The following is a 43,722-nucleotide window of genomic DNA, read 5'->3' on the forward strand; positions in this document are numbered from 1 at the left end:
GCTTTATAGAGCAGAAAATATAGAAGTTATTCAAGAACTGTTGCCAAAGCAAGACGGGAGCTATCCTAAGTATAATTATTGGTTAAGGGTTTATAAGCAATTTTGTGAGAATAGTGTTTATTGCTTTGATAACATAAAAGTTGAGGTGATACAAAAATTCACGAACTAATAACAATTATATATTTGTATAATGTCTAATAGATCATTAATTTGTTTTTTCGGATATTTCTGTACGAGTTTTAATTCGAAAATTAATCGTACAGAAATACATCCAGAATAAATCCGTATTTAACCGGTGAATAGGAGTATCCACAGACGATAACGGTCTGTACTACATGAGGGCAAGGTATTACAACCCCGAGATCAAGCGTTTTATCAATCAGGACGTAATGACGGGTTCAATCGTCAATACCCCGACTTTGAACAGATACGCATATGTCAACGGCAACCCGATAAGCCTTAATGACCCATTTGGACTTAGTCCGTTCCTTAACTGGCTTGACGGAATTACGGGGCATGATATTCTTGATCTGCTTGGAATGCTTCCGGGTATTGGATTTGTATTTGACGGAATCAACGCTGCTTGGTATGCCAAAGAGGGAGATTATTACAACGCAGCTTGCAGCCTTGTGTCAGCATTGCCAGGAGCGGGCGACGCATTAGGCGTGTTTGCGAAAACAGGAAAGTCATGTAAACTTGTAACTGCATTCCATAAAACAGGATCAGCAGGAAATCTTATGATCGGCTCATATGAATTGGGAAAAACGGCTGATAAATACATAAGTGGAGATGCAAGTTTCACATGGGAAGAGATAAAGGGCGACTTATTTAAAGTTGCAATGACAGGAACGTCAATGTGGGGTTCTGCAAAGGACTTTGGCACTTCGTATTGCTTTGTTGCTGGTACACTTGTGACTACTGAGGACGGACAAGAACCAATTGAAGAAATCGAAGTCGGCGATAGGGTTCTTTCGGAGGACGAGACTACAGGTGAAGTAGCAGTTAAAACGGTTACTGAAACTTATGTCAATGAGACAGACGAGCTTGTTCATATTGGTGTAAACGGTGAAACTATTTCTGCAACACCTAGTCACCTATTCTATGTTGATAAACTTGGTTGGACTTTAGCACGTTCACTTCGTGCAGGCGATGTACTTGTACTTTCAAATGGTGAACTTGTAACAGTTGAATGGGTTCAGCACGAAATTCTTGAATCACCTATCAAGGTTTATAACTTTGAGGTTGAGGATTTCCATACTTACTTTGTTGGTGAGTGTGGAGTGCTGGTACATAATGATTGTAATACAGGAAAATATAAAGAATTACGGGGCGAGGAAGGAAAAGAATCCCACCATATTATTCAAAATGCTTCTGTAAAAGATATGCCTGGATATAGCAGTAGTAACGCTCCAGCTATTTCTTTAGAGGGACCTTCGACGAGGATGGGAACAGAGCACTACAAAGCAACCCAATTCCAAAGTCATAATAATTATGGAGGTACTTATGGTGATGAGAGAAAAGTTGCATATATTTCACTAAGAAAAGCAGGAAAAACTAAAGAAGAAGCTTTTCAAGCAATTAATTACGCTGATAAATATTTTGTTGGTGAGTTGGGTTGGGATTTCACTACTATTACAAGTATTCCGAAAAATAGGAGATGAAAAATATGCATGGATATCAAATACGAACACTTATTGAAAAAATGTATCTAATTCAAAGACTAATAGTGGAACAGAATTGGGACGAACTGAAAAAAACATGTAAAATAGCGTGTGAAGTTGAGGAGATTCTTTATGAAATAAATCAATATCCAGGAAAAATCACATGCTGTGAAAACATTAATGATTTTTTTGATACATTAGTTTTGGGAGATTTCGATGGATTTAACATTTACGCTACAATCGATTTTTGGTATGATAATGAGCAAAGTGATTTATCTATGGAATGTTATGCAGAGTTTTATGGTAGATTATTAAAAAGCATCACGCTTAATAAAGTTCATGTTTTTTGAATGAATACTAGTTGTGATTAATGGCTAGGTGGGGTTAAACTTTTGAGAAATTGGGGCTTTGGTGAGAAATGCCATAATTAGCACGAAATTCTTGAATCACCTATCAAGGTTTATAACTTTGAAGTTGAGGAGTTCCATACTTATTTTGTGGGTGAAAACCGTGTTCTGGTTCATAATATGTGCAAGACTTCTGATTCAGGAGAAATATTCTTGGATCAAGAGAAAACACATGAATCTGCACGAAACACGCTGGTAAATGAACTGGATAAAACAGGAACATTCACGAATGGTGCAAAACCATATATTGGACGATTAGAGAAAAGCTATGGATATGGAAAGCAAATTGGAACGCAATCTCTTGATGGGAAAGTCAGATGGAGGTTGGATTATGATGAAAAAATAGGAGTTCACTATAATATAGAGGATTTTTCTAATGGTAAAGGCATGAAAGCAATCAAGAAAGTAATTCCAATTGATATATCTTACGATGAGTACAAATCTATTATAGCTTTATGGAACTAAAGGTTGGTTAAATGAATGATGAATTAAAAAGAAAATATGAATTATTAAAACAACGAAATAAAAAAAGGTTGATGTCTTTGGAATTTGAAAGTGATGTTCTATTCCAAGAATGTAAAAATGTATTAAATAAATGTACAATTTTTTCACTTAATGAATCAAAAGAGATATTTTCTAAGTTTGAAAATTTCTATCCAATTTTATCTTCAGGAAGTATAGATTGGGAGAATTTCAAAGGAAGGTCAATAAAAATATCTAATGTTTCAGAGTTAAATGCTTATATTAACAAATTTTCAAAGTATTATATATTATGGGATAAAAATAATATCCCATGTATATCATGCAATTTTTGTGAAATATTAAAAAATGTTGATGATGTATTAGCTGTTTCATTTAATACATGGTTACTATCTATGGATTATAAAGAAGTAATTGAATTTTACCATTCAGGAAATATCACCATAGGAAAAATTAATTAAATCGGACTTAAGTATTAGAGTTTATAATTACTACATAATGAGCTGAAAAGTACAGTCTTTCATTCAACATAGCAAAAAGACAAATGATATGAAAAATAAACCGAAAAAACTAATTCATGTCCATATCATTTAAGAAAAGATTTCAGCTACACCAAATCCTCCATTCTATGTTGATAAACTTGGTTGGACTTTAGCACGTTCACTTCGTGCAGGCGATATACTTGTACTTTCAAATGGTGAACTTGTAACAGTTGAATGGGTTCAGCACGAAATTCTTGAATCACCTATCAAGGTTTATAACTTTGAGGTTGAGGATTTTCATACTTACTTTGTGGGCGAGTGTGGGGTGCTGGTGCATAATGATTGCCCAAATCCTAATGGTAGGAATGGAGGAGAAGCTCATAGAGAAAAAACATATGAGATTAAGAATTCAATTGATAGCCGTGGCAACACAATAAAAACAGAAGATATGTTTACACCAAGTAATGGGCATAATGGATATAAAAGCAAACGATTTGCTGATGTTGTTGAATATGATGGTGATGAGATAGTTGCTATATACCAGGTTGGAAAGGTGAACAAAAATGGGTTGCCTGTGTCAAGGGAATCAAAAGCCATAGAGGATATAATGAACTCTTCTCAATATAATGGTGCACCCATTTATTTCATTCCATATAATAGTGATATTGAACCAATAATATATATGTATTAAGGTGATTGTTATGGGAAAACAAATTAATTTTTATATGGACGATAAAATCAAACAAGACTTTATTAATTTTTTAGATGCTGAAGGATATGTATTTTTACCTGATAGTTCTTTTGATATTTTATACAAACTTGAAAAAGAAAACATAAATAATGAATATAGTGTTTGCTTATATACGAGTTTGTTTGGGAAAATAAAATTGAAGCAAATAAAAGATATAAATAAATTTCGTATCGACAAATCGTATAATCCTGTAATTGAGTATTGGATTCCACATATTAAGCATTCTGATAAATCTATTAGGTGTGGAAGGCTTTGGTTGACGTCATATGATTTTTATGATAAAAATGCTGACAGAACCTTTATCAATAAGGAGTATAATAAACTTGTTAGGTGGATAAAGAAAAATGTTCCGTATCAAAAAGTAAGTGGGTATTCACAAAAAATGTATATTAGTGATGAACTTGTTGATCTGCTTTATAATAGTGAATATATACTTAAATGAAATTCTAATGGGCGGAAGTTTATAGAATGATACCGTAGTTTGATAAGATTTGGAACAGCAATTTTATAATTGCTGTTCTAAATCTCATAGGTACACTTGTAACTACTGAGGACGGACAAGAACCGATTGAAGAAATCGAAGTCGGCGATAGGGTTCTTTCGGAGAACGAGTTGACGGGTGAAGTAGCTGTTAAAACAGTAACCGAAACCTATATCAATGAAACTGACGAACTTGTCCATATTGGTGTAAATGGCGAAACAATTTCTGCTACGCCGACACACCCTTTCTATGTTGATAAACTTGGTTGGACTTTAGCACGTTTAAATACAAAAAAAGCAAAGCCCATAATGAACAGGCTTTGCTTTTTGCATATATAAGATGTTATTTCACCAAATAATGCAAGATAGTAGTATCTGTGCGGAAGTGGTGGAGTATGAACAAGCTCACATACATTGCTGCTACTCGATCGTAGACAACTGGCTTGCCGATTGATAATGCTGCTTCTCTGTTATATCCTCGAGGTCGATAAGGTTTGTCGAGATTCTCTTTGAGTTTTCTACCGCAGCGTTTAAACTCATCCTTGATTTTCTGAATGTATTCTGCACGCTTTGCAGGATCATTTTCCATTTCCCGCAAAACGGCATAGTATGTATTCTGAGCGCACATTGCCCTGCAATAGTGGAGCCCATCTGGAACGCGTGCTTCTGCCTTTGTCAACAAGAAATCATTATTCATTTTCTCTGCACGACTAATATATTCTTTTAGCTTTGCCACTGCGATAATTCCTTTCAATACTGTGCGATTATGCTTACCGCCCTTACCCACACTGAATATGTGAACAGTTTCAAAGTCAATGAATTTTATATCATCGACTTTTAAGTGGCCGAGCTCGCGGCGTCTTAAACCTGTGGTTAATGCAACATCACGGGTTGTTTCACCCGTTTCAGTATTGTATTTTGTCGGATCATTCTTTAAATGAACCCCATGGCGAGGAGGGTGTCTAAATTCAATTGTCCTTCTTCTGAAAACTTTACAAAGTGCAGAAAGATCAGTGTTGAGAGTATCAGCTGATAACCCCCTTGCTTCTCGTACATCAATGTACTCCTGTATATATTTTTCAGCCTCGAACATTGTTAGGTGACTTGTCTGAAACTTTTCTTTAAGATATTTGCAAAATTGTTTTAATACACCGAGATATCGATTGAAAGTGCCTTCAGAGAATATCTTCCATTTAAAAGTGTTTATTCCTTTCAAGATTTCTTTGATTTCTTCATCTTTAAAGCCTTTGTTTTTTAGACTCTTAACAGCCTTAGCTTTCTTTCTCTTTTTTAAAACCTTGAATCGGTGTTTCTTTTGACCGAATGAGCGCATTCCAGTTAGCCTATTTGTTAAGACATACTGCAACGTGTTGTTACCAATTTCTACTTCTACATTTTTACCGTCGATAATTCTATTTACAATTTTAAACTTGCTCATCGAAATACTCCTTTTTATGGTTCTTAATTTGTGTGTTGGTGGGGGCAAGTGCGGTTGATACTAACAGTATAAAGGTGTTATTTAGCAGCACCAAAGGCCAGTGAATCGGATTATAGACCGACCACCAAATGAAGACGTATGTCTTTCGAAAGACATACTCAGTGGACACCTTTATAGTGTTAGTGGCTCTCTTACGCCGAACCTCGCGCTACTGGTCAGGTAGACTAATTGATCTAAAAAACAATTAGTGGAACCATTTTGGGAGTATTATATTTTTTTACAAAACTGTTTTTTTGCGTTTCCGAAAATCAGGAATGCAATGTTGGACTTTTTAAACAAGTATTTCCTTGTTAGTATCGTTGAGCTTGTCAATTTCATATTACGTAAATCAATAGCAAATAGTATAGCATGAATTATTTCAAATTAAAGATATTGTTTTTTTTAACGTAAAATACTTTTGTTGAGCTGACATGCCACAATATGGATCATGAGCATGTTCAGATTTTTTATTGTTTAAATTTACTTCAACAAATGTTTCCTGTTGGAATTGCTGAGGTGAATTTTTTGTCATATTTCGTAAACACGACAAAAAAGCAAAAAGAGAGCCCACATTCTTTTTTTACGAATGTGAGCTCTCTATTTTTTGATACAAAAAAAGAGCATCTAAATGACTTAGATACACTAAACTTATACTTCTTTTAACAACTCAATTTTATCATATTTTTATTCAAAAGTCAATGCATTTTATCAATAAAATAAAATTATATTTGAAGTTTATGCATTTTTGACAAGTAATAGCAAACGTATTTGGATATAATGTATAAACTGATTGGCGGAAAATATCAACTATCTAAGTTGAACACTCATTATATAATAAGAAAGACAGTGAATTTCACTATTGATAGTATCTTTGTTATAAGCTTGAATAAGTAAAGATACCGAGTAACTTATTATTCTATTTTATTATGAGCAGTATAAGAAAAGAGATAGATATAACATATAAGTCAATTACATCTTTTTTTATATTGTAGCTAATTATAGGTGCTTTGTCAATAAAAAACTGAGCCACTTATCCTTATTTATTATTTATTTGCTTACGTATTACAGCTTTATGTTTATATAAATGAAAACTTGTTGTTTTATAATGCATTATCTTTAAAACTTCTTGGGCTATTGCTTTTTTAGGGCAAACGTGATAAAGAAAATAAACAACTATTATTTGCGTTAAAACGATATATCTTCTTTATTTTGAATATATAATATGTCATTTATTTTCTTATCTTATAAGTTGAACAAATATATCAAGTAATACAATTTTATTTATAATTATAAACAGTGTTATGGTGATCTGTCGTGGTGCTGCTTGTATCTTTTTCTGGGAAATATATATGCTTTCTTTTTTTGCTATGTCAAAAAGATTTTGCAAGAATTCTTGGCTATCTTCAAATATCACTTTTTTGTGTCTTTTTAATTAATTCTCTTTTTGTTATATTCCAGAAATCTGTATACTGTATTATGGCGGTGGTGTTGACAAAAACGAAAAATATGGTATAATGAATGCAGGAAGTGAAGCAATGTATAGAAAAACCAGAGCAGGCTATATTGAGCCTATGCCGAAGAAACAGACGCTTACCTGAAAAGTAAGAATGCTGAGGCTATTACTTACAATGACAAGACCATATTGCTTAAACAAAATCCAGGCAGAGCCAGTGTTTTTGAAGAACTTATCCACGCAACACAATATCGCAACGGAGAAAATGACGGAAGTTATGTTTCAAGACTTAATTGCGAGATCAAGGCACAGAAAAAGCTTTTACGAAACAACAAGGCTTATAAGTTGACAGAAGCTGAGGTCGAACAAACAAAAATTGCTTTGCAACAGTATGAAAGTGAATTAAAGGCATATAATGAAAAAGGAGGCGACTGATATGTTTAAAGTTCTTGATGTATTTAAAATCAGCGATATGTTGTCTGTTACTTTGGACGGCAAGTGTGAAATGCTCAAAAATGGTACGAAGTTGTACGATAAGAGTGGCAGGACATATGAAGTCGTTTCAGTAGCAATGACAAGATACAATGACCCGTCAGATATTGCAAAAAGTACAACTGAGCTGTTGAAAGCTTGCGATATCGAAACAGGTTCGGAACTCTTTATCGCATAAAGAGAAACGGCATAAATAATTTTACCGCTTGACTAAGGTCGGGCGGTATTTTTATACCCAAACATCGGAACTAAGCACCTTAACGGGTGCTTTTTTCATACACAAACTAGCCATAAAGGACTCTATCGACAATGGCATAGATCTTCATTGTCACAAAAAATGTTCCGTTAGGTCAGATGCTATGAATATAACAGAAATTCACGAAAGGTGAGAATGAAATCCACCGCCTCACAAATTTCAACTATTTAGCAAAATATCAAACCATAGCAAAAATAAGAACAAATTCGTAAAGTATATCTAATAGTATTGTATTTTATACCGTCTTGTAGTATAATGTACATATGACAAAAGTCGTAAACCAACTAAAAACAGGACGAATATATGAAGAAATTACTTATCTCTATTTGTGTGGCAGTGGGCGTATATTTTGCATTTAGCAATACAATTGATGAATTTCTGTATCCAGAGAAAAGACCGGGATTGAATACATACGACACATACACCACAACAACACAGCAGACCACTACCACAGTTACTCAGCAAACACCCATAGTCACTGATGAGGACGGATATGAGCCTCGTGACGACCGAAAGCCTGACTATGTTCAGCCTGCAGACCCCACATGGTCGAAAAGGACTTTTAACTGGACGAGCTATGACAAACGATATACCTTTGAAATATCAATGAATATTCAGGATGATATGTATGAATATTATCATAGTCTTTTGAGATACTCATATGTGAAAGATTATCATAACTATGTAAGTGACGACAATAATCATAAGCTCGTAAAACAGCTTGCAGACGAAATAAAAAGCCTTTGCGACCAATGCGGTTATGGCGAATCTGAGACTATAAGAGAAACTGCAAATTTCGTGCAGAGCATAGAGTATGTTGACGACATGACCTCAACGGGATATACTGATTTTCCAAAATATCCTCTGGAAACGCTTTATGACCAGTGCGGTGATTGTGAGGACTCGTCCATACTTTTGGGAGCTTTGCTCAAAGAGCTTGGCTATGGCTGCATTTTTATTGAGCTTCCTGAACACGTTGCAATAGGAGTAAAGGCGACAGACGATGCCCCCGGTACATACTATGATTACAATGGAAGCCATTATCTTTACATAGAAACTACCAACTCCGGCTGGGATATTGGAACGCTTCCTGATGATTACAACGAGGAAAAGGCTAAGATATATGATGTGTGGTAAAATTTCAAAAGCCCACAGATGCGATCAATGTGATCGAGTCTGTGGGCTTTTTTATTATGTTGGATATCAGAGATTTATCTAATTACAAAATGAATACCTTGTATCTGTTATTTTCTATCCTTAAAGAAATCCGTCCATTCGGGATTTTCTTTATCAAAAATCTGTTTCTGCTCTTTTGTTAATTTATAAGGATAATCATGGAACATATTAAATTCAGTGGTTTTGTCAAAGCTGAATATCCATACTCCGATAACTGTAGGGTCATCTTTCTACCAAATAGTATCGGTTTCTTTGTTTTTGTACCATATGTTTGGCACTGCGCTTTACCTCTTTTCATAAATCACATTTTCTTGCAATTTCAGTACATTTAATCTCAAGCTGAATTATCAAGTCTCGATTATCAACACTGAAATACGTGGCTTCAAAAATTCAAATGTCATATTAATTTTGGCAAACTATTTTTTCTATCCTGCAACAACGTCTCTTCTCATCATCATAACTGATCCTCTCTTCTTGTCGGTTTTTTATTATATCATTTTTCTGTAGCAAAAACAGGGTGCAGAAAAGTTTATTGTATGAGAAATACACTATCAAATATCTCGCAAAAAAATATAAGAAAAAAAGAATATATCATAATTGTGCCGAATTGGTTCGGTAAACTGTACTAAGTGGGTGCTATAATATATACAGAAGCTTGAAAAGGGAATAAAATCAAAAAACACACCGCAGACCATTTTGGAACAGTAAACAGAACCTTAAAGGTGCTATAATAAGCACATAAGGTCAAGACAGAGTTGATACGGAGGTAAGGCTATGAAAAAGAACACAAAGATTTTTAACACAGAGGTAATTGAGAGATTGGCATTGTCAGATAACATTCCGCCATTTGACGAGCAAAGAAATGGTACACAGGTCATCATGATCGAGGAGGGCAAAAAGACGGTGATATATGATTATTATTCTATGTACTGTGACGCTGACGCAAGAAAGTGGAGAGTAGAGGCATACAACAGGACGGACGGCAGAAAGTATGATAGATTGTGTATGTGCGGGGGCGTTTATCCTACAAGAAAAAGGGCTATAGCTGAGATAGACAGATTTGCATACAGAGGTAAAAATCTGGTGTTCTTTGTCCTGCCAATAGATTTTACATATGACAAAAAGGCTATGATATGGCAGGGCGAGGAGCAGTACTCATGCGATGATAAGCTAGTCCTTGCAACTAAAAAAGAGCTTGTGGAAGAAAGCAAAAAGCGCATGAAATTTATGACAGACAGAATGGGGAGTGGAAGAATAAACAGAAAGAAGCTCACAAAAGCGGAAGCAGAGGCTCTGGCGGCGTTTGATGAGTTTCAGAAGTATCGTGAGGATAAGTGTTATCCATATGCTATCATAGGTGGCAATGCAGTGCTTTATGTTAGTCCGTACAAAAACGATTGGAAAGCCGAGCGTGAGTGCCTTGATATGAAAGGCGACGGCATAGACGGCTGTGTTTCAGCCTTTGTTTATAACAGTATCACCCCTGGAACAAGTGAGAAAGGAGATATTTTTTTCAAGATAATTTCAAATACTATAATTCGTGTGGCGTAGCTGATTGACAGGGATATATTCCCTGTGATACAATATAATTATAGAGATAATTGTTATAGGAGGGCAAACTATGGCAGAAAAGGAAAATATAAAAGATAAGCTTGAAAACCTGAAAAAATGCTCGACCTAGTTATGCGTAAGGTCAAAACAAGATCTGAGGACATGGAAAAACTGATAGCTAAATACGACCAAACTAATGATACAAAAGGAGAAAAGCATGAAAATATACTGCATGAGTGATATCCATGGCTGTTATTCAGCACTTTGCGACGCTTTGGAGCTTGTCATTGACCACCTTGACGAGCCTGACACAAAGCTTATCTTTCTGGGAGATTATATCCACGGCGGTGAGGACAATATAGCTGTGCTTAAAAAGATAATGGGCTTGCAGAACATATATGGTCATAGGAAGGTGGTGGCGCTTCTTGGCAACCACGAGGAAATGGTGATGAGCGGTTTTTCTTCGGTCAATGAAATGCTAGGCAGCGGCGAATATGATGACTCTGATGACTCGTATAGATATTGGTTTGAACGTCTGCCGAGATATCATGTTGAGGGCAACACTATCTTTGTCCACGCTGGCATTGACGAGGATTCGGGCAATGCTTGGGAATACTGCACCGAGGATTATATTTTTACAGAGCAGTATCCTCACCGGCTTGGCAAGATACACGGACTTGATAAAAAGGTGGTGGCAGGGCATGTCCATACCAACACGATTTCAGGCGATCGCAGATTTAACGATATCTACTATGACGGAGCGAGTCACTACTACATTGACGGAGATGTGCTCAGCACAGGAGATATAAATGTTCTTATGGTAGACACTGACACTGATAAGTATTATAAGGTAACAGAGAATTACAATGTTCCTATTGAGCCTTATGACAGTGAAGCTTGGTAGACTATTGTATGCCGTCTTAAAACCCAATATAACACTAACGTCCCCAAGTTTCCCTCGGGGACGTTTTTTACTTTGTCAACTGCCATGAAAAGAGTTAATTAAAAATTCAGAACTTTTGTTCGATTTTCTATTGTAAAACAGAAAGTTTCGTGGTATACTATTATACATAAAGGAAAAAGGCGGTGATGCTATGGAAAAGACCTATGTTGCAATAGACCTGAAATCTTTTTATGCTTCGGTGGAGTGCGTGGAAAGGCAGCTTGACCCATTGAATACAAACCTTGTGGTGGCTGATGAGAGCCGAACGGAGAAAACTATATGTCTTGCAGTGTCACCGTCACTGAAAAGCTTTGGTATTTCAGGCAGGGCAAGGCTTTTTGAGGTCATTCAGCGTGTGGAGCAGGTCAATAAGGAGCGTTTGCAGAAAGCTCCTAAAAGACAGTTTGCAAAGAAAAGCTATATCTATTCGGAGCTATCCGACCCTGCCTGCGAGCTTGATTATATCGTGGCAACTCCGCAAATGGCGAAATATTTGGCTGTGAGTGCAAAAATATACGGTATTTATCTGAAATATGTGTCACCGGAGGATATTTTCGCCTATTCTATCGACGAGGTCTTTATTGACGCAACGGGCTATCTCGGGCTTTATAACGTTGACGGACGTGGCTTTGCACAAATGCTCATTTTGGACGTGCTGAAAACTACAGGTATAACCGCCACAGCAGGCGTTGGAACGAATATGTATCTGTGTAAGGTGGCAATGGATATTGTGGCAAAGCATATCCCTGCGGATAAAAACGGCGTCCGTATCGCAGAGCTGAACGAACAGCTTTACAAAGAAACGCTGTGGGGGCATACCCCTATCACGGACTTTTGGCGTGTGGGCGCAGGCACAGCGAGCCGCCTTGAAAAGCTTGGTATTTACACCATGGGGGATATCTCACGCTGGTCGCTGGACCATTATCTTATAGGGAAGCTTTACAAGGTTTTCGGCAAAAATACCGAGCTTCTTATCGACCACGCATGGGGTATCGAGCCTACCGCCATACCTGACGTGAAGTCATACCGCCCCTCAAACAACAGCATTTCCTCTGGGCAGGTCTTGCAAGAGCCGTGTAATTATGAGCGCACAAGGCTTATTCTGTGGGAAATGGCTGATATGCTGTCCCTTGACCTTGTGGATAAGGGCGTTGTAACAAATCAGATCGTTCTCACTGTGGGGTATGATAAAGAAAGCTTGGCGGACGGTCACTATACGGGCGAGGTGGTTTGCGACCACTATGGCAGGAAGATACCAAAGCACGCCCATGGCACTCAAAATCTAGGCAGGCACACTTCCTCGACCAGAAAAATAATAGACGCAACCATGGCTCTTTTTGACAGAATTATCGACAAGACTTTGCTTGCAAGACGGCTTAATCTGACCGCCTGTAATGTCATAAGAGAAGAGGATATTCCCGAAGTTGAGAGCTATGAGCAGATAAGCTTGTTTGATATGGCGGAAGCGGCAAATGCTGATAACAACGCAGAAGAAAAAGAAAGGGCATTGCAGGAAGCAATGCTCTTGATAAAGCACAAATATGGAAAAAATGCCATTTTGAAAGGCACGAACTATACCGAGGGAGCTACGGCAAGAGAGCGCAACCGCAGTATAGGCGGTCACAAGGCATGAAAGGTGGAACTTACAATGTATGACAATTATTATGACATAAAGCAGTTTTCACGTCCGCACTATGACGATCATCCGCAAATGTCTATATCGGACAGGGCGGTGCAGTTCAGCCCTTTTGCAGCTTTGACAGGCTATGACGCTGCTGTTGATGAAACCGCAAGATACACCGAAATCAGGGAGGAGCTGACCGAGGACGAGGTAAACAAGCTCAATGACGATCTCAACCGCCTGCTTGATATGCTTGATGAACGCCCTGAGATAAGGGTGACATATTTTGTTCCCGATAAGAGAAAAAGTGGTGGCAGTTATCAGACCAAGACAGGCATAGTGAGAATTTATGACAGCTATACTAATGAGCTTGTTTTTATGGACAAGACTAGGATAGCTGTGGAGGATATGTGTTTGGTGGAGTTTGTGGAGGAGAGAGGGAAAATACAGTAGAATAAACCTTATTTGCCGTAATGTTTTTGCATTCTTTTTTTGTGAAAATGCGGAATAATAAACGGATAGCCGTCTGATGAGGACGGTTATCCGTGTTTGGGTATATTCAGTTACTAAGCTAAATGAGAATTTACAGTGCAGAACTGTTTATCCCGTCAAAAGCAAATTCTTTCGATTCATCATCATAAATAAATATCAATTCTAATCCCAAATAATCGTCTGGATATCCAAGATCAGTTCCAAGCAGTGCTGTTTCAATCGAAAGAATATCATCTTCAAATGATACTGACCTAATATACCACTCACCTGTAAGCACCGATCGTTTCGGGAACATTCCCTCTTCATCATTACACAGATCATCATTGTTGATATAATCCCGTATTTCATCTTCAGAAATCTGCAATAAAGTTCTTTGGCTATTTTCAAATAAGGTCTTTGAAACCGAGGATGTGAAAAAATACTGCGGTTCTAATTGATTTTCATAGTTAGAAAACAGGTTATCCGGATTTGGTTTGGATAAACGTATCATTTTTAAATTCATAAGCCACAACTCCTCTAAATTCCGATTTAGCAGAGAAAGCTATATCACTTTCTCATTTATCTTTATTATACCAAACCGCCCCGAAAAAGTCAATCTGTAAACCTTTTGCAAACAAATAGCGTTGCAATATACCGCCAGTTGTGCTATAATCAGGATATAGAGCAGAGCGGAGGTGAATCGCAATGGATAACAAAAACGAAGAATTAGTAAACTGTGTATTATACAAGAAAATCAAACGGGTGGAGAGCGCAGAAATCTCTATCAGCAAGACCATGATAAAATCGGCTCAACAGGATAATGACGGCAATTGAAGATCATATTAAATGAATAGGAGGGTTTTACTTGACCGTTGATACAAAAGAGGTAGTTACTACTATAGCCTATATGATAGGCGTCCGAATGTCAGCTCTGACCGTGAGTTACGGTGAATGTTCCGAACTTATCGAGAAGCTCCAAGCCGACAAAGACGCTACTACCATACGATATTTATGTAAGCTGCGAACCGTACTGATGCAGAAGTTCAAAAAGACCGATGATCTTATGCGGTTTCAGCTCAAAAATTTGCATAACATAGAATGGTACGATAAGGATAATATCAAACAGCTTGAAAAATGGGGATTTACCATTATCCAAGCGAATTGCCGTTCAGAGAAGTATATGCAGGAGTTTACAAGACTCATCAATGAAAATATCGACAAATGCTCTCAACTATTCTACGATTGGCTGAATTGGGAGTATATCAGAGATCTGTTCTTTGTCCCGAAATATAATAAGAACGGTGTAATGAAAGCCGAGTTCAATAAATATATGGCGAATATCGAACATTACCCATTTCAGATGTATATTCACTGGCAACCTGCCGAAGTCGGGAGCATCATCTATTCCGACCGTAAGTTTTTGAAGATCATCTACGGTCAGCATAATGACAGCTTCACCGATTATACGAAATATCGGGACGCAGATGATGAAACACGAAACAATATCTATAATTTTATTGACAGCACCGAGAAAACAGCTATAGCTGTCGATTGTGAGAACTCTGATCCATACAAGCTTTATAGTGTTCTGAAAGGCTTGAATCAGGAGGAGCTTGCTAAGATCGAGAAGATCACGCTATATGACGATCCGAACACTACCGCAGGCTGGGATTGGCTCTCTAAATTCACGCAGATACCAGTTGAACATATAGAAATCGACCGAGTGACAGACAGAAAGTCACTGGTCGATGTGCGAATGACCGCAAGCGTAGTCACGGACTTCTACCGTGACGGGATAACATCTTTTATTATTGTGTCAAGTGATTCGGACTTTTGGGGACTTATCGAGAGCCTGCCGAAAGCAAAGTTTCTCGTTATGTACGAATACGAGAAGTGTGGAACGGCGATCAAAAACGCCCTCGCACAGCACGGCATCTATTATTGTGCCATTGATGATTTCTGCACCGCAGGCACGGAGGAGTTGAAACGTGCCGTACTCTTTGCAGAGCTTGAAAAGCATTTGCCCTCACTCATTGGAGAGAACCCTCTGGAGCTTACTCACAAGATATATGAAGCCACAAAAGTGACCGCTACCATGAAAGAAATGGAGAACTTTTGCAATAGATATGTCAAGACATTGCGTCTGAAGGTGAACTCCGAAGGAAAATTCGTGATAGAGATCCAAACAATCTAAGAAAAATTCGCATGGCTTTCTATCAATATCATTAAGCTAATAAAATCAAGAAATAAAATTGCGTGAAAATATCTAAGCCACACGGTGTATTTAAGGTCATCAGAAGAAAAAAGATCTTCAGATAAATTTGTAGCAATTACTTCATAGCTGTCATCTGATATTTTAAAGCGAACGATCCGTATAGGCAACTCATAAATAACAGTAGGCTCTGATTTTTTGTTTTTTGAAGGAAGAAAACCAAAGGTACAGTTAAAATTTTTTTGCATAAAAAAGACTTCATACCGCTGTGAAACAGTATGAAGTCTGAAAAAATCTTAGATCACCAGCAGTAGCATACAGAGTAGATCGTTACTGTGCCGTTTGCTGCACCTGCATGGATCTGATCCAGCTTTCCGCCGAAATCGGAAGTGCCGAATGCTGACTTGCAGTTGTTGTAAGAATACTTTGCGTAGTAGTGTCCGTTTGCTGTGCCTGTTTCGCTTGGTGAAACCTTTGCCCACTCTGCTCCGCCTGACCAGCTCTGAAGGACAAATTCTACCTGATTCTGTGTTCCTGAGTATTCAACGTAGAAGTAGCCGTTTGACTGAATGTCATATGCGTTGAAGCTTCCGCCATTCTTTGAAGTCATTGCTGAAGCAGCCTGACCCCATGCTGAAGCAGTTGAAGAACCCCAGAAAATCGATTTGTAATTGCTTTCTGAACTGCTTGAAGAAGATGAGGAAGAACCTGATGTTGATTCAAGATACCAAAGCTGGCACTTTCCGCCCCAGTAGCTCCACTGGTTAATGTTTGCTCCGTCAGCTGTGTTCTGTTCGTAAACGTCAAGGCATGAGTAGCAGTCTGAGATCTTTGTCTTGATAGCATAAGCGTCGCCGATCTTTACAAGCTGGAATTTCTGACAGTCACCGCCGTGATACTGCCACTGGTTGATGTTAGCACCATTGTCCCTGCTCCAGTTGTATACGTCAAGACAGCTTTTGTAATTTGATGCACCTGTGTAAATAGTGTAATAGCCGTTTTCGTCGCTTACAAGCTTGAATTTCTGATTGTTTCCGCCTGTGCCTCTGTACTGCTGAACGTTTGTGCCGTTGTCAGCCTTTGCCTTGTATACGTCAAGATACTTGCCGCTGAGTGCGCTCTTGATGTAATATGTTCCGTCAAGTCCGAGAACTCCGCCGTTGGAATCTGTTGAAGTTCCTGAAGAAGAACCGCCGGAAGAGCTTCCTGAACCGCTGTAAACTGAGCAGGTCTTAGAAGTTGCCTTAATTCCGTTTGAGCCGTTTATAAGTGTATTTCCCCATGAAGAAAGGCTTGAGCCGTCCCATGAGTTTGCGATGTCGAGGTAGCTCATGTCAGAGTTGTTGCCCTTCCATGACCAGCCAAGATAGCCTACGCCCTTGCTTGTGCAGTAGCTCATGATAGTAGCCTCATCAACGTCGCCGTTTGTGTGCTGACCGCCGAACTCGCCGATAACAACAGGCACACCGATGTTGAGTGCGTTATCAATGTTGTTTCTTACAGTTGACGCGTTTCCGCCTGCGTATTCATACATATGAATGGAGAATACGGTGTTCTTCTGTGAGTCTGCGTTGAAAACAGACTTACCGTAATCCTTGATGCTGTCAGGATACTGTCCCCAGCCTGCGCAGTCTACCATAAGCATATTTGTAATGCCTGCGTTTCTTACAGATCGGATAGCAGACTTGTAGCCGTCAGCCCATGCGCTTCCGTTCCATGTGCCGCACCACTCATTTGCGATGTTTACGATAACATATTTCTCAGTACCGCTGAGAACGCTCTTCATTTCCTTCCAGTAGTCAACGCACTTGTTAAGATCATAAGTGCTGTCGCTGCCTGTTGCATCATGTACTTCGAGAATGCATATCAGCTTGTTTGACTTGCACCAGCTGATGATGTTCTTTACTTCCTGTGCGCTTGTTTTTGTGTACTTTGAGCCGTTTGCAAGTACGACTCTTACGGTATTTGCGCCGTTGTTTGCAGCGCCCTTGATAGAAGTTTCAGTCTTCTCTGTGTACCATGCATGAGCAATGTTCACGCCACGCATAACGAACTTGTTTCCGCTAGCGTCATAGATACTAGTACCGTTTACATAAAATCCTGATGCCGCATCTGCGGTCGGTGTTGTCATAAAACCGAAGCAGGTTATTACGGCAAACATTACAGCAACAAAAGTCTGTAATGCCTTTGCAGAAAAAGTTTTGTTCTGTACCATAAAAAGCTCCTCTTATACAATTATTTTTTTATACCGGTATTCTAAGGCAGCATTGTATTATCCTCGTGCGTTGCTGCCTTAACTCTGTCAACGTAAAACATTATATTATTAAAAGTAAAATAAGTCAACTTAAATATTTAAGTAAAACGTTTACACAAATAATTTTCGTATTTTAGCACAATTTTTCGTAGATTAATTGAACAATATGACTAATTTTTATCACATATACAGTATAATATGTTGTATGTACACAAAACTCTGCTTTTAAATTTCAGAAAATTAAGAATCTTTTTGAAACAAAAATCTGTATATACGCTGCGTTGAGCATATATACAGATATAAAATTTCCTTTATATTGATTCTATCAAGCCGTCGGAATATATCTTTTTTTGTTCTCGTACAAATTCAGAGATCATAATCAGACCTCCTTATTCTTGTGTGGTATCACCGTATTTTACATCCTCCACTTCACGATCTAACTGAATGTCATGAGGCTTTCTATTTGTTGTATTTTATCTTGACATTGTCACACCTTTGTGATAAAATTAGTAATATGTGAGAAATTATAGTGGAAAGGAAAAAATAATATGAAGTTATTTAAGCGGACGCTTACGACGGCAGTGGCAGTGTGTCTTGCACTGCAAAGTGCAGTGGTATGCTTTGGAGCTGAGGCAGAGGAGCAAATTCCTGCTGGCGGAGAGGAAGTCGGTCTTTATACGTCGGAGAACGATGAAGCCATTCAGTTGACTGAGGATATGTATAGCAGTTGGTATGAAGGCGATCAGACGTATGACGGCACGGAAAAGACGCTTTATGGCTATTCTCTTATGGACAGCAACAACTATTACCAGCTCACTGAGAACGAGGACTATGTTGTTACTTATGAGAACAACATAAACGTAGGTACTGCAACGGCTACTTTCACCGGTATAGGTAATTACACAGGAAGCTTTACAAAGAATTTCAATATCGTGCCAACTGATATTTACCGTGCGAATATTGACTGCGAGTATGAGCAGAGCTACTGTGCCGGTAACCCTGTTCAGCCAAAACCTATTGTTACATACAATGATATTGTGCTTGCTGAGGGCGTTGACTATGAGATCGAATATGAGGACGACTGTGGCGAGCTTGGCTGGCATTATGCTTATATTAAAGGTATCGGCAACTTTAATGGAACCGATTCCTTTGAGTATAACGTTGTAGAGGCTGAAATATCCAGCGAGAATATTTCTGTGGATACTAGCTGCACCTACACGGGCTATGCTCAGACTCCTGCACCTGTTGTTACAGTTAGTGATGTGGTGCTAAGATGTGGCATTGATTATAATGTATCATATACAAACAATGTGAATGCCGGAACAGGCTATATGACCATAGAAGGCATGAACGGCTATACAGGATATGTGACAGTGCCTTTCACTATCAGCCCGAAAGCTGTTTCTGAGGTCGAGATACTAAAGATAGCTGATGTGGATTATACTGGCAAAGCTGTCAGACCGAGCCTTTTTGTCAAGGCGGATGGAAATATGATCAAGAGTTCTGACTATACTGTAACATATTACAATAACACAAATGTAGGCACAGCGACCGCTGTTGTTACTCTTGGCGGAAACTACGAAAGCAGGTACCCTGTTTCGACAACATTCAAGATCGTCCTTGGAAAGCCAAAGGGATTTAAGGCTACCGCTGACTCTACCACTTCTGTAAAGCTTAGCTGGAACAAGATCGGCAATTGCAAATACAGGGTTTATCGCTATGATCCAAAGAAAAAGACCTACAAGCGTCTGACGGTCACGAGTTCCACAAGCTATACTGACAAGAAGCTTTCAGAGGCAACGAGTTATACTTATGCCGTAAAGCTTGAATACAACTCTAAGACTGGCCCTTATATAACAGTAAAAGGCAACACAAAGTTATCCACTCCGAAAATGACGGTAAAGGCTTATAATAAGAAAGTCACAATAAGCTGGAAGAAGAACACAAAGGCTGATGGATATCAGATATACTGGTGCAAGGGCGATGAGTGGACTATCCCACATAACGATTACTATAGTATGCCAAAGGATTGCTATAACGATTATGTTCAGCTCAAGAAGATAACAAAGAACAGCACAACCTCTTATACAAAATCAAATCTTTCAGGTTCAAAGAATTATCACTTCAAAATGAGGGCTTATAAGACCATAAACGGAAAGGTGGTTTACAGTAGCTGGACGGGTATCCAATGCAAGATAAACACTGTTTCAAGACTTAATGCGGCAACAAAGAAGAGCCACAGCACTTATAAGATCTACAACGTTCAGGGCAAGAAAACAAAGACCTCGACGCACACTCTTACAGCAGAGGAGAAGAAGATACTTAAAAACTTTGCCTCAAAGCATTTCAAGAAAGATTGGTCGGCGGCAAAGAAGATCGAATATACTGCGGACTGGATAAGAAAGAATTTGAAATATGGCAGGATACCGACAGGCTCGCATAGCAAGAATATCTTTGTTTACAAAGAAGGTCAATGTTCTGATTACAATGGCGCACTGGTGGAAATGATGGTTTATCTCGGCTATGACGCAAACCTTGTTATGGGCAACCGCCAGGGCGGAGGACAGCACTTCTGGGGCGAGATAAAGATAGACGGAGTGACTTATCTGCTGGAAGTCGGAGAAAAGGTCTATGACAGCCCACAATGGAATTACAAGTGGCAGTTTATGTGCCTTAAATATTCTGAGGCTGACGGCGGTTACAAGAAAAACGGAAAGCTATACTAAAACAAAATGCTCTGCGGAGAGTGTGATTCCGCAGAGCATTTTGTTTGTTTTATAATGGCGAAAAATTCTTATGATACTTCTTGCCAAATCCCTTCCAATATATTATAATGTATTTAGAAGATCATATTTGAAAGGAACATATGGAAAATGAAAAACATTGTTACAGCCCTGATGCAGTTTGTGATACTTGTGGTCGCACTTGTCATTGTGACCTTTGCTATACCTAAGATCGCAGGAAACGATGACAGATATGATAAGTATATAGCTGAAAACTCAAAGCAAACCGTCACTGTGGGAAGTGCCTTTGGCGTTGTCAAAGACGGTGAAAAGGCTTCGTATACTGATATTGACAACAGCCTGAAAAATATCTTTAGTAAAGTGACTCCGTTGCAAAAGCCTGTGAATAAAATTCTGAACAGGCAAATAAGCTTCAAGCAGGCAAAATATTTTGAATATTATTGGCTCACTGCACTTATCTCAGGCGTGCTTTGCTGGATATTTGCGGCAGGCTTTCCGTTCAGGATAGGGCGAAAGGGCTTCAATGTGTTTGGTTCTGTGTATAATAACTTTTCAAAAGTTGTCCTCCTTGAAGATGAGATGACCCGTGAGGAATATGAGGTCGATCTAGGTATGACCATATGGGGACCTTTGTGGATAATCCTTATTGCCCTGCGTGCGACCTTTGCTGTTACATGGGGCTTTATCCTGCCTTTTGTGATAGCCGCCAATCTTGCCATAGGCATTATAAGAATAGTTGGAAATGTTATTATTGTCAGCGTCCGTGGTGCTGCCGCCGATGCAAAAAGGCACAGCCTCTCGCAAAAGCTTGACAAAACGACCTTTTCTATTTATCCTGAGGGCGGATATTTCAGAGTAGAACAGGATCAGGACAATGGTCAGGGCGTATATGTGAAAAATTATTGGAACGCTGTTGCGGCAAAGGCATTGTTTGAAAGCGAAGCTGGGAATAAGTCTTTCAGCAAGGAGGATTCTGAGGAAAACATTCTTCGTGGAGATATAAAAGAGAAGAAGTTTTATGAAACATATCGTTTGCTCAGCCGTATAAAGGGTCTTTTCAATAATGATATCAAGAGTAAAAAAGCAATTATCACCGCTTCATTAAAGAACAAAGAGGGCGGTTATGAATACAGATTTATTGCTGAACCGGAATTGTACCATGTTTATATGGTGGGTGATGAAAAGGCAGAAAACCTTAGCCATAAAGATCTGAAAATAGATTTTAATGCCGCTATGCTTCTTGACTTGCTTGACTTTGACCGAAAGGGTCAAAGATATGATCATAATGATTTTCTTAATTTGTATTACGCTGATAGTGATGAATTTACAGCCAAACTTATGAATTATAATCATAAGCTGATAGCAAAGTTTGGCAGAAACAGATATGACGAGTATTTTGAACAGCACAAACAGCAGATAATCGAACACCGCCGATATAAAAAGCTTTCGGCTGTGGGAGAGGACGATGAGTGAGATAATAAGTATTTGATATAATAAACAAGCCTCCCACGGAATTGTTTCTGTGGGAGGCTTTGCTTTCCGTACACCAAATCACCTACCGCTTGTGCAACTTTTTTGCCGTTTGTGCAAATATTATTGACTTTTTGTTAAGAATCATAGATAATTATTATAAATATTCATGCTGTTAATTAGAGATGCTTGTTAAACAATGAAAATGAGAATAATAGAAAAACTCAGCAAAAGTGCTTGTGCAGACGATGAGCTATGATACTAAAACAGTTGAGTGAGCAATGGTGGACACTATGGCGGCTGTCATAATGTCAGATGATGAGAGGTGAAATATGGATAAAAAGGTAAAAGCTTTTTTTGCAGCTATGGGAATTGCCACGGCGTTGTTAGTGTCTGTTTCTGCATCTGCGGATAATTCTGACTCAGAAGTGCAGGTGAGCATCGACATTACTTGGGACTCATTGGAGTTCACCTATACAGACGGGCAGTGGGATCCTGAGACCCACTCATATAAAGGTGGCTGTTGGTCTGACAGCGGTGGAAATTTTACTTTGACAAACACAGGAAATGTGGGTGTTATGGCGGATTTTTCATACAAACAAGCAGAGGGCATGGACGAGATAAAAGGCTATTTTTCAAGCAGTGAGCTAATAGTGCCTATCTCAGAAAGTAAGAATTGTAAGTTGAGCCTGTCAGGTAAACCAACAGAGCATTTTGAAAGCAAGACTACCGGCACTGTTACAGTGAATGTCTATCCTCACGGCTGGGCAAACGTGAACGGCACAAAGTATTATTTTCGACTTGGTTATAAGGAAACTGGCTGGGTAAAGGATGAGGACACTGGTGATTGGTACTATTTTGATAAAGACGGCAATATGGTGAAAGGTTGGTTTAAGGACGGCGGAGAAGAATGGTATTATGCCGATGAAGACGGCAAGGTGCTCACAGGCAGCAACAATGGTGGCGAGTACGATTTGTCTTATCCATGGGATTACGGCAAATTGCACACAGACTGGCTCAATGTTAATGACGATTGGTACTATATAGACAGAAACAGTTCAATAGCAAAGAACACCACTATTGACGGACGATTTATTGGACTTGACGGCAGGTGGGACGGGATAGGCGACGCACCAAATATGTAAGTAATAAAAATTAATTATAAAAAAGGAGAACTCACTTATGAAAAAGACAATTTCTATCACAATTGCATTTGCACTTGTGGCAACTCTCAGCACGGCGGCGTTTGCAGCGGAGGCTGATGACGGAAACATCAAAAAGAATATCACTGTAAAGGCAAAGTATGTTGAGGATATCAAGACTTCAAAAACTATCAGTGCCGACGTTGTGTGGGGCGAAATGGAGTTCACATACAGCGTGAACGGAACAAAGACTTGGAACGCTAAAACCCACGAATATGACATTGATACCAAGGGCGAATGGTCTGCAAAGGGCAATGATATAAGCGTTACAAACCATTCCAATGCGGCAATCGACGTTGATCTTACATACCAGCCTCTTGATGAATACAGCATTGTAAAAGGCACTTTCACAAATGACGAATTTACCATACCTACAGCCGAGGGCAAGGCTGTCGATGACGAAATTCTCACAATAAGCACAGATCTCACCCTCAGCGGTGGGCTTTCATCGGACGTTACAGATCTCACAAAAGTAGGAAATGTGGCAGTAACTATCGCAGAGGCAGTGCATTGATTGGCTTGACAATGCTGGAATCATAAATGTGTGTTACTGTTTAGACTTTCCTGAATTACCCTTGAAAGGGAATTATGACAACAATAAATTTAAGCTATATTTTGCTGATAGCGGTTTATTGGTAGCGATGCTTGATAGTGAAGCTCAAGATGATCTTCGGGTAAATAAAATTCCACAGAAGTTGAAATAGCTTAAACTCCACAACAGTTGACAAACTGCAAAAATATGATATAATTTTCAGGTAATAATTTAAGGACAATGACGCTCTGTGTAATTTGATGCTCTCGGCTGATTTTTTTTCATACAAATGAGAAGGTTAGGCAGCTTTCTTTTTCACGTTGCTATGAACGGCATGGCGGCAAGGGACAAGATGTTCGCTATACTTGACGAGCCGACAGGCAATCATGACAGCCTTAACGAAGCGGTGATACTCATAGTGCTTCGTGACGAGGGCGCGGGCAGAACAGTGGCAGTGGTTTGGGTCTGCCATGTGGTATATTTTGTTTTTGGCGTTAAGACTATCCGCGAGGAAGAATAATATGTAGCGGTACTCTCAGTGAGAGTGCCGCTTTTTGATATATTTTTATAAATTATTAACAAAATATCACAAAATTGCTCTATAAATAGTTGTATTATTAAATCATATAATTATGACGGTAGAAAATGCCGTTAAAAATAACGGAGGAAAGAATATGTCTTACAACGAATTTTTACCAAGCTACTCTATTGGCGACGATTGCTACAAAGAAATACCTTATGTTACCCGACGTTATGGAAAAACCGCTGTTGTTATCGGCGGCAAGACCGCTATGGAAAAGGCTAAGCCTGAACTGCTTGCGGCTCTCAAAGGCTCTGACCTTGAGATAACCGACTTCATATGGTATGGCGGCGACTCAAATTATGAGAACATTGAAATGCTTAAAGCTATGCCGGAAGTGCAAAATGCAGATATGGTCTTTGGCGTTGGCGGCGGACGTGCCGTTGATACTGTAAAGACCCTTTGCGACAGAATGGACAAGCCGTTTTTCACTTTCCCGACCCTTGCTTCAAACTGCGCTTCCTGCACGGCAATATCTGTTATCTACAACGCTGACGGCACTTTCAAGGAATACGCTTACCTCAAAGCCCCTGCACTTCATACTTTCATCAACACTAAAATAATCGCAGAATCACCTGAAAAGCTTTTCTGGGCTGGTATCGGTGACGCTCTCAGCAAAGAGTACGAGGTGGTCTTTGCCTGCCGTGATAAGGATATGACACATACGCCTTTGCTTGGTAGAGTTCTTGCAGAGGCATGCACAAAACCGCTTGTATCCTACGGAAAAAAAGCACTTGAGGATTGCAGAAATAACGTTTCTTCAAAGAATATCGAGCAGATAGCTCTTGATATCATCATTACAACAGGTCTTGTTTCAAATTTTACTGTTCATCAGAACAACCCCGATCCAAAGGACGATTACTATTATAATTCATCTCTTGCCCACTGCGTTTACTATGGCGCTTCGCTGTTTCCAAAGTGCGAGCATGATCACCTCCACGGAGAGATAGTTTCATTCGGCGTGCTTTGCCTGCTTACATATGACGAGCAGTATGAAGAACGTCAGCACATTTTTGAGTTCAACCACAGTATAGGTCTGCCATGCACATTAGGAGAGATAGCTCTGACAGAAGAAGATGTCCCAGCCATTGCACATAAGGCGGCAAGCGTTGTTGAGTGGACTTATGTTCCTGGCGAGCCTAAAGAAAAAAAGTTTATCAAGGCGATACTTGATACCGATAAGGCAGGAAAGGAATTTCTAGCAAAGGCATAATAACAAAGAACAACAGCATATATAAATGGTGACTGAGCCGTATGGCTTTGTTATAAATAATAAAAATAGGAGAGTGCTTTTTGAATAAGTACAACACAATGGAGATTGCAGCGTAAACGGGAGGTTTACGGCGATCTTTAAAACCTCCCGCTGAGAAGCAGTTGACATTTACAACATTCAGGAGGTAAAACAATGGATAAAAATATTGTGATTCGTTTAGAGAAAAAAGAAGAATACTATGAAGTCGAAAACCTTGTAAGGGAGAGTTTTTGGAACGTTTACCGTCCCGGCTGTCTTGAACATTATGTGCTTAGTCAGCTTAGAAATGACGCTGATTTTGTGCCGAAGCTTGACTTTGTGATGTTGCTTGACGGGCAAATTTTTTAAACGATAAAAAGCAAGGCTCTCTGCCATATAAACGGCAGAGAGCCTTTGTTTTATTTTTTTATCAAAGCCAACTGCCTGTCCACCCTCTCCTTGATTTTCATGCGAAAATCATATGGCGAAAGCACCTCCGCCACAGGTCCGAATGATAACAAACGTATTATTATCTCATTTTCGTTCTGCTCATCATATTTAATAGATACCATACATTCACCGCTGTTCTCATCAAAGACCGACTCTTTTTCAAGCTCTGCAAATTCAAGCATAAAACGATTTACTGCATTTCGCTCGTTAAGTATCTTTATTTTTGCCTGTTTTTTCTTGTCTGTGACAGCTAAAAAGCTATCAGGCGTTATATCTGTCAACTTAGTTAGCGTGACCTGCGACAGATTTATAATTCCGCTGTCCACCATTCTGCGCTTTTGGTATCGGTTTACATATACCCTAAACTTGTTGTTTTTGGCAGAGTATTCTATCTTTGTGGGCAGAAAATAGTGTGTGATGCGGTTGTCTTTTCTTGTTTGAAAGCTTATTTTGATAAGCTTTTTGCCATGGATAGCCGAGAGTACATCCCGAAAATGCTGTATGTATTGTGGGTCATGAAAATCATCACCGTCAGAATATTGGTCAAAGCAGGTCAAAAAGTTTCTCTGATATAGCTTTTTCGCACCAAGCAGTTCCGCTAACTGCGACTTTTGATCAGTGTCAAGAAACAGACCGCTTCTCGGGTCGCTTAGCACCGCACAAAGCCACGCTTTTTCAAGTGCCGTCAGCGGAATATGAGGCTCTTTTTTCAGGATAGATCTGTATAAGCCGTCCTCTTTTTTCAGCAGACCATATCCGCCCTCACATGTGAGCTTAGGCTCGAGGAAAAGAACGCTTTCAGAAAAGCCGTTCTGCCTGATGATATCTGCTATTTCAGCCTTTGTGACAGTGTGTCATTTCAGGATTTTCTCCGTTATGCTGTAATAGGTGTTGTAAATTTCCGAAAACAGTTTCATTCGTAAGCACCTCCGTATATCTCATAAAGCCTTGCGATATCCGAATCAAATTTATCCTGCAATTCCTCATTTGTTGTTTCAAATGCCACTATCCTGCCGATAAACGTTTTTATCCATGGAAAGGCTTCGTTAGCGTCAAAAATGTCAATGTCAAAGGCATAAAGCCCGTCGGATTTCTTTGTTACAGTACCGCTTCTTTTTTCACGTTCCAAACGCTTCACAACATACATTTCTTTTGCTTCGTCTACCGCTATCTCCATGTGGATATGCTCTTTTTGTCCGTATTTGCGAGCTTTTCCGAAGCTCGTTCCCCATAAAAATCTGCGGTTGTCCTCATAATATCTGTAATATGTATCATAGTCAGCTACCACATCAAGAGGAGTCACTTTCACTATGGAATCCACCCTTACAGACATCAAACGTTTCTGCTTTGTGAAATACATGATAAGATAATTTCTTCCTGTCTGCACCGAGCAATGTATCTTCAGCACAACGGCTGTTATCTCGTGCTTTTTGTCGTTCTTTCGGCTTACGCAGGATAGCAGAACAGCCTTTTTCTGCTCCATTGCCCCCATGATATCAATGAGTATCTCATCATCAAGAGTATGCACCATGTAAGCGTGCTTACGCACAAAAATATTATTTTTCGCACCCAGCTTATCCATGATAAAGCTGCCCACCACGCCAAAAGGATTTTCCTCAGAGAAGAATTTTATCATATCCCCCAAGCCTTTATACTGACTTACGATATCGTCAGCATAACAGTTGGTCTTTGTGTATAGGATATTTCTTCCGCTTTTGACCTCCGACACCAAGCCCTCTTTTACATATTCCTTTAGCTTGATACGGATTATCTGCACGTCTATTATCATGCCGTAGTTTGCAGAAATATAGTCTGCTATCTCCGATACCGACATGGCGTTATCTTCAAGAGCGTCCATTAAAATAAAGTGCAGACGGATATCATTGTCCGTAAAGGTCTTTGAACGATAGCACTGATACAGTGGGTTTTGAAAAATGTTCCCCGAATCCACCTGCACAGATACTTTCTTTTTGTGACCCTCTAAAGAGGTGTGAACGTGGTCTGAAAGCCAGCTTTCTATCCTGCGCTTTTCGTTGTCATAGGTGCGCTTGCTTTTTGCGTCAAAGCTTTCTCTTGTGTGAAATCCAAAGATATAGAAATCACGCACATATTCTCTTATCTTCTCAAAATTTTTTATAAGTTCAGAATATACCGCCATTCAGAACACCTCCTTTGATAACATTATACCAAATCTATACTCCCATTGCAATACATAACAAAACCTCGCACTTTTTTTATATGATTATTTTGTATCTATCTGCTATAATACATACAACAGCAAAAGCAGGAGGTACACAAAATGTTTGAATATTATGATAAAGATAAAATGCTAGTACCGATCAAGATATGGACAGAGTCTATAGACGATATCGAGGAAAGCTGTCTTGAGCAGGCGATAAACCTTGCAAATCTTCCATTTGCCCATGACCATATCGCATTGATGCCTGATACTCATACAGGAAAGGGAATGCCTATAGGCGGTGTGATAGCCTGCAAAAATACGGTAATCCCAAATGCAGTTGGCGTTGACATCGGCTGTGGAATGGCATTCGTGCAGACAGATATCCCTGTGAACATTCTTCGTGACACTGTAACAGGGAGCGGCGAGCTTATAAAGGTGATAGTAGGAAATATACTCCGTACTATCCCTGTGGGTTTTAGTCATTATGGCAAGCCACAGACTTCTGCCGTGCTTGATAAGGCGCAAATCGAGATAGAAAGATACGATGCTGACAGCGAATTGCTGAAATTTATCGAGCAGGGATATTATTCCGTTGGCTCGCTTGGCGGCGGAAACCATTTTATCGAGATACAGGAAGACGAAAACGGCATGGCTTGTATAATGCTCCATTCGGGAAGTCGAATGTTCGGCAACATGATAGGGCAGTATTTCAACAAGATAGCCCATGAGATTAATGACAAGTATTTTTCAACTGTTCCCTCAGAGTATAATTTGCCGTTTCTCCCTGTGGATACAGACGAGGGTCAGAGATATCTCAACTGGATGAAGCTTGCAATGGACTTTGCTTTTGAAAACAGAGAGGTAATGCTTGAAAAGGTAAAGCATATTTTCACTGAGCAGGTTGAGAAGTATACGGGTATCACACCAAACTATAGTGACGAGATAAACTGTCACCATAACTATGCCGCACTGGAAAATCACTACGGTGAGAACGTGTGGGTACACCGCAAAGGCGCTATCCATGCGGCTGAGGGCGAAGTCGCTATAATCCCAGGCTCTATGGGCTCAAACAGCTATATAGTCAGGGGCATGGGCAAGGCTGAAAGCTTTTTGACTTCTTCTCATGGTGCAGGCAGAAACTATTCACGCACAGGCGCAAAGGAGAAATTCTCCGTTGAGTCTGTTATGGTAGACCTGAGGCAAAGAAACGTGGTGCTTGGAAAGACCAGTAAGAAAGACGTGGCTGAGGAGTGCCGCTTTGCTTACAAGGATATAGATGTTGTTATGAAAAATCAAAGTGACCTGACCACCCCTATAAAGAAGCTTTTCACAGTGGGTGTTGTCAAAGGATAGGAGGTAATTTATATGAAACTTGCAACTGCATTGGCTGAACGTTCTGATATCCAGAACAGAATAAACACGATCTCAGTCAGACTTGACAATAACGCAAAGGTGCAGGAGGGCGATGTTCCTGCGGAAGACCCAAAGGCTCTTATGGAGGAGCTTGACAGGCTGATAGTCCGTCTTGAAGATCTGGTGGCACGGATAAATCTTACCAACAGCGGAACAGTATACGAGGGCAAGACTATCACAGAGCTTCTTGCACACAGGGATTGCCTGAAAAAGAAGGTAAGGGTATTGCGGGATTTTCTGGATACCGCAAGCGACCGTGTCACAAGAATGACAAGAACAGAGATAAAAATAGTCAGCACTGTGCCTGTGACAGAGATACAGAAAACGGTTGACGGTCTTGCAAAAGAACTGAGAACTGTGGACGAGAAAATTCAGGAGCTGAACTGGACAACAGAACTGGTGTGATGAAATGGGTGGGATATCTACAGGGTGGATGTATCTCTATCAGCAGAGAATGTGCTGATTATGGACAGAAACTTCGGGCAGGTTTCAGAGGTTCAAGTCCTCATTTGACAACGCATTGCCAGCAACGTAACATGCGTATCGTAACAAATTTTTATTACCACCTTGCATCAACTGTAGATAGGGTAGGGATATGAAAAACGGCATGACCTTGATTTGGTCGTGCCGCTTTTTTTATGCAATGTCATCAGAATATTTCGTGAAATGTGCAAATACACAAAATATTCCCTCATAAAATGTGTGAATGCTCAAATTATTCACTCATAAAATGTGTGAAATCAAAAATTATTCACTCATAAAATGTGCAGAGAGTGCCGCAATCGCCTATTTTACGCCCTTTTACTCCTCATGTGCAAGAAGCCTTTTATAGCTGCGGTCAATGCCTATTGCACCAAGCGGTGCTGTGATAAGGATCGCAAGCACAGCCACAGAAAGCACTATCTTTCCGCAGGGCAGACCAAGGGACATCGGCACTGAGCCGATAGCCGCCTGAACTGTCGCCTTTGGCATATATGCCGTTACACAGAAAAGCTTTTCTTTAAGAGTCAGCTTCGTGCCGAGAAGACATATCCATACGCCCACGGCTCTGAAAATAAGCGCTCCGAAAATAAGAAGCACAGCCGCCGCACCTGCCGTAAGGGTGTAGCGTATGTCCACTGCCGCACCAACAAGGACAAAAAGCACAGCCTCAGCGGCTATCCAAAGCTTGCCGAACTTTTCTGAAAGCCTTGCAGACACGTTTTTGTCAGCCTTTATTTTTATCACGCAAGCCATTGCCACAACTGCAAGAAGTCCCGATACAGCCACATAAGGCTTCAAAAATGTTTCCGCTGACATGAGCAGGAACGCAAAGCCCAAGATAGCGATGACCTTTGTGCTGTTTCTTATTTTGTTACCTTTGTGGTAGGATATCTCAAAAATATAGAAAAGCACAAACCCTGACAGTGAGCCGAGAAGCACTCCGAGGATTATTGACACGGGGATATTGAGAAAATCTGTCGCCTTTGCAGAGCCACCCTGTGCCATTGTTACGAATGTGGAGAACAGCACGATAACGAAAATATCATCGCATGAAGCTCCCGCAAGTATCATTTGCGGTATGCTTTTTTCAGTGCCGTATTTTTCTTCCATAAGCTTCACCATTCTCGGCACTACCACCGCAGGGGATACCGCACCAAGCACTGCACCCATAACAGCGGCTTCCGTGTGGTTTATCCCAAGAAGCAGCGGAGCAAGGATAAAATATCCCAGTATCTCAAAGCTTGCAGGCAGAAATGACATCATGACCGCAGGTCTGCCCACCTTTTTCAGGTCGGACAAATTGAGTGACAGCCCTGCTTTGATAAGGATAATGATAAGGGCTATCTGCCGAAGCTCTGAGGATATGCCAAGTATCTTAGGATCCAGCAGATCAAAAACGTAAGTGCCTGTGAGAATGCCCGTTGCAAGCATACCGATTATCCTCGGCATACCGATAGCCTGAAAAATGGCGGCGGCTGACAGCCCCACAAGAAAGATCACAGCCAGTGAAAATAACATAATTATACCTCCCAAAAATCAAAAAAGCTGACAACTCCTGCGTAAAAACAGAAGTCATCAGCTTAATAAGCGGTTTAGGTTTCCCAGGGGAGAACATCATTCCCCGATATGAGATTTTACTATTGTATTTTACCACATTGCCGTGATAATGTCAAGTGCTTAGCAGGTCTGCTGTTGGGCTTTTTTCATTTTTGTGGTCTGGCGCTGAGCCATAACAAGCTTGTAGTATACGCCCTTTTTCTGCATAAGTTCAGCGTGAGTGCCGAACTCTGCAAGTCTTCCCTTGTCAAGGACGATAAGCCTGTCGGCGTTGCTGAGGGTGGAAAGTCTGTGAGCAATTGCAATTGTCGTCCTGCCCTTTGTGAGCTTGCCCAAAGCGTCTTGTATCTGCTTTTCCGTCTGAGTGTCAAGAGAAGCCGTCGCCTCGTCAAGTATTATTATCTTAGGGTCATGGAGTATCGCTCTTGCAATGGCAATTCTCTGACGTTCGCCGCCCGAAAGCTGATAGCCCTTGTTGCCCACTCGGGTGTTGTAGCCGTCAGGGAGCTTTGTGATAAAGTCATGTGCATTCGCAATTTTCGCTGCCCTTATTACTTCCTCAAAGGTAGCGTCAGGCTTTGCATATGCTATATTTTCAAGTACGTTTCCGTCAAAAAGGAAAGTTTCCTGCAACACCACGCCCACCTGTGAACGCAGGCTGTGCTGTGCAATATCCTTTATGTTCACACCATCAATGCGTATCTCTCCCTGTGTGCAGTCATAAAGTCTGAGAATAAGATTTATCATTGTGGATTTTCCCACACCTGAGTGTCCCACAATGCCTATCATTTCGCCTTTGTTTATCTTGCAGGTTATGTCTTTCAGCACAGGATTGTATACCTTGTAGCCGAAATAAACGCCGTCAAATTCAATATCGCCTTGAATGTCAAGGTCAATAGGGTCATCACAATCACGAACGTCAGTGTCCTCGTCAAGTATCTCAAAGACCTTGCCTGCGGAAACTGAGGTGTCCGCAAGATTTCTCGGTATCTGTATGATCCAGCGTATAGGTTCGTAAAGCATTGCAACGTAGGTGGTGAACTGTATAAGCTGACCTAATGTCATGGTGTGGTCGAGAATCATGTTTCCACCGAAATACAGTACGAAGAAGTTACCAATGGTGAGGATAAATTCTGAGGCAGGAATGGTGAGATACCACATCATTTCCGCACGAACACAGCTTTTCGCCCAGCGTTCGGAACATTCTGTGTAACGCTGTATCTCCCTTACCTCGTTGCCGTAGGACTTTACAACTCTTATGCCGTTTAAAATATCATGCAAAGTTTCTCCATGAGAAACGCCATTTTTCCATACCTTTGTGTAGCGTATCGCCATGGCGTCAAAAAGCTTTTGCACTATTATGAAAACTATCGGCACAGGCAAAACTGTCATAAGCGCAAGCCGCCAGTCCATGATAAAAAGCAGTATGCCTATTATCACAAGGGAAAGTATTTTTACTATGGCGTCCTTGCCGTTTGCAGTGATGAAGTCCTCAAGCTTTGCGGCGTCGCTTGAAACACGGTTGATAAGCTCGCCTGCTGTTCGCTTTGATATGGAGTTCATGGAAAGCTGCTGTGACTTTTCAAATATCTCCTGCCTTAGGTCACGACCCAAATTGAGTGCGACCTTGAAGCTGTTTTTCATGTTGAAAAACTCAAACACTCCTGCCAAAAGCAGCAGGGTGACGATAGTGATGATAACTCCTGCAAGGCCTGCCCAATGGGTGTTTTTCGGAGTAACATACTTGTCGATTATAACTCTGTCAAGATATGGCGCAAGCACCCATATAAGCTCGGAAAGTATCGTGCATATAACTGCGATCGCAAAATATTTCTTGTATGGCACAATGCGTTTTATGAGCTTGACCATTGTCTTGCCCTTGCCTGTGCAGTAGATACATTCCTTTGCGCCCTCTAGCGGCAGACCGCATTTGGGGCAGACAGGCTCTTCCGTGTCAGTTATCTCCATAAGCTCGCCTGTGCGCAAACAGTGGTCAAGAAGCTTCATAAGCTCGGCGTATCTGAGAAACTGATCCTGTGAAAAACCGCAGAAGCAGATAGTTTCACCGCTTTTCAGCGTTCCCTGAGCCATTGAAGTGCCTATCTGCTGTTTGCACTCAAACTCGGAGAAATCGTCTATGCTGTATTCAAGTGTTATCTCACTGCCGTTGTAAATGTATATCTTTTCTTTTGTCACGCAGAAATGTCCGTCCATTTTGTCGCCCTTACAGGTGAAGTTTGCAGGCAGGGAGTAAACAATGTCTGCCGGGGCATTCTGTGGCAAAGAAGTTTTTAGATCCATATTTTCACACTCCTTTCAGTGTGGTCTAACACCTTTTAGGTGTACATTTCAAGCACCTGACGGCTTTTTCTGTCAAGCTTGTGAATGTCAGGACAGAAATATTTGTTGCCGTCTGCGTCGTTGACGTAGAGATAATCATAGCCTATCATTCTGAAATTCTGATACCAGTCACGGATACAGATAGTTTTCTGTCCCGAAGTGGTGTCAGCCTTTACAAAGATCGCACCACGCATATTGTCCTTTATGCTGTAGACCTTTGTTATCTCAGGCATATAGTATTTGTATTCAAGATAGCTGTCAAGAAGCTTGTATTGCTCACCGTCAAGCTCCGCCATATCTTTTATAACGCCTATCTCACGAAATTCTTTTTCAGAATTTTCGTATGAAAGGCTTATGTAGGTGGTCTTTGAGTAAAATGGTATGAGCCTTGTGGGGTTTACCTTGTGATAAGTCCTGCCCTCATAATCGAGGGTAAGAAAACCGCTTTCTTCCTTTGCAAGGCGTATCTTTTTGCAGTCAAGCAAGGTCAGCTTATCGACCTCATAAACCTCCTGCTCAGCGGTAATATTTTCAGCCATTGTGTTCATCTCCTTACTATTCGTTTATGAACTGCAATGCTTCAGATTGCAGCTTGTAAAGCTCGAAATATTTGCCTTTTTCTTTTATGAGCTTGTCATGTGTACCCATTTCTTTAAGCTCACCATTTTCGATAACGCAGAGCATATCAGCGTCACGGAGAGTTGAAAGGCGGTGTGCGATAGAAATAATCGTCCTGCCCTGTTTCAGATTGTCGATAGCGGCTTGTATCTTTCGCTCTGTCCTTGTGTCCATGGAAGCGGTCGCCTCGTCAAGGATAAGTATGTTAGGCTTCTGAATGATAGCCCTTGCGATAGATATTCTCTGCTTTTCACCGCCTGACAAGGATATTCCGCCCTCGCCGACCTTAGTGTTATAGCCCTCAGGGAGCTTTGTTATAAACTCATGTGCGTTTGCGGACTTTGCCGCTTCGATAACTTCTTCCATGGTGGTGTCAGGGTTTGCATAGCGGATATTGTCAGCTATCGACCCTATGAAAAGGAAAGTTTCCTGAGAAACTATACCGATATTTCTGCGCAGATCGTCAAAAGCTATCTTCCTGATAGGCACGCCGTCAATGGTTATCTCACCGCCTGTTACGTCATAAAGCCTTGCCATAAGGTTTATGATAGTGGATTTTCCTGCACCTGTTTTACCAACGATCCCAAACATATGCCCGGCCTGCACCTTGAAGGAAACGTTTTTTATGATAGGGTGTCCTGCTTCATATTCAAAGGATACATTTTTAAGCTCGATATCGCCCCTCATGTTTTCCATGTGAACAGGGTGTTCGTCCTCTTTTACAGTAGGCAGAGCGTCCATTATCTCAAACATTCTTGATGCGGCGTCCATACATTTTGCCCAGCGGTCGCCTATCCATGTGAAAAAGTTGATAGGGTCCATTGCCATTTCGGTATAGGAAATAAGTGCTGAAAGTGCGCCGAATAGTATGTGACCTTTTATAACAAGCACTGCGCCAAGGCAGAAAACAAGCTTGTTCACTATCCTATAGAACGTCCATATAACAGGGATAGTGTTTGCTATTCGTGAGTTTATCCTTGAGTTTATCAAAAATGCGTCAGTGTTTTTCACTCTATAGCGTTCTATCTCTCTGTCCTCACGGGCGAAAGCCTTTACCACACGCTGACCGTTCATAACGTCAGACAGCACCGAGTTTGCAGAACGCATTGCAACGTCATATTTGCGGTAAAGCTTGCGCTGGCTTTTGTAAAATTGGTGCTGAACTATCTCTATCACCGAGATAGTGAGGATTATACCAAGTGACAGAAGTGGCGAAATTGTGAGCATTATCACTGCAATTCCCACTATCTTTACCACATTTGTAAGTCCGTATGGTACTATGTCAGTAAAGAACCAGTAGATATTCTGGCTGTCACGGTCAACTCTTGACATAAGCGAGCCTGTCTGTTTGCTTGTGAAAAAGTCAAGGGAAAGCCGCTGCATTGAGGAGAATATCTTCACCCTAAGCCGGTGCGTAACAACAGGCACGACCTTTGAGGTTATAATGCCTGAAATGATACGCATTATCATTCCTGCAATGTTTATGCCAACTATGAGCATTACTATCATGAGTATCTTGCCATAGTATTTTCCGTTTTCCGCAAGCACATCATCATAGAGCATCTGAGAGCCGAATATCGGCGAAAGCACTGCGAAAACATTGCTTAAAACTATGGTGAGCAGTATGAGAAATACCGCACCCTTAAATTCACCGAACATAGAAAGCAGGCGTTTGAACACCGAGCGTCTGTCTACACATCTCGGACAGACAGGGCGGTTAGGGTCAGGATAAGGCTCACCGCAGGTAGGGCAGTGGGTCTTTACTCCTTCCAGCAGGCGGTCGTCAATAGGCTCGTTCTTGGCTGTGCAGTTCACACGCTGGCTGAATTTCTCAAATTTGTCAGCAAAGCCAAGTGAGAACCTCGCTATAGGGAATTCCTTGCCTGACTTGTCCTTTATCATAAGTCTTGCGGAATTTGCATAGCGGTCAACAAACATTTCTTCAATGCTGTCTATGGGGTATTCATCATAGCCTGATACTGTGAAGCTTACGAGATTTTTTCTCTTCTGCCCACGCTTCATTTTTCCGTATTCTTCATAGCCACGGAGTATGCAAAGGGTGTCTTTTGTGAAAGTTATGTATACGTCCACATATCCGCCCTCACCGTCAAGGTCAGCTTTTACGCAGTAAAGCAGCTCGTCAGTCATAACTCCACGCTTTAGCAGTTCGTTTTCTGCAAGCTGTGGCAAAACGTCAAAAAACTTCATGTATTCCCTCCTTTTCGGGATAAATTTCATATTCTTCCGATATAATTCTGTAAATTCGCATAATGTAACTGCCTATAACAGGAAAAAAAAAGACCTCTGATACCTGATATCAGAGGTCGCAATAGATCTGCAGTATAATATCCAGAAAGCTGATAAAAATCTCATTAGCTTTTGGCAATAAGGGCAGGCAAAATGACATCTGAAAGGCATATTGAACTTACATTATTTGCAAGACTTATATTCTCGTTAGTCTTTAGAAGATCAAAAAGAATATTTCTCATTTCACCCACCACCTTTCAGTTTATTCTTATAGCGTTTATCATTATACGAATTTTCGTGAAACATCACGCAAGGTTTATTATATAGCCAAACTTTCTATTTGTCAATAGGATTTTCCAAATTTTTTTTGCTTTTTGAGAAAGTTGCCCAGAATATCAGCACAAGAAGTATCACCGCAAAGCACATCCAGCCTATAAGGACCGGCAGACTTCTGTTTGAGAATGTGTCATAGTATCCTTTGAGGTAGATGAAACAGATAAGTGCAGGCACAACGTAGGCCATGTAGCTGCGAAGTCCGTCAGGGATATGCTTGCCCTTGCCAGTGTTGGCTTCCTTGATGAAGTTCTCCCAGCCCCAGCCGTTTTTGCGAACGCAGAACAGCACGCCCACAAGAGAGCCAAGTGGCAGAAGATTCGATGATACCAAAAAGTCTTCAAGGTCCATGATAGTCGAACCTGCGCCCATTGGCTGGATATCTTTCAGCAGGTTAAATCCAAACACAGCAGGCATTGTAAGCACAAGTATCATCACAAGGTTTACAATAAGTGATTTTTTTCTGCTCCAATCCCACAGTTCCACCGACATTGTGATAATGTTCTCAAACACTGCGATAACGGTGGAAAGCGCCGCAAATGACATGAAGATGAAGAAGAATATTCCCCACAAACGGCTTGAAGCCATATGGTGGAAAACGTTAGGCAGAGTAATGAAAAGCAGTGACGGACCTGAATCAGGCTCGATTCCGTATGCAAAGCAGGCAGGGATTATGATAAGTCCCGCAACGACAGCCACGGCAGTGTCAAGAACGATAACGTTCACAGACTCGCCTACAAGAGTGCGGTCCTTTTTCAAATAGCTTCCGAATATCTCCATTGTGCCTATGCCTATGCTTAGTGTGAAAAACGCCTGAGTCATTGCGGCGAAAAGCACTGATGTGAAGCCCTTTTCTTTAAAGACGTCAAAGTCCGGCACAAGAAAGAATTTAAGCCCATCAGAAGCGCCTTTCAGCCTGATAGAGTTCACCGCCAGCACCACCATGAGCGCCATAAGCAGTATCATCATAATTTTCGTTACCTTTTCAATGCCGTTTTGCAATCCCAGTGCGCAAACACCGATACAAAGTATGATAACGATAGCCGAGAATATGAGCATGAGCCACGGGGAAGCTTGCATATCCTTAAAAGCCTCAGCCGTTGCCGCGGTGCTTGAAGCGTCCAACGAGCCAGTGGCATATTTAAAAGCGTAGTATAACATCCAGCCTGTGACCATGGTGTAAAACATCATGAGCAGATAGTTTCCTGCAATGCTCGTGTATTTTGTGCAGTGATATCGGCTACCGGGCTTTTCAAGTCGGTTGAAAGCCTGAGAAAGACTTCGGTTGCTTCCTCTGCCTATGGCAAATTCGCATATGAGTATTGGAAGCCCCAACAGCACAAGGCAGATAAGGTATAGGAACAGAAAAGCTCCGCCGCCGTTTTGCCCGCAGATGTATGGAAATTTCCACACGTTGCCAAGACCAATGGCACACCCTGCGGACACAAGTATAAATCCCAATCGGGATTGAAAGGTTGCTCTGTTTTTATTTTCGTTCATAATAATTCTCCTGTAAAAATAGTCATACAATCTCTATTATATAGTATATCTTATCTTTTGTCAAATTTTCACAAAGTATCATATTACTATGCTAAAACGTGTTAAAAAACAAGCCTTTCAAAAACGCAAAAGCGGGACGTCGAGGGCGCTGTCCCTTACATATACTGCAAAATGTTTTGTGAAATTTGTCGAAAACAAAAACCCTCCCAAAATGGGAAGGCTTTGTTTTAAGGAAATGTATTATTAAAGGATAATTATTATGCAAATTTATATAAATTCTATTTTTCTGTAGGAGTCGATAGCGCCCTGATGTTTAACGCTTTCACCGCAGAATTTATTTGAAAACGCTATACAGCGTTCTAGCTGTGCATTGTCAAGGTCACAAAGACCTTCGGCGGTCACATTGAGAGTTTTTAGTGCATATAGGAACGAGCCTATAAATCCGTCCCCTGCACCTGTTGTGTCAACGGCTTTCACCTTTTCGCTCTCTGCAAATGCCTGTGCGTTATTGGTGAAAGCATATGCTCCCTCTGAGCCGCAGGTGTATATCACAAGCTTCACATTGCCTGTGAAAAGCTTTGGCAGAGCGGCTTTGATGTCGCTTTCACCTGTGATAAATCCAAGCTCTTCGTCTGATATCTTCACAATGTCAGCCATTGGTATAAACTCATTCACGGTATCATGCAGAGCTTTCTTGTCGTTCCAAAGAGGAAAACGCAGATTAGGGTCAAAGCTTATCATTGCGCCTTTTTGACGTGCATAGGCGATAGCCTTTTTGTGTGCGTCTTTCATCGGAAAATCTCCAAGAGAAACACTGCAAAAATGCAGTGCGTATGCGTCCTCAAACCATTCTTCTTTTACCTGCTCCGCTGAAAAAAGCATATCTGCGGAGGGCTTTCTGTAGAATGAGAACGTCCTGTTGCCGTCATTTTCAAGGCTCACAAAAGCCAAAGCAGTGTTTGCCTTGTCTGTAAAGCTCACAAGGGAAGTGTCGATTCCAGCCCTTGCAAGGTCTCCTGCTATCTTTCTTCCGAATGGGTCATCACCAAGCTGAGTGATAAATTTCGAGCTTCCGCCAAGGATAGTGAACGCTCCGCAGACGTTTGCAGGCGCTCCGCCGCTTTTAGGGCTGAAAGCCGTTACTTCTTCAAAGGCACAGCCTGTCTGTGCAGGAATAAAATCTATCAGTGCTTCGCCTATGGCAAAAAGTGTGTTTCCCATTGCAGTTCCTCCTCTCAGATGTCCCAGACCTGTGCTTCAAAGCCGTTTACTTTAAGCTTTACGCTGTCATTATCGGGATATATTCTTGTTGACATCACAGTTTCGCCGTCATTGATATAGACTTCAATGCTTGACATATCTGCGATAACTCTTATGTTTCTCACGCTGTCTATCTCTGCGTTTCTTACCGTTCTGCCACAGCCGTATTTTTCATCGGTAAATCTCATTGAAAAAAGCTGCTTTTCTTTATCAAAGCCAAGTTCCAGCTTGCCGTCAAGGGATATGCTGAAGCTGTCCGCAGGCTCACCGTCAAGCTCAAATGGCAGAGGATATTCTGCAGTTTGACCGCTGCTCTGACGGCGTGCGTTGCTTTTAAGCTCGTCAAATTCAGCTATAGGCTGCTGTCTGAGCTTGCCGTTGGGTGCAACAGTTACAACTCTCGGTATGGTAAGGCAGTGCTGCCAGCCAAGCTCAGTTGTGGCATTGCTGTAGACCTTGTTATCCATTCCAAGCCAGCCTATGAGTATTCTCCTGCCCTGTGGGTCAAGAAATGTCTGCGGTGCATAGAAGTCAAAGCCCATGTCCCACTCGGTGAAGTCACCGAGAACGCTGTCCTCAAGCTTGCCCTGAACAGGGAAGTAGCCTGATTCGTTGAGGTTCTGCCATTTTGTTTCATAGTGAGGCATACCCTGCGGGCAGGTGCTTAAAAAGCCCTTGCCGTCTATCTCGAAATAGTCAGGGCATTCCCACATATAGCCGTAACCCTCTTTGTATACCTTGCCGGTGTATTTCCAGTTTATAAGATCGTCAGATTGGTATACAAGCACACATCCCTCGTCGTCAAGAGTTCTTGCACCGAGCACCATTTTCCATATGTCGCCCTCTTTCCACACCTTTGGATCTCTCACATGGCATGAGCAGAAATCAGGGTAGTCGCTGTTTCTGAGAAGTACCTGCTTTTCACTCATTTTGCTTCCGTCTGTGGTGGTGACGTGGATAACGTTTGCACCTCTGCCGGCTTTGACATAATCATAATCGCCTATCATCTTCACATTACCCGTGTAGAAAATATGCAGAACACCGTCATTTTCAATGGCGCTTCCTGAGTAAACACCATGGCTGTCCTCAGGAATGTCAGGCATCATAACTGCTCTGTCATAAGTCATGTGCATTAGATCGCTGCCGTGATAATGTCCCCAGCCTCTTGGCGTGTGACCGTCAGGGGCAATTGGGCTGTACTGAAAATAAACATGATATTCGTCCTTGTAAAAGCTCAGACCGTTCGGATCATTGAGCCAGCCGTCAGGCGGTTCGATATGAAATCTCTGACGCCATTTTGCGTTCTTTATTCTTTCTCTGTTTTCCAGTTTTTCTTTGTTATCCATTTATATCCTCTCCTTTTAATGCGTTGACTATGATTATTGACGGTTTGTCTGTACTTTATGCGTTTACCTTTATTAGCCTATCTCCTATAGTCACTTCTGTGCCTTCTTCTGCAAGCTCCTCAACGGAGGCAAATTCGTCTGAATTGCCCACAAGAACAGGTGTGATAGTCTGATAGCCCTTACTCTTTATAAAGTCCATATCGAAAGTGATAAGCGTCTGTCCCTTTGTTACTCTGTCGCCCTCAGAAACGTAAGCCTTGAAGCCCTCGCCTTTAAGCTCAACAGTGTTTATTCCAACGTGGATAAGAAGTTCCTTGCCGTTGTCAAGTGTCAAACCAACTGCATGGAAAGTGTCAAAAAGCGTTTCGACCTTGCCGTCGCCAGGTGCAACGACCTTGCCCTCGGTAGGTTCTATTGCCGCACCAAGACCAAGTATGCCCTGCGCAAAGGTCTGGTCAGGAACGTTTTCAAGCTTTACAGCCTTGCCGCTAAGCGGAGCTGTGATAATGCCGTCATCTGCTACGTCTGCATTTTCAGCCTTTGTTTCCATAGCCTGTGCAGGCTGTTCAGCCTTTTCTGTCTTGTTTTTGGAAGGCTTGTTCTCGTTTTTTATCTGCTCGTTGTTCGTGCCGAAAAGCCAAGTAAGAGTGAATGCAACGCCCATTGCTACAGCCATTGAGATTATATACTTCACTGGGTGGTTGAGTGTAAGAAGTATTGCAAATATTCCTGTTACACCTGTTGCAGTTGCGCCAAGGTGGAGGATAGAAGCGACCATTGCTCCGCAAGCACCGCCGATAGAGCCGAATATGAAAGGCTTTACAAATCTAAGGTTTACACCGAATATTGCAGGCTCTGTGATGCCAAGCATACAAGACAGAGCAGATGGATAAGCCATTGATCTGATCTTATTGTTCTTGCTTCTTACTGCCACCGCAAGGCAGGCAGCTCCCTGAGCCATGTTTGCGGCAGATGCCAGAGGCAGCCAATAGGTCGCACCATATTTAGCAAGCTGACCAATGTCGATAACAGTATACATATGATGTATACCGCCAACAACTGTTGTTGAATAGAAACCGCCCATTATGAACGAACCAATGCCGAATGGGATAGTGATAAGCTTCTGAACGCCTGTGATAATGCCATTTTCCAGGGCAACGAATACAGGACCGATAAAGGTGTAAACGAGAAAAGCTGTTACTGTAAGGCTCACAAGAGGTGTAACGAAAAGGTCGACAATGTCAGGCACTTTCTTGTGAAGCTTTTTCTCCATAGTTGCAAGAATGAATGAAGCGATTATGATAGGAATTACATGACCCTGATAGCCTACCATGTGAACGTTGAACAGACCAAATATGGAGAACGTCTGCTCATATCCGTTTGTGGAAACTGTCCAAGCGTTTTGCAGGTCAGGGTGGATAAGGAACATTCCTATTACCGCACCAAGATAAGGGTTGCCACCGAACACCTTAGTTGCAGAATAGCCAATAAGTATCGGCAGGAATGTGAACGCTGCATTTGAAAGCAGTTTGAATATGGTGAAAACATATCCATTTGTGTCAAGGGAGATAAAGCCGTTTGAAGCCATGAAATTCAAAGCTTCCATTATTCCCATGATAAGACCGCCTGCAACGATAGCAGGGATTATAGGTACGAATACGTCGCCGAGAGTTTTGATAAGCCTTTTGAACCAGTTTTGCTTCTGAGCCACCTGAGCCTTGACTTCGTCCTTTGAAGAGGCTTCCACGCCTGCCTCTGCGATAAATTCGTCATAGACCTTGTTTACCGTTCCGGTGCCTATGATGATCTGAAGCTGTCCTGAAGCTTCAAAAACGCCCTTTACAACATCAATGTTCTCCAGGGTATCCTTTTGTATCTTTGAGTTGTCTGCGATTATAAGTCTTAATCTTGTGGCACAGTGTGCGGCACTGACCAGATTTTCCTTTCCGCCTATAGCAGAAAGTATCTCACGAGCTGAACTTCTGTGATCCATAATATCCCGTCCTTTGCTTGCCTTTTTATTATTTTGTCCGAACTATGTCATTTTATCAGTTTCATTATTTATGT

General features: G+C 41.0%; 39 protein-coding genes, 1 pseudogene and 1 riboswitch. Of the genes and pseudogenes, 27 read left to right on the plus strand and 13 right to left on the minus strand.

The genetic code is table 11. The features are described from left to right. The first annotated feature begins 326 nt into the window (after nucleotides 1–326). The 8 genes and pseudogenes from AB5Z01_RS10055 (at nucleotide 327) to AB5Z01_RS10090 (ending at nucleotide 4,600) form a co-directional block, all read left to right on the plus strand. A complete protein-coding gene (locus AB5Z01_RS10055) occupies nucleotides 327–1,661 on the plus strand; it encodes a polymorphic toxin-type HINT domain-containing protein (RefSeq protein ID WP_368365519.1) in 1,335 nt (444 codons plus the stop codon). Between the two features lie 5 nt (nucleotides 1,662–1,666). Beyond that, nucleotides 1,667–2,011 carry a hypothetical protein gene (locus AB5Z01_RS10060; protein ID WP_038670967.1) on the plus strand — a complete coding sequence of 115 codons (345 nt, stop codon included), beginning with the start codon at nucleotides 1,667–1,669 and terminating at the stop codon, nucleotides 2,009–2,011. Nucleotides 2,012–2,095: 84 nt separating this feature from the next. Beyond that, nucleotides 2,096–2,188, plus strand: a pseudogene (locus AB5Z01_RS10065) (polymorphic toxin-type HINT domain-containing protein); the annotation flags it as partial. A 33-nt stretch (nucleotides 2,189–2,221) separates the two neighbouring features. Continuing rightward, entirely contained in the window at nucleotides 2,222–2,533 is a 312-nt protein-coding gene (locus AB5Z01_RS10070) for a hypothetical protein (protein ID WP_243271445.1), read from the plus strand. 11 nt (nucleotides 2,534–2,544) lie between these two features. Then, nucleotides 2,545–3,009 (plus strand): hypothetical protein, encoded by a 465-nt coding sequence (locus AB5Z01_RS10075; protein ID WP_368365512.1) that lies wholly within the window; start codon nucleotides 2,545–2,547, stop codon nucleotides 3,007–3,009. A 139-nt stretch (nucleotides 3,010–3,148) separates the two neighbouring features. After that, nucleotides 3,149–3,721, plus strand: a complete 573-nt coding sequence (locus AB5Z01_RS10080; RefSeq protein ID WP_332008625.1) for a polymorphic toxin-type HINT domain-containing protein — start codon at nucleotides 3,149–3,151, stop codon at nucleotides 3,719–3,721. A 10-nt stretch (nucleotides 3,722–3,731) separates the two neighbouring features. Next, nucleotides 3,732–4,223: a hypothetical protein gene (locus AB5Z01_RS10085; RefSeq protein ID WP_195221324.1), complete on the plus strand. Its 492-nt coding sequence runs from the start codon at nucleotides 3,732–3,734 to the stop codon at nucleotides 4,221–4,223. Nucleotides 4,224–4,309: 86 nt separating this feature from the next. Then, on the plus strand, nucleotides 4,310–4,600 hold the full coding sequence (locus AB5Z01_RS10090; RefSeq protein ID WP_272125347.1) for a polymorphic toxin-type HINT domain-containing protein: 291 nt from the start codon (nucleotides 4,310–4,312) through the stop codon (nucleotides 4,598–4,600). A 4-nt stretch (nucleotides 4,601–4,604) separates the two neighbouring features. Here the strand turns inward: AB5Z01_RS10090 and AB5Z01_RS10095 are convergent, their stop codons facing one another. After that, complete coding sequence (locus AB5Z01_RS10095; RefSeq protein ID WP_195221325.1) at nucleotides 4,605–5,699, minus strand: site-specific integrase; 1,095 nt, start codon at nucleotides 5,697–5,699, stop codon at nucleotides 4,605–4,607. 1,681 nt (nucleotides 5,700–7,380) lie between these two features. On the opposite strand from AB5Z01_RS10095, the gene AB5Z01_RS10100 reads away from it, so the two are divergent. The 7 genes from AB5Z01_RS10100 (at nucleotide 7,381) to AB5Z01_RS10130 (ending at nucleotide 13,683) form a co-directional block, all read left to right on the plus strand. Continuing rightward, entirely contained in the window at nucleotides 7,381–7,626 is a 246-nt protein-coding gene (locus AB5Z01_RS10100) for a hypothetical protein (protein ID WP_195221326.1), read from the plus strand. A 1-nt stretch (nucleotide 7,627) separates the two neighbouring features. Then, entirely contained in the window at nucleotides 7,628–7,861 is a 234-nt protein-coding gene (locus AB5Z01_RS10105; RefSeq protein ID WP_195221327.1) for a hypothetical protein, read from the plus strand. A gap of 381 nt (nucleotides 7,862–8,242) precedes the next feature. Next, on the plus strand, nucleotides 8,243–9,076 hold the full coding sequence (locus AB5Z01_RS10110; RefSeq protein ID WP_287214953.1) for a hypothetical protein: 834 nt from the start codon (nucleotides 8,243–8,245) through the stop codon (nucleotides 9,074–9,076). Between the two features lie 813 nt (nucleotides 9,077–9,889). After that, the gene (locus tag AB5Z01_RS10115; protein ID WP_368365513.1) at nucleotides 9,890–10,666 is read left to right on the plus strand and encodes a hypothetical protein; all 777 of its coding nucleotides are present in this window, start codon (nucleotides 9,890–9,892) and stop codon (nucleotides 10,664–10,666) included. A 217-nt stretch (nucleotides 10,667–10,883) separates the two neighbouring features. After that, on the plus strand, nucleotides 10,884–11,570 hold the full coding sequence (locus AB5Z01_RS10120) for a metallophosphoesterase (RefSeq protein ID WP_118159247.1): 687 nt from the start codon (nucleotides 10,884–10,886) through the stop codon (nucleotides 11,568–11,570). Nucleotides 11,571–11,760: 190 nt separating this feature from the next. Further along, a complete protein-coding gene (locus AB5Z01_RS10125; RefSeq protein WP_022286815.1) occupies nucleotides 11,761–13,242 on the plus strand; it encodes an impB/MucB/SamB family protein in 1,482 nt (493 codons plus the stop codon). 15 nt (nucleotides 13,243–13,257) lie between these two features. Then, nucleotides 13,258–13,683: a hypothetical protein gene (locus tag AB5Z01_RS10130; RefSeq protein ID WP_287214958.1), complete on the plus strand. Its 426-nt coding sequence runs from the start codon at nucleotides 13,258–13,260 to the stop codon at nucleotides 13,681–13,683. Nucleotides 13,684–13,813: 130 nt separating this feature from the next. On the opposite strand, the gene AB5Z01_RS10135 is transcribed toward AB5Z01_RS10130, so the two are convergent. Then, nucleotides 13,814–14,224, minus strand: a complete 411-nt coding sequence (locus AB5Z01_RS10135) for a hypothetical protein (RefSeq protein WP_117734071.1) — start codon at nucleotides 14,222–14,224, stop codon at nucleotides 13,814–13,816. A 182-nt stretch (nucleotides 14,225–14,406) separates the two neighbouring features. Between AB5Z01_RS10135 and AB5Z01_RS10140 the strand changes: the two genes are divergently transcribed. Together AB5Z01_RS10140 and AB5Z01_RS10145 are read left to right on the plus strand one after the other, a co-directional pair. Continuing rightward, the gene (locus AB5Z01_RS10140; RefSeq protein WP_022287748.1) at nucleotides 14,407–14,535 is read left to right on the plus strand and encodes a hypothetical protein; all 129 of its coding nucleotides are present in this window, start codon (nucleotides 14,407–14,409) and stop codon (nucleotides 14,533–14,535) included. Between the two features lie 31 nt (nucleotides 14,536–14,566). Further along, on the plus strand, nucleotides 14,567–15,895 hold the full coding sequence (locus AB5Z01_RS10145; RefSeq protein WP_287214961.1) for an NYN domain-containing protein: 1,329 nt from the start codon (nucleotides 14,567–14,569) through the stop codon (nucleotides 15,893–15,895). 319 nt (nucleotides 15,896–16,214) lie between these two features. On the opposite strand, the gene AB5Z01_RS10150 is transcribed toward AB5Z01_RS10145, so the two are convergent. Further along, nucleotides 16,215–18,128, minus strand: coding sequence for a cellulase family glycosylhydrolase (locus tag AB5Z01_RS10150; RefSeq protein WP_368365514.1), 1,914 nt, complete (start codon nucleotides 18,126–18,128; stop codon nucleotides 16,215–16,217). Nucleotides 18,129–18,715: 587 nt separating this feature from the next. Between AB5Z01_RS10150 and AB5Z01_RS10155 the strand changes: the two genes are divergently transcribed. The 8 genes from AB5Z01_RS10155 to AB5Z01_RS10190 all read left to right on the plus strand — a co-directional run bounded on the left by AB5Z01_RS10155 (nucleotide 18,716) and on the right by AB5Z01_RS10190 (nucleotide 26,295). Further along, entirely contained in the window at nucleotides 18,716–20,893 is a 2,178-nt protein-coding gene (locus AB5Z01_RS10155; protein ID WP_195221334.1) for a transglutaminase domain-containing protein, read from the plus strand. Nucleotides 20,894–21,040: 147 nt separating this feature from the next. Then, nucleotides 21,041–22,384: a hypothetical protein gene (locus AB5Z01_RS10160; RefSeq protein ID WP_117923217.1), complete on the plus strand. Its 1,344-nt coding sequence runs from the start codon at nucleotides 21,041–21,043 to the stop codon at nucleotides 22,382–22,384. A 329-nt stretch (nucleotides 22,385–22,713) separates the two neighbouring features. Then, nucleotides 22,714–23,526, plus strand: coding sequence for a hypothetical protein (locus AB5Z01_RS10165; RefSeq protein ID WP_287214965.1), 813 nt, complete (start codon nucleotides 22,714–22,716; stop codon nucleotides 23,524–23,526). Nucleotides 23,527–23,563: 37 nt separating this feature from the next. Further along, nucleotides 23,564–24,097, plus strand: a complete 534-nt coding sequence (locus AB5Z01_RS10170) for a hypothetical protein (RefSeq protein ID WP_287214967.1) — start codon at nucleotides 23,564–23,566, stop codon at nucleotides 24,095–24,097. A 28-nt stretch (nucleotides 24,098–24,125) separates the two neighbouring features. Continuing rightward, entirely contained in the window at nucleotides 24,126–24,287 is a 162-nt protein-coding gene (locus AB5Z01_RS10175) for a DUF4143 domain-containing protein (protein WP_272125328.1), read from the plus strand. Between the two features lie 117 nt (nucleotides 24,288–24,404). After that, on the plus strand, nucleotides 24,405–24,635 hold the full coding sequence (locus AB5Z01_RS10180) for a hypothetical protein (protein WP_195221338.1): 231 nt from the start codon (nucleotides 24,405–24,407) through the stop codon (nucleotides 24,633–24,635). A 154-nt stretch (nucleotides 24,636–24,789) separates the two neighbouring features. Further along, nucleotides 24,790–25,908 carry an iron-containing alcohol dehydrogenase family protein gene (locus AB5Z01_RS10185; RefSeq protein WP_287214970.1) on the plus strand — a complete coding sequence of 373 codons (1,119 nt, stop codon included), beginning with the start codon at nucleotides 24,790–24,792 and terminating at the stop codon, nucleotides 25,906–25,908. A 192-nt stretch (nucleotides 25,909–26,100) separates the two neighbouring features. After that, nucleotides 26,101–26,295: an acetyltransferase gene (locus AB5Z01_RS10190; protein ID WP_117863508.1), complete on the plus strand. Its 195-nt coding sequence runs from the start codon at nucleotides 26,101–26,103 to the stop codon at nucleotides 26,293–26,295. A 50-nt stretch (nucleotides 26,296–26,345) separates the two neighbouring features. On the opposite strand, the gene AB5Z01_RS10195 is transcribed toward AB5Z01_RS10190, so the two are convergent. Then, a complete protein-coding gene (locus AB5Z01_RS10195; RefSeq protein WP_368365515.1) occupies nucleotides 26,346–27,032 on the minus strand; it encodes a WYL domain-containing protein in 687 nt (228 codons plus the stop codon). 257 nt (nucleotides 27,033–27,289) lie between these two features. Next, nucleotides 27,290–28,534 carry a WYL domain-containing protein gene (locus AB5Z01_RS10200; RefSeq protein WP_287214974.1) on the minus strand — a complete coding sequence of 415 codons (1,245 nt, stop codon included), beginning with the start codon at nucleotides 28,532–28,534 and terminating at the stop codon, nucleotides 27,290–27,292. 141 nt (nucleotides 28,535–28,675) lie between these two features. Here AB5Z01_RS10200 and AB5Z01_RS10205 point away from each other — a divergent pair, with 141 nt between their 5' ends. Both AB5Z01_RS10205 and AB5Z01_RS10210 read left to right on the plus strand, forming a co-directional pair. Further along, a complete protein-coding gene (locus AB5Z01_RS10205) occupies nucleotides 28,676–29,911 on the plus strand; it encodes an RtcB family protein (protein WP_368365516.1) in 1,236 nt (411 codons plus the stop codon). Nucleotides 29,912–29,923: 12 nt separating this feature from the next. Further along, entirely contained in the window at nucleotides 29,924–30,376 is a 453-nt protein-coding gene (locus tag AB5Z01_RS10210) for a DIP1984 family protein (RefSeq protein WP_287214977.1), read from the plus strand. A gap of 396 nt (nucleotides 30,377–30,772) precedes the next feature. Here the strand turns inward: AB5Z01_RS10210 and AB5Z01_RS10215 are convergent, their stop codons facing one another. From AB5Z01_RS10215 to AB5Z01_RS10250, 8 genes are all read right to left on the minus strand, one after another. Next, the gene (locus tag AB5Z01_RS10215) at nucleotides 30,773–31,972 is read right to left on the minus strand and encodes a sodium:proton antiporter (RefSeq protein WP_287214979.1); all 1,200 of its coding nucleotides are present in this window, start codon (nucleotides 31,970–31,972) and stop codon (nucleotides 30,773–30,775) included. A 41-nt stretch (nucleotides 31,973–32,013) separates the two neighbouring features. Further along, nucleotides 32,014–32,085: riboswitch (Fluoride riboswitch) on the minus strand. A 46-nt stretch (nucleotides 32,086–32,131) separates the two neighbouring features. Beyond that, on the minus strand, nucleotides 32,132–34,312 hold the full coding sequence (locus tag AB5Z01_RS10220) for an ABC transporter transmembrane domain-containing protein (RefSeq protein WP_368365517.1): 2,181 nt from the start codon (nucleotides 34,310–34,312) through the stop codon (nucleotides 32,132–32,134). Nucleotides 34,313–34,347: 35 nt separating this feature from the next. Further along, a complete protein-coding gene (locus AB5Z01_RS10225; protein ID WP_171028888.1) occupies nucleotides 34,348–34,890 on the minus strand; it encodes a DUF1854 domain-containing protein in 543 nt (180 codons plus the stop codon). A 16-nt stretch (nucleotides 34,891–34,906) separates the two neighbouring features. Beyond that, on the minus strand, nucleotides 34,907–37,177 hold the full coding sequence (locus tag AB5Z01_RS10230) for an ABC transporter ATP-binding protein (protein WP_287214983.1): 2,271 nt from the start codon (nucleotides 37,175–37,177) through the stop codon (nucleotides 34,907–34,909). A gap of 375 nt (nucleotides 37,178–37,552) precedes the next feature. Further along, the gene (locus tag AB5Z01_RS10235) at nucleotides 37,553–39,049 is read right to left on the minus strand and encodes a sodium-dependent transporter (protein ID WP_368365518.1); all 1,497 of its coding nucleotides are present in this window, start codon (nucleotides 39,047–39,049) and stop codon (nucleotides 37,553–37,555) included. Between the two features lie 267 nt (nucleotides 39,050–39,316). Beyond that, nucleotides 39,317–40,270 (minus strand): carbohydrate kinase, encoded by a 954-nt coding sequence (locus tag AB5Z01_RS10240; protein ID WP_332008598.1) that lies wholly within the window; start codon nucleotides 40,268–40,270, stop codon nucleotides 39,317–39,319. Between the two features lie 14 nt (nucleotides 40,271–40,284). After that, nucleotides 40,285–41,655, minus strand: a complete 1,371-nt coding sequence (locus tag AB5Z01_RS10245) for a glycoside hydrolase family 32 protein (RefSeq protein ID WP_287214986.1) — start codon at nucleotides 41,653–41,655, stop codon at nucleotides 40,285–40,287. A gap of 55 nt (nucleotides 41,656–41,710) precedes the next feature. After that, entirely contained in the window at nucleotides 41,711–43,648 is a 1,938-nt protein-coding gene (locus tag AB5Z01_RS10250) for a PTS beta-glucoside transporter subunit IIBCA (protein ID WP_287214988.1), read from the minus strand. Nucleotides 43,649–43,722: the final 74 nt, after the last annotated feature.

Origin of the sequence: Ruminococcus sp. RTP21359st1_H3_RTP21359_211015 (genome assembly GCF_040909065.1) — a bacterium.
Taxonomy (GTDB): Bacteria; Bacillota; Clostridia; order Oscillospirales; family Ruminococcaceae; genus Hominimerdicola; species Hominimerdicola aceti.

Bases quoted from the DNA above. Each gene is read 5' to 3' on its own strand.
- AB5Z01_RS10060 (WP_038670967.1), top strand. From the start codon at position 1,667: ATGCATGGATATCAAATACGAACACTTATTGAAAAAATGTATCTAATT.
- AB5Z01_RS10075 (WP_368365512.1), top strand. From the start codon at position 2,545: ATGAATGATGAATTAAAAAGAAAATATGAATTATTAAAACAACGAAAT.
- AB5Z01_RS10085 (WP_195221324.1), top strand. From the start codon at position 3,732: ATGGGAAAACAAATTAATTTTTATATGGACGATAAAATCAAACAAGAC.
- AB5Z01_RS10095 (WP_195221325.1), bottom strand. From the start codon at position 5,699: ATGAGCAAGTTTAAAATTGTAAATAGAATTATCGACGGTAAAAATGTA.
- AB5Z01_RS10105 (WP_195221327.1), top strand. From the start codon at position 7,628: ATGTTTAAAGTTCTTGATGTATTTAAAATCAGCGATATGTTGTCTGTT.
- AB5Z01_RS10110 (WP_287214953.1), top strand. From the start codon at position 8,243: ATGAAGAAATTACTTATCTCTATTTGTGTGGCAGTGGGCGTATATTTT.
- AB5Z01_RS10115 (WP_368365513.1), top strand. From the start codon at position 9,890: ATGAAAAAGAACACAAAGATTTTTAACACAGAGGTAATTGAGAGATTG.
- AB5Z01_RS10120 (WP_118159247.1), top strand. From the start codon at position 10,884: ATGAAAATATACTGCATGAGTGATATCCATGGCTGTTATTCAGCACTT.
- AB5Z01_RS10125 (WP_022286815.1), top strand. From the start codon at position 11,761: ATGGAAAAGACCTATGTTGCAATAGACCTGAAATCTTTTTATGCTTCG.
- AB5Z01_RS10130 (WP_287214958.1), top strand. From the start codon at position 13,258: ATGTATGACAATTATTATGACATAAAGCAGTTTTCACGTCCGCACTAT.
- AB5Z01_RS10135 (WP_117734071.1), bottom strand. From the start codon at position 14,224: ATGAATTTAAAAATGATACGTTTATCCAAACCAAATCCGGATAACCTG.
- AB5Z01_RS10140 (WP_022287748.1), top strand. From the start codon at position 14,407: ATGGATAACAAAAACGAAGAATTAGTAAACTGTGTATTATACAAGAAA.
- AB5Z01_RS10150 (WP_368365514.1), bottom strand. From the start codon at position 18,128: ATGGTACAGAACAAAACTTTTTCTGCAAAGGCATTACAGACTTTTGTT.
- AB5Z01_RS10155 (WP_195221334.1), top strand. From the start codon at position 18,716: ATGAAGTTATTTAAGCGGACGCTTACGACGGCAGTGGCAGTGTGTCTT.
- AB5Z01_RS10160 (WP_117923217.1), top strand. From the start codon at position 21,041: ATGAAAAACATTGTTACAGCCCTGATGCAGTTTGTGATACTTGTGGTC.
- AB5Z01_RS10165 (WP_287214965.1), top strand. From the start codon at position 22,714: ATGGATAAAAAGGTAAAAGCTTTTTTTGCAGCTATGGGAATTGCCACG.
- AB5Z01_RS10170 (WP_287214967.1), top strand. From the start codon at position 23,564: ATGAAAAAGACAATTTCTATCACAATTGCATTTGCACTTGTGGCAACT.
- AB5Z01_RS10180 (WP_195221338.1), top strand. From the start codon at position 24,405: ATGAGAAGGTTAGGCAGCTTTCTTTTTCACGTTGCTATGAACGGCATG.
- AB5Z01_RS10185 (WP_287214970.1), top strand. From the start codon at position 24,790: ATGTCTTACAACGAATTTTTACCAAGCTACTCTATTGGCGACGATTGC.
- AB5Z01_RS10190 (WP_117863508.1), top strand. From the start codon at position 26,101: ATGGATAAAAATATTGTGATTCGTTTAGAGAAAAAAGAAGAATACTAT.
- AB5Z01_RS10200 (WP_287214974.1), bottom strand. From the start codon at position 28,534: ATGGCGGTATATTCTGAACTTATAAAAAATTTTGAGAAGATAAGAGAA.
- AB5Z01_RS10205 (WP_368365516.1), top strand. From the start codon at position 28,676: ATGTTTGAATATTATGATAAAGATAAAATGCTAGTACCGATCAAGATA.
- AB5Z01_RS10210 (WP_287214977.1), top strand. From the start codon at position 29,924: ATGAAACTTGCAACTGCATTGGCTGAACGTTCTGATATCCAGAACAGA.
- AB5Z01_RS10215 (WP_287214979.1), bottom strand. From the start codon at position 31,972: ATGTTATTTTCACTGGCTGTGATCTTTCTTGTGGGGCTGTCAGCCGCC.
- AB5Z01_RS10220 (WP_368365517.1), bottom strand. From the start codon at position 34,312: ATGGATCTAAAAACTTCTTTGCCACAGAATGCCCCGGCAGACATTGTT.
- AB5Z01_RS10225 (WP_171028888.1), bottom strand. From the start codon at position 34,890: ATGGCTGAAAATATTACCGCTGAGCAGGAGGTTTATGAGGTCGATAAG.
- AB5Z01_RS10230 (WP_287214983.1), bottom strand. From the start codon at position 37,177: ATGAAGTTTTTTGACGTTTTGCCACAGCTTGCAGAAAACGAACTGCTA.
- AB5Z01_RS10235 (WP_368365518.1), bottom strand. From the start codon at position 39,049: ATGAACGAAAATAAAAACAGAGCAACCTTTCAATCCCGATTGGGATTT.
- AB5Z01_RS10240 (WP_332008598.1), bottom strand. From the start codon at position 40,270: ATGGGAAACACACTTTTTGCCATAGGCGAAGCACTGATAGATTTTATT.
- AB5Z01_RS10245 (WP_287214986.1), bottom strand. From the start codon at position 41,655: ATGGATAACAAAGAAAAACTGGAAAACAGAGAAAGAATAAAGAACGCA.
- AB5Z01_RS10250 (WP_287214988.1), bottom strand. From the start codon at position 43,648: ATGGATCACAGAAGTTCAGCTCGTGAGATACTTTCTGCTATAGGCGGA.